We start from the raw sequence: 57,671 nt of genomic DNA on the forward strand, positions 1-57,671 counted from the left end.
CGTCGTCGGCCACGGCATGCTCTCTGCCGCCACCATGGGCCGGCTGCGCACCGCCGCACGCAGCTTCGCCGAACTCGACTTCCCGCCGGAGGAGGTCCTCACCCACCTCGACAACCTCGTGGCCCGCCTGGACCGGGAGGACTCCCCCGCCGAGGACGCCGACATCATCGGCGCGAGCTGCCTGTACGCCATCTACGACCCGACCACGCAGCGGTGCACCATGGCCCGCGCCGGCCATCCTCCCCCCGCGCTGGTCCGCCCCGACGGCACGGTGTCCTTCCCGCAGCTGCCCGCCGGGCCCCCGCTGGGCCTCGGAGGGCTGCCCTTCGAGGCGGTCGAGACCGAGCTCCCCGAGGGCAGCCAGCTGGTCCTCTACACCGACGGGCTCATCGAGGACCGGCACCGCGACGTCGACCGGGTCCTCGACCAGCTGCGCGAGGCCCTGGCCCACCCGGAGCGCACGCCCGACGAGACCTGCCAGGTGGTCCTCGACACCGTGGCGCCCGCCCACCCCCAGGACGACATCGCCCTGCTCGTCGCCCGCACCCGCGCCCTGGACCCCGACCGCATCGCCGTCTGGGACCTGGAACCCGACCCGGCCCGCGTCGCCGAGGTCCGCGCCGGCGCCCTGCGCCGGCTGGCCGACTGGGGACTGGACGACGCCGCGTTCGCCGCGGAACTGATGCTCAGCGAACTGGTCACCAACGCCATCCGGCACGGCTCCGGACCGGTCCGCGTCCGGCTGCTGTACGACCGCAGCCTGATCTGCGAGGTCTCCGACACCAGCAACACCGCCCCGCACCTGCGCCGGGCGGCCAGCACCGACGAGGGCGGCCGGGGCCTGTTCCTCGTCGCCCAGCTGGCCCGCAGCTGGGGGGCGCGCTACCTGCCCCAGGGCAAGGTCATCTGGGCCGAATGCGGCCTCGACGGCGCCTGAGACCGGCGGCGACGACCCGTCGGTGACACCGGATGCACGAAATGCCGTATATGTCATCGCTCGTCCCATTAGGATCGGGGACGACAGTCGGGGAGGACCGCCAGGCGACCTTCGGAGATGTCCGTGCACGACGCTCCCGACGCTCCCGACAGCTTCGCCGAACCACTGGTCCGCATCCGCGGGCTCACCAAGCGGTTCGGCGGGACCCTCGCGCTCGACGGGGTCGACCTGGACGTCCACGCGGGCCGCGTCCTCGCCCTCCTCGGCCCCAACGGAGCCGGGAAGTCCACCCTCATCAAGGTGCTCGCCGGCGTCCACCGCGCCGACGCCGGACAGGTCACGGTGGCCGGGCACCCGCTCGGGAGCCAGGGCGCCTCCCGCGCCATGTCCTTCATCCACCAGGACCTCGGCCTCGTGGACTGGATGACGGTCGCCGAGAACATCGCCCTGGGCATCGGCTACCGGCGCCGCGCCGGGCTGATCTCCTGGCGCCGCACCCGGGAGCGCTGCGCAAAGGCCCTGACGACGGTCGCCGGACACCTCGACCCGGCGGCGCCGGCCGCCCGCCTCTCCCCCGCCGAGCGCTCGCTGGTCGCCATCGCCCGGGCCCTGGCCGAGGGGGCGCGACTCGTCGTCCTGGACGAGCCGACCGCGCGCCTGCCCGCCGCGGACCGCGCCGCGCTCTTCCGCGCCCTGCACGCCCTGCGCGACCAGGGGCACGGCCTGCTGTACGTCAGCCACCGCCTGGACGAGGTGTACGAGGTCGCCGACGCCTTCGCCGTGCTGCGCGACGGCCGCCTCGTCAGCCACGGCGCCCTGGCGGGCCACAGCCCCGCCCGTCTGGTGCGGGACATCGTCGGCGGGGAACCGGCCCCGCACCGTCCCGCCGCGGCGCCAGCCGCCGGTCCGGCCGTCCTGACCCTGGACGGCGTACGGACCGCCGGCGCCGGACCGGTCGGCCTGGAGCTCGGGGCCGGGGAGGCCCTCGGGCTGGTGGGCCTCTCGGGCGCCGGGCACGCGCAGCTGGGCCGGGCCCTCGCCGGCGCCGGGCCCCTCCTCGCCGGCCGCGTCCTGCTCGGCGGCCGGCCGTACCGCCCCCGCACGGTCGCCGACGCCGTCCGCCTGGGTGTCGGCTTCGTGCCCGGCGACCGGCAGCGGGAGGGCTGCGCCGCCGAGCTGACCGTACGGGAGAACCTTCTGGCCAACCCGCGTGCCGGTGGCCTGCCGGCGCTGCGCTGGATCAGCCCCCGCCGCGAGCGCGCCGAGGCCGCCGGCCTGATGGAACGGTTCGCGGTGCGCCCCCGCGACACCGAGGCGCCGATCGGCACCCTGTCCGGCGGCAACCAGCAGAAGGTCATGATCGGCCGGTGGCTCCGGGCCGGCCTGCGCCTGCTGATCCTGGAGGAGCCCACCGCGAGCGTGGACGTCGGGGCCAAGGCGGCCGTCCACCGCCTGCTCGACGAGGCCCTCGCAGCCGGCCTCGCGGTACTGCTCGTCTCCGCGGACTTCGAGGAGGTCGCGGACGTGTGCCGGCGTGCCCTGGTGTTCGTCCGGGGCTCCGTGACGGCCGAGCTGAGCGGCCCGGGCCTCACGGTCGCCGGGCTGACCCGGGCGGCCTCGGCCCTGCCCCCCGCCGGAACCGCGGCGCGCTCATGACCGCCCCGCCGCCCTCCCCCACGACCCGGCGGCACCGCCGGCGACCCGCCGGGCACCTCCTCGGCGCCTACGGCCTGCCGGCCCTGACCGCGCTGCTCTTCCTCGTCTTCTCCCTCCTCCTGCCGCGGACGTTCCCCACGCCGGACACGGTCCGGTCGCTGCTGTCCAGCCAGTCGATCCCGGCCGTCCTCGCGCTCGCCGCGACGATCCCGATCGTCACCGGCGCGTTCGACCTCTCCCTCGGCTACGGCCTCGGCCTGGCGCACGTCATGGTGATGCAGCTCATCGTCGGCGAGCACTGGCCCTGGCCATGGGCCTGTCTGGTGGTGGTCGCCGGAGGGGTGGCCGTGGGCGTCCTGAACGGTCTCGTGGTGGTGTTCGGCCGGATCGACTCGTTCATCGCCACCCTCGGGACCGGCAGCATGATGTACGCCGTCACCGGCTGGGTCACCGGCGGCGGCCGGATCGTCCCCGGCCCCGAGGGTCTGCCCGCCGCCTTCACCGATCTCTACGACTCCCGGCTGCTCGGCGTTCCGCTGCCCGCGTTCTACGTGCTCGCCCTCGCGGCCGTCTGCTGGCTGACGCTGGAGCGGCTGCCGCTCGGCCGGTGTCTCCACGTCATCGGCTCGAACCCGCGCGCCGCCGACCTCCTCGGCATCCCGACCCGCAGGTACACCGTCTACGCGTTCACCGCCTCGGGCCTGATCGTCGCCTGCGCCGGTGTGCTGCTCGCGGCCCAGCAGCGGATCGGCAACCCAAGCGTCGGCCTCGACTACCTGCTGCCCGCCTTCGTCGGCGCCCTCCTCGGCTCCACCGCGATCACTCCCGGCCGGCCCAACGCCCTGGGCACGCTGGTCGCCGTCGCCGTACTCGCCGTCGGCCTCACCGGCATCGGCCAGCTGGGCGCCGACTTCTGGACGATTCCCCTGTTCCACGGCGGCACCCTGCTGCTCGCCGTCGGCCTGGCCGGCTACTCCGCCCGCCGCCTGCGCACCGGGGCCGACGCGCCCGCCCCGCCGCCGGAACCGCCGTCCGCGGAGCCGGACGCCGGCAGGATGGGCGGCACCCGATGACGCGCCGCCCGGGCCGCCCGCGTACCCGGTCCCACACCCCTTGGCGAGGAGCCGGCGTGCGCCGCGACGGCGGGGGCCCGCCGGGAGGGGGCACGGCCCGGACGGTGTGTCTGGCCCTGCTGCTGACGACGGCCGCCCTCACGGGCTGCGAACGCGGCTCGTCGCAGGGGCCCGGGGAGTCCAGCACGGGCCCGAGCGGCTGCCCCGCGGTCCAGGCGGAGGCCGAGGCCGCCGTGGCCCGGGCGGAGAGGACCGACGTCCCCTGGAACGGACCGGCCGACGGCCCCCGGGCGGTGCCCGGCAAGACCCTCGTCTACGTCGCGCAGACCATGACCAACCCCGGAGTGGCGGGCGTCGCACAGGGGGTGCGGGAGGCCGCCCGGGTCATCGGCTGGGACGTCCGGGTGATCGACGGCGGAGGCACCCCCGCCGGTATCCAGGCGGCGCTGAGCGAGGCCGTGGCCCTTGCGCCCTCGGGCATCGTCATCGGCGGTTTCGATCCCGGCTCGACCGCGCAGCAGGTCGCGCGGGCCACCGCGGCGCGCATCCCGCTGATCGGCTGGCACGCGGTCGCCTCGCCCGGCCCGAGCGCGCGGCCGAGGCTCTACACCAACGTCACCACCGACGTCGACGACGTCGCCGCGGTCAGCGCGCAGTGGGTCATCGCCCGCTCCCGCGGCAACGCCGGGGTCGTCGTCTTCACCGACGCCTCGATCCCCTTCGCCCGGCACAAGTCCGACCTGATCAGGAAGGGGCTGGCCGCCTGTGCGGGGGTGCGGCTGCTGGCGTACGAGAACATCCCGATCCCGGACGCGAGCACCCGCACCCCGAGGGAGGTCTCCTTCCTCCTCTCCCGCCTCGGGAGCCGGTGGACCCATTCCGTCGCGATCAACGACCTGTACTTCGCCGACGCAGCCCCCGCCTTCCGCGCGGCCGGGAAGAAGGGTTCGGGCCCGCCCTTCAACATCGGCGCCGGTGACGGCGACCCGTCCGCCTTCCAGCGCGTCAACAGCGGCCAGTACCAGGCGGCCACCGTCCCCGAGCCGCTGTCCCTCCAGGGCTGGCAGATCACCGACGAGTTCAACCGCGCCTTCTCCGGCCGTCCCCCCAGCGGCTACGTCGCACCGGTCCACGTCTCCACGGCGGACAACAGCGCGGGAGCCGGCTCCTGGAACCCCTCCGGGTACCGGGAGGCGTACCGGAGGATCTGGGGCAGGTGAGGGGGCAGGTGAGGGGGCGTGACGCCCGCGCACCGCGCGCGTCGCCGTCCCTCACGGCCGTCACTGCCGCTCACCCGCCGGCAGCGACGGCCGGCACCCGGTGGCCTACCGCGCCGCGCCCGGTTCGTGCGCCGGACGGGCCGGCGAATCGGGCGCCGTGGACCGCCGGGGGCTGGGGCGGTGCGCCGGGAACCAGCGCCAGGCAGCCGCCGCGGCCCCCGCGGTGGCCACGGCCGCCACGAGCGCGGCCCGGGTCAGGCCCGAGACGAAGGCGTCCTCCGCCAGCCGCCGCAGTGCCGCGCCGTCGGCCGCGGGGAGACGGGCCGCGAGTCCCGCCGCCGCCACGATGCTGTCGCCGGCCGCGGCGACCACCCGGGCGGGGACCGACGGTCCGGCCAGGGCCTCACGGATCCGGTCGGTGTAGACGGTCGACAGCAGCGACCCCTGAACGGCGACCCCGAGGGCGGAACCGACCTGACGGGAGGCGTCGTTGACCGCGGAGCCGAGCCCGGCCCGTTCCGCTTCGACGGCACCCATGACCGCTTCGGTGCCCGCCGAGGCCGTCATGCCCGCGCCCAGGCCGGCGACCGTCTGCACGACCAGCAGGTGCCCGTAGCCGGAGCCGGTGTCCGTGCCGGCCAGCACCACCAGGCTCGCGGTGACCACGACGAGCCCGGTGACGACGGTGCCCCGCTCGCCCCACCGGACGATGAGCGGCTGGGCGGCGAAGGCCCCCACCGCCAGCGCCGCGGGCAGGGGCACGGTGCGGATCCCGGCCTGCCAGGGGGTGCAGTCCAGGACACCTTGCAGATAGAGCGTCATGACGAACAGGGCCCCGAAGAGGGCGAACGACATCAGGGCCAGGGCGGCAGCCCCCACCGCGACACGCGGATCGCGCAGGACCGCCGGGGGCAGCAACGGCTCGGCGCACCGGTGCTGCTGCCGCACCCAGGCCGCCAGCAGCGCCCCGGCGAGGGCGAACGCCGACAGGACCACCGGGCTGTCCCAGCCACGGGTCGGGCCCTCGATGACCGCCCAGACGAGGGCGAGCAGACCCGCGGCCGACAGGAGCGCACCGCGCAGGTCGAGGCGTTCGCGCACGTGGTCACGCGATTCCGGTACGAGGCACAGGGTGAGGACGGCGAGCACGAGGGCCAGCGGGATGTTGAGCCAGAAGACCGACCGCCAGGAGGACTGTTCGACGAACCACCCGCCGACGACCGGCCCCGTCAGTCCGCCCGCGCCCGCGACGGCGGTCCACAGGGCGATGGCGCGCCGCCGCTCCTCCGCGGCGGTGAACAGGTTGCGAATGATGGAGAGGGTGGCGGGCATCATCAGCGACGCACCGGCCCCCATGCAGAAGCGGGAGACGATGACGTGCCACGGCGCGTGGCCGAGCGCGCCGGCGGCGGAGGCCGCCGCGCACAGCAGCAGTCCGGTGACGAAGGACAGCCGGCGCCCGACCCGGTCGGTGAGCGTCCCCACCGCCAGGACGGTCCCTCCCAGCACCAGCGCGTACCCGTCGACGATCCAGTGCAACTGGGCGGCCGACGGCTGGAGGTCGGCCTCGAGGTCGGGGATGGCCACGTTGAGGACCGTGAGGTCCAGTCCGAGGAGGTAGAGGCCGCCGCACACCACGGCCGTGGCCGCCCAGCGCCGTCCTGACGGGTCGTGGGCCACGGGTCTCACGAGAGCCCCGCGCGGGCTTGCGCAGCAGTGGGCAATGGGGTCGTGCCTCCCTCGGTGGTCGTCCTGCGCGTCGTGGCCGTGTGCCGTGGCTCCCCGGCCCGCCGGCCAGGCTGCTCCGTGCGGCGTGCCCGCCGGCCGCGGCCCGTCACCCGGACGGCACCCGCCCGGCCGCGCCCTGCCGCCCCCACCCAACAAAACGGCGGGTGCGACCGGGGCGACCGGCCCCGCGAGCCGCTGGATGATCACTCGGTCAGCGGGGGTACGGGGGCGCGGGGGCGGGCCCTGTCCCCGGCGCGCGGAGACCTCGGACGGTGCCGTCCGGCACGGCCGCGGCCGGCTCCGTGCCCGTGGCGGCGCATGCGGGGGGGGGACGCCCCGCGCGGCCGGCGTCCGCGGAGGCCGAAAGCCGCCCGGTCCCCGGTACGGCTGACGGATCCGGCACGCGAGGCGCGTCATGATGGGGGCAGGCAGGGATGCGGGCTGCGAGGAGGAGTACGGCATGGGCGGACCCGGCTGTGACGGTACCGAGGGCGCGGCGGGCGGCAAGTCACGGTTCGACGACGTCTACGGCGCACCGGATCCCCGCGCCTACTTCAGGGAGCTGGCACCGCTGGAGTACGAGATCCCGCACCACGCCCAGCCGGTCTTCCGGCGGGCCGCCGCCGAACGCGCCGCCGCCGAGGACGCCCGCGCCCACCGGCCGGCGGTGCTGGACCTGTGCTGCTCCTACGGGATCAACGCGGCGCTGCTCAACCATGACGTGACGCTGGCCGAGATGTACGAGCGGTACACGTCCCCGGAGACGCGGGCCATGTCGACGGCGGAGCTGAGCGCGTCGGACAGGGCCTTCTACGCCTCGCGGCGCCGGCCGGACGCGGTGCCGGTGTACGGCCTGGACGTCTCCGTCCCCGCCGTGCACTACGCGCTCGAGGCGGGCCTGCTGGACGCCGCGTTCTCCGACGACCTGGAGCAGGGCTCGCCCGGACCCGCCCTGCGCCGCGCGCTCGCCGAGGTCGGGCTCATCACGCTGACGGGCGGCGGCAGTTACATCACCGCCCGGACGTTCGCGGCACTTCTCGACGGCGCCCGCAGACCGGTCTGGGTCAGCGCGTTCGTGCTGCGGACGGTGTCGTACCAGCCGATCGCCCGGACCCTGGCCGACCACGGTCTGCACACCACCGTCGACGTCACCCGCCCCTACCCGCAGCGCCTCTTCACCGACGAGCGCGAACGGCGCTACGCGGTCGCGGCGGTCCGGGCGCTGGGCGGTGACCCCGCGGGGTACGAGGAGGACGGCCGTTTCCACAGCCTGTACTACGAGTCCCGGCCCGACGAACCGTGACGGCCCGGCCCGACGAACCGTGACGGCCCGGCCCGACGAACCGTGACGGCCCGGCCCGACGAACCGTGACGGCCCGGCACGCGGACGACGGCCGCGGGGGCGCCCGCCCCAAGACGACGAGTCGGGTGGGCGACGGCGGCTCGGGGAACCGGACCCGATGGCGCCCACCACCGACTAGACAACGTTGTCAGAAGCAGGCACACTCCCGCTGACGACGGAGCCGCTCGCCTCAGCGCCACCGCGGCCCACCCCTCGAGAACAGGAAGCGCACCCCGTGGACCGCCTCACCAACCCCGTCCGCCCCTATCCCTGGGGCTCGACCACCGCGCTGCCCGCCCTCATGGGCGTCAGCCCGGACGGTTCGCCGCAGGCCGAGCTGTGGATGGGCGCGCACCCCTCCGCTCCGTCACGCGTGCGGCGCGGTGGGCGGCTGCTGGGGCTCGACGAGGTGATCGAGGCCGATCCGCGGGGCGAGCTGGGCGACGCGGCCGTGCGCCGCTTCGGGCCGCGGCTGCCCTTCCTCGTGAAACTGCTGGCGGCCGATGCCCCGTTGTCCTTGCAGGTGCATCCGGACGCGGCCCAGGCGGCCGCCGGATACGCGCACGAGAACGCCGAGGGCATCCCGCTCGACGCACCGCACCGCACCTACCGGGACGCGCAGCACAAACCGGAGATGATCGTCGCGCTCACCCCGTTCGAGGGCCTGTGCGGGTTCCGTCCACCGCGCGAGTGCGCCGATCTGCTGGACGCCCTGCGGGTGAACCGGCTCGCCCCGTACGCGGCGAGGCTCCGCTCGGCCCCCGAGGAGGACGCGCTGCGGGAGGTCTTCTCCGCTTTCCTCCGCCTCGGCCCGGACCTGGCGGCCCTGGTCGGCGACGCGCTGGCGTCGGCGGCCCGGCGGCCCGGACCGTTCCGGGAGACCTTCGCGGTGTACGACCTGATAGCCCGGGCGCACCCGGGTGACCCCGGCGCGGTGGCCGCCCTGATGGTCCGGCACGTCCGGCTCGCCCCCGGCGAGGGACTGTTCCTCGGCGCCGGCGTACCGCACGCGTACCTGGCGGGGCTGGGTGTGGAGGTGATGGCCGCTTCGGACAACGTCCTGCGCTGCGGCCTGACCGACAAGCACGTGGACGTACCGGAACTGTTGCGCGTCGTCCGCTTCGACGCCCTCCCGGCACAGGTGGTGCGTCCGGCGGGCGGAGGGGACGTCGAGGAGGTGTACGCCGCGCCCGTCGACGACTTCCGGCTGTCCCGTCTCGTGCTGGGCGGGAGCGAGAAGGCACACACCCTGCCAGGCGCCCGGCCCCAGATCCTGGTGTGCACCCGGGGTTCGGCCCGGCTCACCGTCCCCGGGGACGAGGTCGTCCTCCCGCCGGGCGCCTCCGCCTATGTGCCGGCCGGTGAAGAGGTCGCCGTCTCGGGTACGGGAACGGTCTTCCGGACCACCACGGCCGTATGACGGACAAGCGGTTACTTGAGGTAGGGGCCTGCTGCGCCGATCTTGCCCGGTGCGGCGTTCTTGCCGCCGAGGTCGAGCACGTAGACGCGCAGGTTGCCCTTGCCCGGTGCCGCGACGTTCAGCTTGCCGTCGGTGACCACCTGGGTGTCCCCGGTGACGGCGTCCCGGTAAGTGCCGTTGGGGATGCCGCTGTAGGTGGCGGCACCGGTGACGGTCACGAGGGCGAAGCTGTCCGTGCCGGAGGCGGCATCGGTGTAGCGGCGCTTGTAGGCCATGCCGCCGGTGATGCCCTCGGTGGAGTACTGGCCCATCTGGAGGGCGGGGACGGCCCGGCGAATCGCGTTGAGTCGCTGGACGTGCTTGACCAGAGGCTGCTGGAGCGTGGTGGCGACCGCTCCGGAGGCCGAGGAGACCTGGGAGAAGTCGGAGGCCGTGACGGAGCCGGCGACATGGTCACCGAAGTAGGCGCGGCCGGTGGTCGCCAGCGGGCAGGACGGCCCGCAGTCGATCTTCTTGCCCTTCTGGAACTCGATCTCGGAGCCGTAGTAGAGCGTCGGAATGCCGCGGAAGGTCCACATCAGGGACATGTTCTCGGCCCAGGCGTCGGTGCCGCCCGCATACCGCTCGCCGGACTTGTTGGGACCGTAGTCGTGGCTGTCGACGTAGACGACGTTGTAGGTGGCGTCGTTGGTCGCGTCGTCGGAGTCCTTGCCGTTGTTGAAGGCGTTGGTGGCGTCCCCGAAGTTCATGTGCATGCGCATGTCGATGATGTTCATGCCGGAGAACCTGCTGTGGTCGGGGGCGTGGTAGGCGTTGCCGTCGAGGAAGGCGTTGGTGGAGGTGGGCTGGGCGGCGGGTCCGGCCTGGTTCTCGAAGTCGTACATCTCCAGGGCGGCCTTGGCGTCGTCCGCGGAGTACTCCCTGCGCTCCTTCCAGGTGAAGAACTGGGCGGAGTGGTTGACCGAGCCTCGGTTCCACTTGTCGTTGACGAAGGCGCCCACCTCGCCGAAGACGAGGAAGTTCTTCGCGGCCTCCGCACCGAACTTCTGCATGACGCGCTGCTGGATCGCGGGGAGGAAGCGGCGGTTCCAGGTGGTGCGCGGGACGTGGACGGCGGTGTCGACGCGGAAGCCGTCGACCCCCATGTCGATGTACTTGTCGTAGGCGCCGATCAGGTAGTTCTGCACGGCCGCGGACTCGGTGTTGAAGTCGGCGAGGTCGTCGTGGAGCCAGCAGGAGCGGGAGTCCTCACCCTCCCAGTTCCCCAGCCAGCAGTTGTGGTAGTACTGCGCGGGGAACATGCCGGACGTGGGGCTGGGCCACTGGCAGTTGTAGATCCGGTAGCCCTCCGGGGAGGTGTACTGGGTGGGCTTGCCCCAGTTGACACACGTGTTGCCCGACGGCTCGGCGGTCGACCACAGGTCGCCGTTGTAGTACGACTTTCCGGACTTGGGCTCGACGGTCAGGCCGTCGTACTCGAAGCCCTCGTTCTTCTCGTCGTAGTACCAGCTCCACTGGGTGTCCCGTACGCCGTAGACGGTCGGGGTGAACAGGCCCTTGGCGCCCCAGCGTGAGGAGTGGTTGTAGACGACGTCCTGGTAGATCTTCATCCCCTTGGCGTGCGCCGCGTTGATGAGGTCCTGGTAGGACGCGCCCGCGGATTCGAGGCGGGCGTCGACCTTGTAGAAGTCGTAGCCGTGGTAGCCGTGGTAGTCGTAGTCCGAGCGGTTCAGGACCACCGGGGTGATCCAGACCGCGGACATGCCCAGGCCCTTGATGTAGTCGAGCTTCTGGATCAGGCCCTTGAAGTCGCCGCGGAACATCGGGTCGTTGTTGGCGGCGTTGCCCGACTTCACGTGCTGATTGCCGCCGCGGTTGTTGCTCGTGTCGCCGTCGTTGAAGCGGGCGGTCAGGACGAAGTAGACGGGGTCCTTGCGTGGGTCGGTGCCCAGCGGCTTGCCCGCGGGGGGCGTGGGCGGCCTGTCACCGGTGGTCGCCGTGGCCGCTGCGGAGGCCGCGGAGGTGTTCCCGGCCGCGTCCACGGCCTTGACGGTGTAGGTGTAGGCGGTCCCCGGCTCCAGGTTGGCGTCGGACAGGACGGTGGAGCCGACGTCGGTGATCTGGGTGCCCCGCGTGCCGCCGGTGCGGGTGACCTGGTACTTCGTCACTGCCTTGTTGTCGGTCGACGGCTCCCAGGTGAGCAGGATGGAAACGCCGTCGGCCTGGGCCGTCACCGCGGCGGGAACGCTGGGCGCTTGGGTGTCCGGCGGCTCGGCGGCACAGGGGTCCGTCGCGTCCTTGGTGACGATTCCGGCCTTCACCGTGCTGAGGCCGGCGGGGACGGTGTAGTCCTTGCCGTTGTTGTTGTCCCACACGCCGTTGCCGTTGTTGAACGCCGCCGTCAGGCTGGTGGCCGTCCCCAGGCTGACGGTCTTGCGGACCCAGCCGGTGCAGGCCGGTTCCATGCCGACGCCGGGGACCTGTGTCCACGAGCCGCCCGCGGGCCGGTAGTGCAGGTTGGTGGTGGTCCAGCCCACGGCCGTGGTCGAGTAGTAGACGGAGGCGGTGTTGCCCCCGGGGTCCGGGGCGGGGTCCGTCCCCGCACACGGATCGCTGTGGGCCACGACGCCGTCCTTGACGGTGATGGTGCCGGTGCCCAGGTCGTAGTTCTTGCCGGCGTTGTTGTCCCAGACGCCGGACCCGTTGTTGAAGGTCGCCTTGAGCCCGGACGCCGATCCGAGGTCGACGGTCTTCTTCACCCAGTCGGTGCAGGCCGGCTCCATCCGCACGCCCGGCACAGCGGTCCAGGCGCCGCCGTCCGGCGCGTAGTGCAGGTTGTACGCGGTCCAGTCACGGGTCTTGGTGTAATAGAAGACGGTGGCCGAGTTGGCCGTCGCCTCCGACGCTGCGGTCGCGGTGTCGGTCAGGGCGGGGGCCGTGGACAGCAGGCCCAGCACACCCGAGGCAGCGAGCGCTGCCGCCAGGGGTCTTCTCAGACGCCCGCGTGGGGGGCATTCCATTTGCGGCTCCATGAGACGTGCAGCGGCTTCCGCTGCGGTGAACGGGGCCGTACCGGCGCACGGGAAGTCGCACCGGTTCCGGCTCGGGTCGGCAGGGGGTGACGCGCGTGTACGGGGCTTGTGGCCCGCTCCGCCCACTGCATGGTCCGTCAGAAAGTTTCAGCAACAACTTGCGGGGCGTGAAGTTACTCGCTCGTGACGAGCACGTAAAGGGTTCACGAGGCCGCAACACCTCCGCCGTACCGACGAAGTCGCCGCTTGCTGTGGCAAGTTGCCTCACCGCTGGAGCACCACGACCGACCACCCCCGCCTCGTCCGCGTCACCCGATCAGTGGCCAGCCTGAAAGGGCTCACTGAACCGAGCTAAACTCAACCGGTTTTGTTCGAATGGTTGTCTCACTCCGAACCATCGCTCTAGCCTCTCTCCCAGTAGCCGATCGAAGGCATTTCACGCCGCCCATTTGCTGGCAGTCGTCAAAGGGCGGCCGTGCCGGGCGACTTGTCGTCCCGCTGCCCGGTGAGCCGCAGAACCGATGCCCGGGCAGCGGGCCCGAGGACCTGCTCGCGCATTTCCCCACACATCTTGGGAGCAGTGATGAGAAAGAGACTGGCCACCGCCGCGGGAGCGCTGCTGGCCCTGGCCGCGTCCGTGTTCGCCGCCCCGGCCTCCGCCCAGGCGCGGACGGAGGCCGCACCGGGCTTCCACATCGCCGACGGCCGGCTCGTGGACGCGAACGGCGAGGACTTCGTCCTGCGGGGCGTGAACCACGCCCACACCTGGTACCCCACCAGGACGGGCCAGGCGCTCAAGGACATCAAGGCACTGGGCGCCAACTCCGTGCGCGTGGTGCTCGCCACGGGCGACCGCTGGACCAGGAACGACACCGCCGACGTCGCCGCCGTGGTCGCGCAGTGCAAGCAGAACAGGCTGGTGTGCGTCCTGGAGGCGCACGACACCACCGGTTACGGCGAGCAGGCGGGAGCCGTCACGCTCTCCCGCGCCGTCGACTACTGGATCAGCGTCAAGGACGCGGTGCAGGGCCAGGAGAAGTACGTCGTCATCAACATCGGGAACGAGCCGCACGGCAACGCCGGGTACACGGCGTGGACCTCCGACACCTCCGGCGCCCTCGGCCGTATGAGGGCGGCCGGTTTCCGTCACACGCTCATGGTCGACGCCCCCAACTGGGGCCAGGACTGGTCCTTCACCATGCGGGACCACGCGGCGGAGGTATTCGCGGCGGATCCCGAGCGCAACACGCTGTTCTCGATCCACATGTACGGTGTGTTCAACACCGCGGACAAGGTGAAGAGTTACCTTGACCGGTTCACTTCCCAGCGCCTTCCCATCGTCGTCGGGGAATTCGGGGACATGCACTCGGACGGTGACCCGGACGAGGACGCCGTCATGGCGAGCGCGCAGCAGCTCGGGGTCGGCTACCTCGGCTGGTCCTGGAGCGGAAACGGCGGCGGCGTCGAGTACCTGGACATGGCCACCGGGTTCGACGCCTCCCGGCTCACCGCCTGGGGCCGGCGGATCTTCTCCGGAACCAACGGCATCCGGCAGACCGCGAAGGAAGCCGGCGTCTTCGCCGACGGCGGCACCTCCCCGGCCACCTGCGCGGTGGCCTACCGCCTCAGCGACTGGGGCACTTCCTTCAACGCCGACGTCACCATCCGCAACACCGGTACGACGGCGGTCAAGGGCTGGCAGCTCGTGTTCGACTTCCCCGGCGGGCAGAGGATCGGCTCGGTCTGGAACGCCAGGGCCGTCCAGCAGGGCAGCCGGGTGACGGCCGTCAACGAGTCCTGGACGGAGACGATCCCGGCCGGCGGCTCGGTGAGCTTCGGCTTCAACGGCTCCTCCACGGGGGGCAACGGTGTCCCCGCCGTCTTCACCCTCAACGGCGGCACCTGTGTGAAGGGCTGACGCCGGCACCCCGACAGGGCGAAGGGCCGCGTCCGGTGCGGACGCGGCCCTTCGCCGTACCGGCCGGCAGCACGGGTTCGCGGGCCCCGGCCTCCTACGCCCCCGCACCCGGCGCCGGTGCGGTGGAGCCGCGCGGGGTCAGCGACGGCGTCGGCGCCTGGTGGCCGCCGGTGTCCGCGCCGTTGACCACGTCGAAGAGCACGCGTGCCACCTCGGCACCGAAGTGGTGCACGTCGTGGCTCATGGCCGACATCGCCGGGTGGGTGATCCGGCACAGCTGGGAGTCGTCCCACGCCAGCAGCGACAGGTCGTCGGGGACGGTGAACCCCATCTCCGCGGCGACGCCCGCCCCCGCGACCGCCATGATGTCGTTGTCGTACACGATCGCGGTGGGCCGGTCGGCGGCGAGCAGCAGGCTGCGGGTGGCCCGGGCGCCCTCCTTCTCGTCGAAGCCCGTGGCGATCTGCCGGGCCTCCTCCAGGCCCAGGTCCCGGACGGTGTCGGCGAAGGCGCGGGCCCGGATGGCGCTGTGCCCCAGGTCGGCCGGGCCGCCGACGCGGGCGATGCGCCGGTGGCCGAGGGCGGCCAGATAGCGGACGGCCTCGGCGACCGCGGACGCGTCGTCCGTCCACACCGAGGGGAACGTGCCCGTGAGCGAGGGGTGGCCGACGGCGACCGCGGGCATGCCCAGGTCCCGCAGGGCGGGCACCCGGGGATCGTCCTGGCGGAAGTCCACCAGGATCGCGCCGGCGATCATCCGGCCGCGCCACCACTCCTTGTAGAGCGCGATCTCCTCGTCGAGGTCCCGCACCAGCCGCAGCAGCAGGGAGCAGGACCGCTCCGCCAGGACGCTCTCGATGCCGGAGATGAAGTCCATGTAGAACGGCTCCAGGCCGAGCAGCCGGGCGGGCCGGCACAGGGCCAGCCCGACGATGTCGACCCGCTGGCTGGACAGGCTGCGCGCGGTGGCGCTGGGAGCCCAGCCCAGCTCCCGGGCCACCGCGAAGATCCGCTCGCGGGTGGCCTCGGAGACGCCGGGCTTGTGGTTGAAGGCGAGTGAGACCGCTCCCTTGGACACCCCGGCCCGGGCCGCGACGTCCTTGATGGTGACGCGTTCGCCGGCCCCGGTCACACGCCGTCCACGCAGAAGAGGGCGGCTTCGACGGCGTCGGTGGTGAGGGGGCCGCAGCCGCGGACCCGGATGCGCGTGCGCTCGCCGGGCAGCAGGGTCTGCCGGCCGCTGTCGCAGACGGCGTCCGGGCCGAGCCGGTCGGGCTGCAGCAGGAGATCTCTGACGAGGGTACGGGCACTCACCACGACGTCGACTCTATCCCCCTGACCGGGCACGGGCTCCAGCGTGACGTCGTACCGGGGCCGGGGGTGGGCGAACGCCTTGTCGGGGACGGGGAAGTGCAGGGCCCGCAGCGCCTCCTCGTCCCCGGCCCCGCCCGCGCTCGCGTCGGCGACCAGGAACTCCTCGCCCGACCGCGCGTCCGGCACGAGCCGCCCGGGCACCGGCAGCCGGGCGACGGAGCGGGCCGGTGCGGTCACCTCGACCACGGCCTCGCCCGCCGTGGTGCCGTCGGCCCGGAGCAGCCGCAGCCGCACCGCCGTCCGCCAGGGTGTGCCGGACTGGTTGACCGCGGCCAGCACGAGGCCGTCGGCGTCCGGCTGGAGGGTGAGGAGCCGGTCCGCGTAGACGCGGCGCAGTTCGTGGTACAGGGGCTTGGGGCGGCCGTCACCGTCGATCGCCGACCAACTCGTCACCGGCCAGCAGTCGTTGAGCTGCCAGACCACCGTGCCGGCGCACACCGGCCAGTGTGCGCGCCAGTGCTCGACGCCGGCCGCCACCGCGCGGGCCTGCACGAGCTGGGTGAGGTAGTGCCAGCGGTCGAAGTCGTCCGCGGGGAGGGTGAAGTGGCGGGCCACGCCACGGTTGAGCTTGCCGTTGCCGTCCTCGGCCTTCTGGTGGTGGAGCATGCCCGGGGAGTCGGGGGCCAGGTCCTCGCCGGGCAGGGCGCGGCGCAGGGTGGCCAGCGCCGGCGGGGCCTGCCAGCCGAACTCCGCGACGAAGCGGGGCACGCTCGCCCGGTACTCGGCGTAGTCCTGGCGGTTCCACACCTCCCAGGAGTGGTGGGTGCCGTGCGCGGGGTCGTTGGGGTGGTGGTCCCAGGAGCCGGACCAGGGGCTGCCCGCGGTGTAGGGGCGGGTGGGATCGAGTTCGGCGACGATACGGGGCAGCAGTCCGAGGTAGTACCCCTCGCCCCAGGAGTCCCCGGCGAGCGGTCCCTCCCAGTCCCAGTCGCGAAAGCCCCACAGGTTCTCGTTGTTGCCGTTCCACAGCACGAGCGAGGGGTGCGGCATCAGCCGGACAACGTTGTCGCGGGCCTCGGCCTCGACCTCCCCGCGCAGGGGCTGCTCCTCCGGATAGGCGGAGCAGGCGAACAGGAAGTCCTGCCAGACCATGAGGCCGAGTTCGTCGCAGGCGTCGTAGAACGCCTCGTCCTCGTAGATCCCGCCGCCCCAGACCCGGACCAGGTCGACGTGGGCGCCGGCGGCCTGGGCGAGGCGGGTGCGGTAGCGCTCGGGGGTGATCCGGGAGGGGAAGGCGTCGTCGGGGATCCAGTTGACGCCGCGGGCGAAGACGCGTACGCCGTTGACTACCAGGGTGAAGCCGGTGCCGTGTTCGTCGGCGGAGCGGTCCAGTTCGACGGTGCGGAATCCGATCCGGCGCCGCCAGGTGTCGAGCGGGCCGCTGTCGTCGCCCAGGGTGAGGCGGAGGTCGTAGAGGGGCTGGTCGCCGTAGCCGCGCGGCCACCACAGGCGCACGTCGGGGACGTCGAGGCGCAGGACGGCCTCGTCCCCGGTGACGACGGCCCCGGCGCGCACGCCGGCCACCTCGGCCTCGGCGCGCAGGGCGCGTCCCCGCCCGCGCGCGGTCCGTTCCAGTTCGAGCCGCACCTCGACCCGGCCGGTGCCCCCGTCGACGGTGACCAGGGGCCGTACCCGGGCCAGACGCGCGGTGGACCAGTGCTCCAGCCGGACGGGGCGCCAGATGCCCGCGGTCACCAGCGTCGGCCCCCAGTCCCAGCCGAAGTTGCACGCCATCTTGCGGAGGTACTGGGAGGGCTCGGGGTAGACGTTGGGCCGCTCCCCCGTCACCGCGCGCACGGCCGCCGCCTCGTCGTAGGCGGAGGCGAAGCGGACCTCCAGTTCACCGGTGCGGCCCGTGACGTCGAACCGGTACGTGCGGTGCATGTTGCGGGTGGCGCCGAGGGGGCGGCCCGCGAGAAGGACGCGGGCGGCCGTGTCGAGGCCGTCGAAGACGAGATCGGTGCGCTCGTGCGCGGTGCGGTGGTCGAGGTGCCGGAGATAGGTCCAGGCGCGGCGGCCCACCCAGGCGACGTCCGTCTCGTTGCGGCCGAGGAAGGGGTCGGGGATGACCCCGGCCGCCATCAGATCGGTGTGGACGCAGCCCGGTACCCGGGCCTTGAGCAGTTCCTCCCCATGGCGCAGGCTCCACCCCTCGGTGAGCTGGGTGACGTCCTTCATGGTGCGGCTCCAATCGCCTGGTCCAGGCCGGTCGAGGGACAACGGCGGCCAACCTAACGCGCCGCTCAGCACACTGTCCATAAACCGGTCTAGCTATGCAGCCGTAGGGCGAAATGATCGAACGACCACGTCAACGCTTCGCTCACGACTTCGAGGGTAACGATTGCGCATCGTGCTGGAAATTGAAGCTTTACCGGTTCACCTCGGACTGACATAGTGCCGACATCCCACTCGCAGAGCTGAGCCGCAATGAAGGAGCTGGGCACACATGGGGAAGAAGACGACACTCCCGGGACGCCGGTGGCGCGGCGGGCTGCTGGCCGTCGCCGTGCTGACCGTCGCGGGATGCAGTGGCGGGGGCCCGGTCTCCGGTGAGGCGGCCGAGGCGCCGGCCGATCCGGCCGACGCCTCGGGCACCATCAAGGTCCTCACCCACCGCACCGACCTCGTGCAGAACGGAACGATGGCCCGGTACGCCAAGGAGTTCAACAAGACGTACCCCGAGGTGACGGTGAAGTTCGAGGCCCTCACCGACTACGAGGGGGAGGTCAGAATACGGATGAACACCGACGACTACGGTGACGTCCTGATGATCCCGGCCGCCGTGGCCAAGAACGACTACCCCAAGTTCTTCGCCCCGCTGGGCACCGCCGCCGAGCTGGGCGGCACCTACCGGTTCAGCGACAAGACGGAGGTCGGGGGCAAGGTCTACGGCATCGCCCAGTTCGGCACGGCCAACGGCTTCGTCTACAACAAGGCCGTCTGGAAGAAGGCCGGCATCAGGCAATGGCCGACGACCCCGCGGGAGTTCCTCACCGACCTGAAGGCCGTCAAGGCCCGCACGGACGCCCTGCCGTACTACACGAACTTCAAGGACGGCTGGCCGCTGACCGCCTGGAGCAACAACATCGGCTCCGTCACCTGCGACTCCGAGGCCAACGACAAGCTCGCCGGGGCCGTCTCCCCGTGGAGGCGGGGCAGCGAGCTGCACGTGATCGACTCCCTGCTCCACGACATCGTGGAGGGCGGCCTGTCGGAGAAGGATCCCAGCACCACCAACTGGGAGGCGTCCAAGGGCCTGATCGCCAAGGGCGAGGTCGCCACCATGCAGCTGGGCTCCTGGGCCATCACCCAGATGCGCGACGCGGCCCGGAAGGCGGGCTCCGACCCCGACGACATCGGCTTCATGCCCTTCCCGGTCCAGAAGGGCGGGAAGTTCTGCGCCGTCCTCGCCTCCGACTACCAGCAGGCCGTCAACGCGCACTCCTCGCACAAGGCCGCCGCCCGGGCCTGGATCGACTGGTTCACCGAGAAGTCGGGCTACTCGGCGAAGGAGGGTGCCGTCCCGGCCCTGAAGTCCGCCCCCATGCCGAGCACCCTCCGCGACTTCGTTGACAACGATGTCACCTTCGTGGAGCGGTCGGAGGCGAGGACCGGCGAGGTCAACGCCATCGACAACGCCGCCGAGATCGGCCTGAACAAGCCCGACTACCGCCAGAAGCTGGTCGACCTCGCCCGCGGCGCGCAGAAGGGCAGCCTCGACGACTACTTCGCGGACCTGGACGGGCGCTGGGACGAGGCGGCCCGGGCCGCCGGCTCCTGACCGGCGCCGGGCCTTCCCGAACCGACCGACACCGGTCCGCCGGCCCCGCCCGCACGGGACGGGGCCCACCGCCGCCGCGGATCCGCGCAGACGAAAGGCCGAGATGACCGAGACGACCCGTACGGCACCCGCCGACGTGCCCCGCGCCGGCGGAGCACCCGGCCGGGCACCCACCCGGGACGGCAGCCGCCCGGGCAGCCGACTGCTGCGCCGGCTCACCCCCTGGCTGTTCCTGGCCGTCCCCCTGGCCCTGCTGATCACGTTCACCTACGTGCCCGTCGGGAACATGATCTACTACAGCTTCACCGACTGGGACGGCGTCAGCCCCGACCACCGCTTCACCGGCGTCGACAACTACGAGCAGATCGTCACCCGGCCCGAGCTGTTCCGGGTGTTCTTCGTCAGCTTCTACTACCTCGCCGCCTCCGCCGTGCAGATCGCGATCGCCCTGTACTTCGCGACCGTGCTCAGTTTCGATCTGCGCCTGCGCAACCTGTTCAAGGGGATCCTCTTCTTCCCCTACCTGATCAACGGCGTGGCGATCGGCTTCGTCTTCCTCTACTTCTTCCAGGACGGCGGCACGCTCGACTCGGTGCTCTCCTGGTTCGGCGCGGGATCCGACCACGCCTGGCTAGGCGACCCCGAGTCGGCCAACGCCTCCCTCGCCGGGGTGTCCGTCTGGCGGTTCACGGGGCTGAACTTCGTGCTGTTCCTCGGCGCGATCCAGTCGATCCCGGCCGAGCTGTACGAGGCGGCCCAGCTCGACGGGGCCACGCGCCGGCAGCAGTTCCGGCACATCATCGCCCCGGGGATCCGGCCGGTGGTCAGCCTCAGTGTCATCCTGGCGATCTCCGGGTCCCTGTCGGTGTTCGAGATCCCGTACATCATGACCGGCGGCGCGACCGGCACGACGACGTTCGTCATCCAGACGGTGAAGCTCGCCTTCCAGTTCAACAAGACCGGGCTGGCCTCCGCCGCCGCCGTCGTCCTGCTCCTCATCATCCTGCTGATCACCTGGATCCAGCGCCGCCTCGTGCCCGACGAGAAGGTGGACCTCGTATGACCACGCCCCCGCCCGCCCGCCGCCGGCTCGCGCCCGCGCTGACCTATCTGTCGCTGGTCCTCGCATCGGCGGTCGTGCTGATCCCGCTCGCCGTCGTCTTCCTGACCTCCCTCAAGACCTCCGAGGAGGCCGCGGACGGCGGCGCGCTGTCCCTGCCGGGCGACTGGCTGAACTTCGACAACTACGTGACGGCGTTCAACGACGGCAAGATGGTGTCCGCCTTCGCCAACACCGCGTTCATCCTGCTGTTCTCCCTCACCGGGACGGTGATCATCGGCTCGATGACGGCGTACGCCGTCGACCGCTTCGACTTCCGGGCGAAGAGACCGGTCATGGCGCTGTTCCTGGTCGCCACCCTGGTGCCGGGGGTGACCACACAGGTCGCGACCTTCCAGGTGGTCAACAGTTTCGGGCTGTTCAACAGCATCTGGGCGCCGGTCGTGCTCTACATGGGCACGGACATCGTGTCGGTCTACATATTCCTCCAGTTCATCCGCGGCATCCCGGTCTCCCTCGACGAGGCCGCCCGCCTGGACGGGGCCAACTCCCTGACCATCTACTGGAGGATCATCCTGCCCCTGCTGAAACCGGCGATCGCCACGGTCGTCATCATCAAGGGCATCACCGTCTACAACGACTTCTACATCCCCTTCCTCTACATGCCGTCCGAGGACCTGGGCACCGTCTCCACCGCCCTGTTCCGCTTCAAAGGACCGTTCGGCGCCCACTGGGAGAACATCTCGGCCGGTACGATCCTGGTGATCGTGCCGACCCTCGTCGTCTTCCTCTTCCTGCAGCGCTACATCTACAACGGCTTCGCGCAGGGTGCGACCAAGTGAGGAGCGCCCGGCCGGACCGCTCGGGCCCGGACCGGGCAGGTGCCGTTCGGGGACGCCGTGTGCCGGTCAGTCGTCGTGGAGTTCGGCCCGGACCCGGCGGGAGGGGCGGAAGGTGTAAAGGTCGAGGATGCCCGGCGGATCGGAGAGCCCGGGACCGCCGTCCTCGATCCACCTGGTGATGTCGGCGGTGGCGCCGGGGTCGTTGACCAGGCCGAGCCAGACGGGCCGCCCGCCGCTGCGGCGGCCTTCGGCGGAGGGCTGGACGACGACGACGTTGGCGCGTTCGCAGGCGTCCAGGCAGTCGGTGACCCGTACGGTCGCCCTGCCGTCGAGGGCCTGGCGCAGGTCGCGGAGCTGGGCGGCGTGGTCGAAGCCGGGGACCTCGGGGGTGCCGCAGCAGCAGCCGCGGCAGACGGTGACGGTGGGCCGCGTGGTTCCCGGGGCGGGGGCCGTACGGCGGGTGCGCCTGCTCATGCGGTGTCCTCGGTGGGTCGGGGCCAGGCGGCCTCGCGCAGCAGGCGCAGTCCGTTCAGGCCGACGATGACGGTGGAGCCCTCGTGCCCGGCGACGCCGAGCGGCAGCGGAAGGGTACCGATCAGGTCCCAGCCCACCAGGACGGCGATGAACGCCCCGGCGACGACCAGGTTCTGGACCACGAGGCGGCGCGCGGTGCGGGAGAGCTGCACGACGGACGGGATGGTGGCCAGTTCGTCGCGGACCACGACGGCATCAGCGGTCTCCAGCGCGAGGTCGGAACCGGCCCTGCCCATGGCGATCCCCGCGTGCGCGGCGGCCAGGGCGGGGGCGTCGTTGACGCCGTCGCCCACCACCAGCACCCTGCGTCCTTCGGCTTGCCACTCCCTGACGGCGGCCACCTTGTCCTCGGGCAGCAGCCCGGCGCGGACCTCGGTGATGCCGACCTCGGCGGCCAGGCGTGCCGCGGCGCGTTCGTTGTCACCGGTGAGCAGGATCGGGGTGCGGCCGGTCAGCCGGGTGAGGGCGGCGACGGTGGCCGCCGCGTCCGGACGCAGCCGGTCGGCGACGCCCAGCACGCCCACCGGGACGCCGTCGCGCAGGACGGCGACCGCGGTCCGGCCGGCTTCCTCCAGATCGGCCACCACCGCCCGGTGCCGGTCGTCGGCGGCGCGGTCCAGCAGCGCGGCGGGCGCGCCGACGGCGACCCTGTGCCCTCGGACGGTGGCGGTGACGCCCCGCCCCGGGGTGGAGACGAAGTCCTCGGCGTCGGCCAGGGTGAGGCCCCGTTCGCGGGCCGCGGTGACCACGGCCCGGGCGAGGGGGTGCTCGCTGGGGTGCTCGGCGGACGCCGCGAGCGCGAGGAGGGCCGTCTCGTCCAGGCCGCCGCCGGGCAGCGGGCGCAGGTCGGTGACGTGAGGGGCGCCTTCGGTGAGGGTGCCGGTCTTGTCCAGGGCGACGGTGTCGATCTGTCCGAGACGTTCCATGACGACGGCGGACTTGGCGAGCACGCCACGGCGGCCGGCGTTGGCGATGGCGGACAGCAGCGGCGGCATCGTGGACAGCACCACCGCGCACGGCGAGGCCACGATCATGAACGTCATCGCCCGCGGCAGCGCCGAGGAGAGGGTGTCGCCGAGGGCCAGGGGAATCGCGAAGACGGCGAGGGTCGCCAGCACCATGCCGATCGAGTAGCGCTGTTCGATCTTCTCGATGAACAGCTGGGTGGGGGCCTTGGTTTCGGAGGCTTCCTCGACCATCTTCACGATCCGGGCGATCACGGAGTCCGACGGGTCCCGCCGCACGCGCACGCGCAGGGCGCCGGTGCCGTTGACGGTGCCGGCGAACACCTCGTCCCCCGCCTGTTTGGCCACCGGCAGCGGTTCACCGGTGATGGTGGCCTGGTCCACTTCACCGGCTCCGTCGAGGACCAGGCCGTCCGCGCCGACCCGCTCGCCGGGTCGGACCAGGATCACGTCCCCGACCGCGAGGCGCGCGGTGCCCACCGTCTCCTCGGTGCCGTCCGGAAGGAGCCGGGTGGCGGTCGCGGGGGCGAGATCGAGCAGGCCGCGCACGGAGTCGGCGGTGCGAGCGGTGGCGACCGCTTCCAGGGCACCGGAGGTGGCGAAGATGACGATCAGCAGCGCTCCGTCGAGGGCCTGACCGATCGCGGCCGCGCCGAGGGCGGCGACCACCATCAGCAGGTCCACGTCCAGCGTCTTGTCCCTGAGCGCCTTCAGCCCCTCCCAGGCCGGTTCCCAGCCGCCGGTGACGTAGGTCGCGGCGAACAGCGCCCCCCACAGCCACGCCGGGCCGTCCAGCAGGCGGACCGGCAGCGCGAGGAGGAACAGCGCCAGCGCCGCGAGCGCCCAGCGGGCCTCGGGCAGCGCCAGCAGGCGGGTACGGCGCCGGGGCGGAGCCGGGCACGCGGCGCCCACGGGCGGCGCGGAGCGCTGGTCCAGGACAGCAGGCATGACGAGAGAACCCTTCACGGACGGGCCGGGGCAACACCTCCACCGTACAGGAACATGTGAACAGATCTTCAGGTATCGTCGCTATGATGGTCGCCATGGGCCACGGACGCGACACCACCGCCTGGAGCGCCGACGGCGCCACCGCCCGGGAACGCCTCGACGCGGTCGGCACCGCCGACGTCGCCGCCACCCTCCAGGCCCTGGCCACGCCCTCCCGGCTCTACATCCTGGCCCGCCTCCAGGAAGGGCCGTGCTCGGTCGGAGACCTCGCCGAGGCCGTCGGCATGGAAGCCTCCGCCTGCTCCCACCAGCTCCGGCTGCTGCGCAACCTCGGCCTGGTCACCGGCGAGCGGCAGGGCCGTTCCATCGTCTACTCGCTCTACGACGATCACGTCGCCGAGCTCCTCGACCAGGCCCTCTACCACGTCGAGCACCTGCGCCTCGGTCTGCACGACACCCCTGCCCGCGAGGCCGCCCCGGCCGCCACCGGGCACTGAGCAGACGAGGGACGCAGAGCACCGGAGGCCGGGCGGACGAGCCGGAGGCCGGGGCCCCGCGGTGCCCCGGCCTCCGGTGATGCGTGCGGTGTGGTCTACGGCGCCATCTCGTAGGCGCCGGAGAGCGCCTCGACCCGCTGCCAGACCCGCTCCGTGCGCGCCTGGTCGACGACCGGCCGGCGGATCGAGCCCAGCGCCCACTCCTGCTGCTGTTCGGTCGCCGAGTCCTTGCCGTGCAGTTCGACGGCGTGCGCGGAGAAGTCCCGTACGAGGACGGCGAAGAGTTCGTCGAGCACGTCCTCGTCGAGTCCGGTCAGGGCGGCCTGCTCCAGGACGAGCTGGCCGTGCACGACGAGGGCGAAGAGCTGGCCGACCGCGAGGACGAGGTCGAGATCGCGGCTCTGCTCCGCGTCGGGGGCGGCGGTGGCGACGAACGCGCAGAGCGCGTCGGCCTGTTCGCGCAGCCGGGTCACGTTGGGCAGGTGGGCGTACGCGTCGAAGGCGGGCCGCCAGTCGTGGAAGCGCACCGAGCCGAGACCGCGGGCCGGTCCCTGCCGGAACAGGAAGTCGTCGTCGGCCGCGTCGAGACGGGTCGGTACGGCGGGGTAGTCGGCCGGGTCGAGGAGGTGGCTGCGCATGAACTTCAGGATCAGCGCGAGGTTGACGTGGACCGTGCCCTCCAGCTTCGGCAGGCTGCGGATCTCCACGGCCGCCTGGCCGAAGTAGTTGTCCTTCTCGAAGCCCTTGGCGGCGATGACGTCCCACATCAGGTCGACGACCTTCTCGCCCTCGGTGGTCACCTTCATCTTCGTCATCGGGTTGAAGAGCAGGTAGCGGCGGTCGTCCGGGCCGGCGGAGCGGAAGTAGTCGACGGCGCGGTCGCTGAACAGCTTCATGCCGACGAGCCTGACGTACGCGTCGGTCAGCTCGCGCCGCACGTGCGGGAAGCCGGTGACGGGGCGGCCGTAGAGGATGCGGTTGTGCGCGTGGGTGACGGCCTCGTACATCGCGTGCTCGCAGATGCCGATCGAGGCGGTGCAGAGGTTGAACTTGCCGACGTTGACGGTGTTGAGGGCCGCGTCGAAGGCGGCGCGGCCGGTGTGCAGGACGTCCCCGGCCGCCACGGGGTAGTCCTCCAGGCGGAACTCGCTGACGAACTTCGAGGAGTCGACGACGTTCTTGACCACGTGGTAGGCCGGGTGGCGGCTGTCGGCGGCGAAGAACACATAGCCGTCCGGTCCCTCGACGTCGGTGCGGCGGCCGAAGACGGAGACGAGTCCGGCGGCGTTGCCGTTGCCGATGTAGTACTTGGAGCCGGTGGCCCGGAAGCCACCGTCGCCGTCGGGCTCGAGCAGCATGTCGGTGGAGTAGATGTCGGCGCCGTGGGCCTTCTCGGACAGGCCGAACGCGAACACCTCGCCCTGGTCGAGGAGTTCGGCGGCGCGGGCGCGGGCGGCGGCGTTGTCGCTCTGCCAGACCGGTCCGAGTCCGAGGATCGTGACCTGCCAGGCGTACCAGTAGTCCAGGCCGTAGAAGCCCAGTATTTCGTTGAGGGCCGCGATCCGGGCGGTGTCCCACCGCTTGTCCGGTTCCCCTTCGCCCGCGGCGGCCGACGGCGTCAGGAAGGTGGCGAACAGGTTCTCCTTCGCCGCGAAGGCCAGGAAGTCGCCAAGCCACGCGCGGGTCCGGTAGTCCTCGATCAGCCTGGCCTTCCCACGCTCCTCGAACCAGTCGACGGTGGCACGCAGCAGGCGGCGCGTCTCGGGGTCGAAGTGCGCGGGGTCGTACGTACGCGGGTTGAACAGCAGCTGGTCAGCCATGGTAGAGACGCCTTTCGGCTGGTGTACGGGTGTGGATCGGGAGGTGCGACGGCCGGACGGCCCGATGGCGAAGGCCGGCCGGCCGGATGGCGAAGGCCGACCGGAGCGGCTGGACCGGCCGGAGCGGGTGGACCGGCTGGACCGGGACGACCGGCGGGAGCAGGAGGACCGGCGGGAGCAGGAGGAACGTCCGGATCTCCGGGGCCTGCGGCGGGAAGCCGGCGCCGGCCGGGCGGCAGCGGGTGGGCGGGCGGCGGTCAGCGGGCCGGACCGAACCGGGCCAGTGTGGCCAGGACGTCGTCCAGCCAGTCGATCATCATCCGCTCGTAGGCGATGCCGCCGCGCAGTACGACGTGCTGGAGCTCCCGCTCCGCGTCGAGCGGCGCCCCCGGACGTGCCGCGCTCGCCTCCGGCCCCGTGAAGTCCCGCACCTCTCCGGCGAGGTAGTGCGCCAACCGGTCCCCGTGGGCCTGCCGGTGCCGCTGCACCTCGCGGATCAGGGCGGCCGGATCGTCGAAGGCGGCGCCCCGGATCTTCACGGCCAGGTCGTGGCGGACGCTCTCCGGCTCGATCGGATCGTGCAGCCAGGAGGACAGGGCGGCCCGGCCGAGGTCGGCGACGCTGTACTCCTTCTTGTCCGGCCGCCCCTGCTGCGGGACGTCCCGGACGTCGACCCAGCCGTCGTGCTCCATGCGCTTGAGCACGCGGTAGATCTGTTGGTGCGTCGCGGTCCAGAAGTAGCCGATGGACCGTTCGAAACGCCGGGCCAGCTCGTAACCCGAGCCCGGCTTCTCCAGCAGCGACACCAGGATCGCGTGTTCGAGCGCCATGCCACCGATCTTGCTATGCAACGAGTTGCATAGCAAGCCCGATCGGCGCCGATGCGACGATGCTCACCCCGGCGGCTTGACGCCGCTCACAGCGAGGTCACGCCGCCACACCGCGGTTGCGGCAGGCCCATCCGGCGATTCGACCCGCCCACCACCCGCCTCGATCCCGAAAGTTTCGGGGACCCCACAGCGGGTGAACAGGGCCCCGGCACTGCTCATTTCGCCGTGCGCGACCCGTTGACGCACACGCTGCACACCCGTAACGTCTGCGCATCCAATCGGAAACCCGCACGAAACTTTCGGGAGCTCTCATGCCGTCCAGCACGTCCTCCCGTGCCCGCAGGGCACTCGTCCTGGGTCTCACCGGCCTGCTCGCCGCGGGCGGGCTCGCCACGGCCTCCGGCACCGCCCAGGCCGCCGGCGGCACGCTCGGCGCGGCAGCCGCCGAGAAGGGCCGCTACTTCGGCACCGCCGTCGCCGCGAACCACCTGGGGGAGGCGCAGTACGCCGCCACCCTCGACACCGAGTTCACCTCGGTGACCCCCGAGAACGAGATGAAGTGGGACGCGGTGGAGCCCAGCCGCGGCTCGTTCACCTTCTCCGCCGCCGACCAGATCTTCGATCACGCCCAGAGCCGGGGCATGAAGGTCCGCGGCCACACCCTGGTCTGGCACTCCCAGCTGCCGGGCTGGGTCGGCGGCCTGGGCGCCTCCGACCTCCGAACGGCGATGAACAACCACATCAACCAGGTCATGGGCCACTACAAGGGGAAGATCCACTCCTGGGACGTGGTGAACGAAGCCTTCCAGGACGGCTCCAGCGGCGCCCGCCGCAGCTCGCCCTTCCAGGACAAGCTCGGCAACGGCTTCATCGAGGAGGCGTTCCGCACCGCCCGCGCGGCCGACCCGGCGGCCAAGCTCTGTTACAACGACTACAACACCGACGGCATCAACGCGAAGAGCAATGCCGTCTACAACATGGTCAAGGACTTCAAGGCGCGCGGCGTCCCCATCGACTGCGTCGGCTTCCAGTCCCACTTCAACAGCGCCTCCCCGGTCCCCTCCGACTACCAGGCCAACCTCCAGCGCTTCGCGGACCTCGGCGTGGACGTGCAGATCACCGAACTGGACATCGAGGGCTCCGGCAGCAGCCAGGCCACCAGCTACGGCAACGTCGTCAAGGCGTGCCTGGCGGTCACCCGCTGCACCGGCATCACCGTCTGGGGCATCACCGACAAGTACTCCTGGCGCTCCAGCGGCACCCCGCTGCTCTTCGACTCCAACTACGCCAAGAAGCCGGCGTACACCGCCGTGCTGACCGCGCTCGGCGGCTCCTCCGGCGGTGGCGGCACCCCGGACGGCGCCACCTGCACCGCCACCTACAGCAAGCAGGAGGAGTGGAGCGACCGCTTCAACGGCAAGGTGACCATCACGGCGGGCAGCTCGCCGATCACCGGCTGGTCCACGACGGTCACCGTCACCTCGCCGCAGAAGATCGTCACGACCTGGAACGGCTCCCCCACCTGGGACAGCAGCGGCAACGTCATGACCATGCGGCCCAACGGCAACGGCACGCTCGCCGCGGGCGCGTCGACCAGCTTCGGCTTCACGGTGATGAAGAACGGCAACTCCACCGCCCCCGCGATCGGAGCCTGCACCGCTTCCTGACCCGCGACGACCCGAGCGACGCCGGCCGTACGACCTGGAGACGGGTCGTGCGGCCGAGCCGTGCGCGACGAGCCCGGTGGACGTCGGCGGACAGACCGGGGGCGCATGCCCCATTTGCCCGATTATCCTAGCTTCTGTGGCGTCGTACCCAACTCCCTCAGACAGCGATCACGGTGACCGGACGCCGCTGGTCACCGGCGTGCGCCCGGAGATCCTCGCTTCCTGGCAGCGCTCGCAGTCCCTCGGCATCGACCGCGAGCGGCCGGTCCTGCCGATCGAGAGCGACCTGGATCCCGACTCACGGCTGATCAGGGCTGCCGCGCCGGTGCTGTCCCGCCTGTACGAGCGGTTCTCGGGCGTGCCGGTGACCGTGGCACTGGCCGACTCACGGGCGAACATCGTGGACCGGTGGGGGGACCCGGCGGGGCTGGCCCTGATGGACGCCGCCTCCCTGGTGCCCGGTGCCAATGTCGATGAGCGGTACATGGGAACCAGCAGCGTGAGCATGGTGCTGAGCACCAGGGCGCCGTTCGTCGTCGTGGGCCACGAGCACTTCTTGCACGACCTCAAGGAACTCACCTGCATGGCGGCGCCGGTGCGCGATCCCGTGGGGGGCACCGTGCGCGGCGCGGTCAACCTCTCGGTGCCCCGGTCGCTGGCCGACCCCGGCATGGCGCTGGTCCTGGAGAAGGCCACCGAACGCATCGGGGAACGCCTGCTGGAGCTGAGCGCGGCCCGCGAGCTGGAGCTCACCCACTCCTTCCGCCGGGCCATGGAGCGCGGCGGGCACGCCGAGCTGGACCTCGGCTCGGGAGAGCTGTCCCGGCGCGGCGGACCGCCGCCCCGGCTCGCCTCTCAGGAGCGGCTGATCCTGCTGGAGCGTGCCGTCGAGCTGATCTCCTCGGCCGACGAGGAATTCGCCGAGGTGGCGCTCGCGGGCAGCCGCGTGGCCGTGCTGCGCCGTCGGGAGCTGCACCACGGCGACACGGAGGGAGCGGCGGTCGAGGTCAGCTTCAAGGACGCCGGCGGCGCGGGTACGACGGGTCCGGCCACCGTGACCGCCGCCGGCCGTCGTCGGGTGCCGCTCCTGCACCGCCCGGCCGGGGCGGCCGGGGCGGCCGGGGCGGCGGCTGCGGACGCGTCGGCGCAACCGCACTCCGCCGGTACGACCGACGCGTGGCTGCTGCTCGTGGGCGAGCCGGGCGTCGGCCGGCTCGCCGCCGAGGCGCGCGGGCGGCTGTCGCTGCTGAACGAGGCGGGCGTACGGCTCGGCACCACCCTGGACCTGTGGCGTACCGCCGAGCAGCTGGCACAGATCGCCGTGCCGCGCTTCGCCGACCTGGTCGTCGTCGACCTGCTGGAGAGCGTCCTGGCGGGCGAGGAGCCCCCCGGCGGGCCGCTGCGCCCGGAAGCGGCGATGCGCCGGGTGGCCGCCTGGGCCGGCGAGGACACCCCCGACGGCCCGGCCGGTGGCGTGAACGAGCCGACCGGCTACCCCGCCGGTTCCCCCCAGGCCCGGTGCCTGGAGACCGGGCAGCCGGTCACGGACACGGTGGTGACCGCCGCCCTGGCCGGAGATCCGGCCGGCCGAGCGCATCCGGTCGGATTTCTCGACGAGGGCGTCCACACCTACCTGTGCGCCCCGCTGTCCGCACAGGGCTCCGTCCTCGGTCTGGCGGGGTTCTACCGCCGGGGCAGGACGCGGCCGTACGAGCAGGACGACCTGACGCTGGCGGGCGAGCTGGCGGCCCGCGCCGCGATCAGCATGGACAACGCCCGCCGCTACCGCCGCGAGCACGACGCCGCGCTCACCCTGCAACGCAGCCTGCTGCCGCACGCCCTGCCCCGGCTGAGCACCGTCGACCTCGCCTCCCGCTACCTGCCCGCGGACACCAGGGCAGGTGTGGGCGGGGACTGGTTCGACGCGATCCCGCTGTCGGGCATGCGCGTGGCGCTGGTCGTCGGTGACGTGCCCGGGAACGGGATGCAGGCGGCGGCGACCATGGGCCGGCTGCGTACGGCGGTACGGACGCTGGCCGGAATGGACCTGCTGCCCGAGGAGGTGCTGGCCCACCTGGACGACCTGGTCAGCCGCGCCCCGGAATCGGCCGACGACCAGGACCCGGCGACCGGGACGACCTGCCTGTACGCGATCTACGACCCGGTGACCAGCCGCTGCACGGCCGCGACGGCCGGGCATCCGCCGCCCGCCCTGCTGACGCCGGACGGGCGGGCCCGGGTGATCGGCCTCCCGACCGGTCCGCCCCTCGGGCTCGGCGGGATCCAGCCGTACGAGTCCGCCACCGTCGATCTGCCGGCGGGCAGCCTGCTGACGATGTACACCGACGGCCTGCTGAAGGAGAGCCGCGGCTACGAGGACACGGACGCGCGCACCGCGCAGCTGCTGGCCGCCCTGGACCGCGCCGGTCCGGAGCTGGAGGACGTCTGCGACGGGGTCACGGACACCCTGCTGCCAGGCGGCCCGCGCGACGACGTGGCCCTGCTGCTGGCCCGTGTGCACGCGCTGCCGGAGGACCGGATGGCGTGCTGGGAGTTCCCGTGCGACCCGGCGGCCGTGGCCCGGGCCAGGGCGCTGACCCGTGACCAGCTGGCCGCCTGGGGCATGTCGGAGCTGGACTTCAACACCGGGCTCGTGGTCAGCGAACTGGTCACCAACGCCGTGCGGTACGGCGGCCGGGGGCCGGTGGGCCTGCGGTTGCTCCGCGACGACTCCCTGATCTGCGAGGTCTCCGACCGCAGCAACACCTCACCGCGCATCCGACGAGCGGCCACGACCGAGGAGGGCGGACGGGGCCTGTTCCTCGTGGCCCAGTTCACCAAGAGCTGGGGTGCCCGCTACATGCCGCAGGGCAAAACGGTGTGGGCCGAGCAGATTCCAAGACCGGATCAGCCTGCGTCGGAGCCGGACGAGCAGGCACTGCTGGCCATGTTCGACGACCTCGGCTGACCCGCCGCCCGGCCATCGCGTCCGGTGGGAGCACGCGCTCACCCGCGGTGCCCCGGGTGCGCACCTGACGGCCCTTCACTTCCCTGATCCGGTCCGGTCGGTGCGTCGCGGTACCCGCCGCTGCGGGCCGGTCGGTGAGTTGCGGCCCCCTCGCCGCGGTGGAAAACTGGAAGGTGCGGACGAACAGGTGACGAAAGAGTGCGGACGGTGACGTCCAGCCAGTTCTCCCTCCGCGGCGGGTCGTGTTCGCAACGGCCGGTCCGGCCATCACGGGACGCCGAGCGCACCTCTCTCTTCCTCTTCCGGCAGTCGTAGGGGCGGCATCGCGCAATCGGCGGGCCGGCGCCCCCTGGGAGATGAACCCATCATGGCGACCGAATTCTTCACCGAGGTCGTGGACGACTCCCACCCCGCTCATGGGCAGGTGTCCCTGGTCGTCGATGCGAGTGACACCCCCTGGCTCGCGTACACGACACCGTCCGGCGACGTCATGCTGGGCAGGCGGGGCGAAGCCGGGTGGGAGTGTGAACGGCTGCCCTCGGAACCGGCGGCGTTCGACGACTACCGGATCGGGCTCGGCATCGACAGCGAGCTCAGCCCGCATGTCGCCTACCAGAGCAGGGCCACCGACCGCCTGATCTACGGGGTGCGCAAGGCCCAGTGGGCCTTCGAGGAAGTCCCCACTTCCGCGGGGCTGTTCCCCGACCGCATCCGCTTCCCGTCCATGACGGTCAATCGCGGCCTCTTCAGCGAACCCCCGTTCAGGGACAGACCCCACTTCGCCTACCAGTCCGGGCTCTCGCTGTGGCACGCGACCAAGGCGCCGCCGAAGGCGAATCCGGAGAAGCCGGCGACCTGGAGGAAGAACGTCCATGTCGTCGATGCGACGAACACCGCGGAAAAAGGGTGGTACCCGACGCTGACGTTCGACCATCGCGACGAGACGCTGCGGATCGCCTACTTCGACAATCTCTCGCCCGCGGGGCAGGCGCTCAACAGACTGCGTGTGGCGACCATGATCCCCGGCACGGACTTCGTGGGCCAGCCGGACAGTTGGGACGTGCAGATCCTGCACGGGGACCAGGTGATCGGGGAATACCCGTCGATGGGGCACTCCATCACCGGGGAGAGCGTCGTGTCGTACTACGAACGCAAGGGGCTCACGCTCAACGTCTGCATCTTCGGCAACTTCCCCGAGTCCCCGGCGGTCGAGACGGTGACGGACGACGTGGACAACAGCGACGTGCACTCGGCCTGCGGCGTGGGGCCTCCCTCGCAGATCTGCGTCGTCTACGGCTCGGGCGGCCGGCTGAGGTTCGCGAGGCGCACCGGGATCGGCACCTACGGCATCGAGGACGTCGAGGCCGGCGGCGCGTGGAGCGACTTGCGGTTCGACAGCGTGACGACCGCCCATGTCGCACACATCGCGGCGGGAACGCTGCGGTACGGCGTGGCTGACACTCGTGACTGACGGCACGGCACTCCTGCGGCGGTCCCGGAGCGGGCACGCCGGAGGCGGAGCGGTGCCGGGCCACGTGGTTCGGAACGGGTGATGCCCTGTGGCAGCGCAGACCTTCCTGCTCGTACGCAGCGACGACCTGGTGATCCTCACCCTGCGGTGGTCGGGGTGCGAAGTGCGTGCCGACGGGCCCTCCGCACCCCCGCTCCTGGTGGCGACGGACAGCAGGGCGACGATGACCCTGGGACTTCCGCCGCAGGCCGTCCTCGAGCAGACGACCGTCTCCGACTTCCATACCGCCGGTCTCGTGCACAGCGACTCACGCCTGGCCGGCTCCGGGGAACTGGAGTTCACGATCCCCACCGGCACCGAGATCGAACTGAGCGCGGCGGGGATCCTCGGTGCGCTGGCGGACGGCCGCGCCCGTCTGGAGCCGACCTCGGGCATCGAGATCCCGTGGGGGCTCGAAGTCGTCCCGCTGGCGCGCACGCAGGGCGCCGACGTGGTGGCCGGGCACGCGGACGGCCCTGTCGTGGCCGACGGGTCGGGCACGGTGGGCCTGTGGTCCATGCCGCTGCGGGCGAGTGACGCGACACCGGGCGACGCGGGTCTGGAGCTCCGGCTCGCCTTCGTCTCGGACAGCGACATCGTCCCCGGCACGCTCTTCCAACGGCCTCCGCTGGACGGGTGGCGGAACATCATCGTGTCGTCCAGCCACACCTTCTCGCCGCCGCGGGCGACACGCCTGGAGCTGACCGCGCTCGGCGGGTCGCTCTCGGCCGCCGCGACGTGGCCCGCCGACTCGTGGATGCACGAGACGGTGCTCGGGCGGGACCAGAAGGTGGAGGTCACCGCGCGCGGAACCCTCTGGCCGTTCGGCTTCCCGGCCGTGTACCAGGACTTCACCGTCCGGGAGTTCCTGCCCGTCCACAACCCGCAGACGCTCGGCTGCGTCGCGGGACTGCTGCGGAGACGGACCCTCGTGATCACCGGTCCGCTGCTCACCGGAACCCGCTCGCCGACGTTCCCGTTCGACGAGGTGGAGATCCGGGGACGGGAGTTCCCCCTCACCGGTACGGCGCAGCCGCAGGACCCGCACCTGTTCATCCCCGGAGGATCCCTCGCCCCCGTCCGGTTCCCGGTCCGCTGCCGCTCCGGGACCACGGACATCGAGTTCGTCCTCCCGCTGATCTTCGTGAGCGACACGCGTCCGGCTCCCTCGGCGGAGGTCCTCGCCCAGTGGAGGCCCCATGCCACGGCCCGCATACCCGGCACCCGTCTCGACATGGTCGGCGCCGGACAGCGGCCCGGGGACGTCCTGGAGGTGCACGCGCTCACCTTCACCGGCGACCAGGCCGGCGCGGGGCACCGTCCGGAGGTCGTGACGTTCGACGCCGTACTGCCCGCCCTGCGCTCCCTGCTCCCCGGAACGGAGTCCGACCAGCCGCGCACGCTGCGGTACGCGCCGCAGCTCCACGGCCTCTCCGGCCCGGTGAACGGCCCGGAGAGCGGCCCGGTGAACGGCCCCGGGCTGGGCGCCGCCGTCCCCGACGTACCGTTCCTCTTCACGGCACCGTCCGGCGTCCCGGTCAGCTTCACCCGGAACGCCGACCGCTCCGGCGGCCTGGTGGCGCCCCGGTTCAGCGCCGACGGGATCTCCCGGGAGCTCGGGCCCGTGGCGACCAGCGTGCTGCCGGGCGCCCCCGATCTGCAGGCCGCGCTGGACAACGCGTTCAGCGGAGCCACCCTGTTCGGCTTCCCGCTCGCCGCCCTCATCGACGCCGCGCTCCATCCGAAGCCACCGGCCATCCTCCACAAGCGGGCCGGCGACGCGCTGGTCACGGAGATGCGGTGGGAGCGGCTGCGGCTGAAGGCGCACCACGCCTTCCGGACCCGGGCGACCGGGCCGCCGCCGGAACTCGACCTGTTCGTCGGCTGCGTGCCGGCCCCTGCCGGCACGGGCATCCCCGGCGTGCTGGAACCCGTGACGACCTGCACCCTGCGGAACTTCGCCCTCGCCCTGCCACCGCCGCCCATGGCCCCGCTGCTGAAACTCTCCTTCGACTCGGTGGTGTTCACGCGCACGGCGGGCCGCGCACCGGCCGTCGGCGTGAACGGGCTGAAGATCGAGTTCGCCGGTGCGCTGAAGCTGCTCGAGGAGCTGCGGGCGCGGCTGGAGGCGCTCATCGGGCTGCGCGGGCCGACCACCGACCTGTCGACGACGGGCGTCACCGTCGGCTACGAGGTGGGCATCCCGAAGGCGGCCGCCGGCATGTTCGTGCTGCAGAACGTGTCCGGGCGGGTGCGGGTGACCGTTCCCTTCGTGGAGCAGCCGGTGACCGTGGCCCTCGGGTTCGCCAGCCGGGAGCGCCCCTTCCTCCTCGCCGTCAGCGCGTTCGGCGGCGGCGGGTACGCCGACATCGAGATCGCCGGCGAGAACGAACCGCGGGTGGAGATCTCCCTGGAGTTCGGCGCCAAACTGGCCCTCGACTTCGTGGTCGCCAAGGCCGAGGTGCACGCCCTGGGAGGGGTGCGCTTCGAGCGCCACCCGGACGGTCACATGGAGCTGGAGGCGTTCATCCGGATCGGCGGCAGCGTGGAACTGCTCGGCCTGGTCACCGTCTCCGTCGAACTGCGGGTCTCGCTCACCTACCTGGACGACCCGCCGCGGCTCTTCGGCCGGGCGACCGTCGTGATCGAACTGGACCTGACCCTGTACTCGGAGACGGTGACCGTCGACAGCGGAACCTTCGAACTGATCGGCGGCAGTGCTCCCGCCCCGCGCACGAGGCACCTCACGGCCGCCGAACGGGACGCATCGGGCTTCGAGGCGTGGCAGCGCTACCGGAAGGCGTTCGCGTCATGAGTGACATGCTGTGGATCCCGGTACCGGGGGGTTTCGACGACGACGGCGGCCCGCTGCTGCGCGTGCTCGTCGTGCCACGCCTGGACGGCGGCACCCTGGCCGGGCACGGGATGGACCGGTGGCCGCCTGCCGCCCTGACCGCGGGCACCGTCCGGGTCGAGCTGTTCGCCCCGGGCTCCGCCCCGCCGGCGGCCCCCGACGGACGGTTCGACCTCGTACCGCGCCTGCACGTCCAGCCCGGCGTCTGGCAGCGCCTCGTGGCGGGACTGGCGGTGGAGAGCACGGCGGCCGGGCCGCCCGGGCTGAGTGCCGACCCGCTCACCGTGTACGCCACGTCACAGGACGCGAACGAGGTGGCGCGCACCTTCCACGACGCGTCCAGGGCCGAGGTCACGGCACAGCTCGGCGCGGCGTCACCGGACTTCGCGGACAAGGCGCGGGACGCGCTCGTACGTGACCACTGGCTCAGCCGGGACGCACCGGGTCCGGGAGCCCGTGCCGGGGCCGGCGGTCCCGGAGCGCCGCCGGGCCGGCCGGGCTTCAACCGGACGCTGTCGCTGCTGCGCGAACACCCCGTCGTCCTCCGGGCGCTGGGCCTGATCTTCGAGCTGCGGCTCGGTCCGGGCGCGGCCGGCGAACCTCCCGCCGGAACGGTGCGGGTGCTGTGGCCGGGCCGCCCCGCCGCGCTGCCCGGGATCGTCTCCCCCCGCACGGCGTTCGGCGGGGACTTCCGGCCCGCCGCCACGGACCGGGTGGACGGGGGCGTGGTCGACCTCGACCAGCGGGACCTGACCGGCAGGCCGCGCTGGCAGGTCGCGACCGTGGACGTGGACGTGGCCGCCCAGCGGATGCGGGAAGCCGCCCGCGCACTCGCCGCACGTCCCGGCGAGCCGCCCGCCCTGCCCGCCCTGCGCTCGAACGGACTCCAACTGGTGCTGCGAGACCGGGGCGAGGACATGACGGCACGGCGCGACAGGGGAGTACGCGCCCGAGCGGAAGAGCCGGACGTGCTCACCGCCGACGACCTGGTCCTCGGCTACCGGATCGATGTCCTTCCCGAACTCGGCGGGGACGAATGGTTCTCGCTGCACCGCCGCACGGCCACCTACCGGGTCCACGACCGACGCCCCGACGGCGGGCTGTCCGAGGACTCCACCGTCATCGGCGGGGACGGGGAGGGCACGGGCCTGCCCGAGGAAGGGCACCTCAAGGCGAACGCCGCCGTCCACGACCGCGACGGCCTGCACGCCGACGAGATCGTGGCCGGCTGGCGGGGCTGGAGCCTGGCCGTGCCCCGGCCGTCGTTCGACGCCACGCCCCAGCCGTCGCCACCGCCGGCACCGGGCATGAACATCAGCATGTCCTTCGAGGCGGCGGACGGCACGCTGCCCCGGCTGCGCTTCGGCCGCCACTACTCCCTGCGGGCACGAGTGGCGGACGTCGCGGGAGGCGGGCTGGGGCCCGAGGACCCGGCAGCCGACCGGCACACGACGGCGCCCGAGTTCTACGGACGCTACGAGCCGCTGTGCGCCCCGGAGGTGGCCTACCCGGAGGGGACGGACCCGGCCCGCTCCGGTCCCGGGGAGTCGGTCGAGCACGTGGTCGTCCGCAGCGATCCCCTGCTGGGAATCGACGTCGAGGAGTTCGCCGGGTCGGTGGACCACCCCCTCCACGACGAGCGGGTGCTGCACCCGCCGGGCAGCACCATGGCCGTCGCCGAGCAGCACGGGGCGTTCGACGGCGACGGTGACACGGCCGAGCGGGACCGGCTGACCTGGGAATGGGTGCGTCGCGCTCTCGCCGCCGCGGACCCGGAGGCGCCCGAGGGTGCCCGGCCCCTGCCCGACCCGGCCGCCGGCGGGATCGTGGCGGCCCGCGCCGAGCCGAACACCCCTATGCCGACGCGGGCCTGGGAGGAACGCTGGCCCGACCTGGCGTCCAAGAAGCTGTGGCTGACCACTCCGTCCGCCGGACGCCCCGTGGTCGGCTGGGAGGGTGACCGCCTGGTGGTCCGTCTCGCACCGGCCGAGCGGATCACCCTCGACCTGTCGACGTTTCCCCGCGAGGACATCATCGACGACTTCGCGCTGCACGCGGCCGACCCCCCGGAGAACTCGGTGAAAGCCCTCCGGCAGGGCCGCCACCCGATGGTCACGCCCGCCCGCACCCTCACCCTCGTGCACGCGGTCCAGCACCCGATCAGGCCGCCGGACACCACCCTGGAAGTCGTCCGCGACCCGGACGCGACGTCCGCGGCCTTCACCTCGCAGTCCGACGTGTTCGACCCGAGGAGCACCGCCCAGCTGGAGATCACCGCGAGCTGGTCCGACCAGGTGGACGAGGTGCCGCAGCAGGTCGATGACGTGCCGGTCGACACCCTCGCCATCGCCCCGGACGGCCCGGCCCGCCCGCCGACGCTGTTCCGGCAGGACTTCGGCGACACCCGCCACCGCACGGTGACCTACACGCTCCGGGCCGTCAGCCGCTTCCGCGCCTACTTCCGCGACTCCGGGCGCCCCGACGACTTCACCGTGACGAGGGAACTGCCGCCCGTGGTCGTCCGCAGCACCGCCCGGCCCGCGCCGCCGGTGGTCGTCTCCACCCGTCCGGCGTTCCTCTGGAAACGGACCGGGGACCTCGACGCGGCCGCCCACGCCCTCGTCCACGAGCGTCTGGGCAACCGCGTGAGGGTCGCCCTCCAGCGGCCGTGGCACACCACCGGGGCCGGCGAACTGCTGGCCGTGGTCGTGCGACCGGACTCCGAGGCCACCACCGCGCAACTCGCCCCCTTCGTCACCCAGGCCGGCCTCGACCCCCTCTACCCCACCAAGGGCATCCCCATGGGCGCACCGTTCGCCCGCCACATCACCGGCGCCGCGGGCCCGGAGAAACGACTGCGGCTCGACGAGGCCGGCGCGGACGTGGTGGTCGTGCCGCACCGGCCGGAGTACTCCGCCGACGGGCAGTGCTGGATGGGTGACGTGGCCTTCACCGGATCGGACGACACATCCTTCAACTGCGGTTTCGTACGGCTCGCCGTCGCCCGGTACCAGCCGAACAGCCTGGACGGCCTCTCGCTGTCACCGGTGGTGCGCACCGACCCGATGCCGCTCTTCCCCGACCGGACGCTGCGCGTGACACGCCTCGCCGCCGCGTACGAGGTGAGACTGTCCGGACCCGTCTCACCGGCGCCCGCCGTCAACAGGGTGGACATGATCCTGGAGCGCTGCACCCAGCCGGGAGGACTCCCGGCCGACAAGGTGGACCTCATCGGTTTCGAGACGGTGGCCGGCGTACCGGCGTGGCAGAGCGTGAACGTGCGCCGGCCGGAGCCCAAGCGCATCGGCCTCTCACCCGTCCTCAAGGAGTGGAAGGCGGAGTTCTTCCTGCCACCGGGCCCCGGCCCGTTCCGGGTGCGGGTCCGCGAGGTGGAATTCCTCCCCAACAACCAGCCACGCCCCGGGGCGTTCCTGCAGTCGGGCACGCCGAAGGAAGTCACCGAACGAACGGTCTTCACGGACTCGGTGCTCCTGCCTCCGCTGTGACCGCCGACGCCGCCTCCACTCCGAGCGGGCGTCGAGTGGGACTGCGCCGCGGGGGCTGAGGGACTGCCTGCGTGGGCTTCGCCACAATTTACCCGTTTTTGAATGGAGGCCGCCTATATGTATTTTTGAAGGCTGATTGCCCTCTTCCGGTAATCAGTGCAGGAATGCGAAGACCAGTGGCAGGGAGAAGCGTTTGATCTCGCTCTATAAGCGACGCAGCGGGCTGGTGGCTACGGCCGGTGTACTCGGTGGCGTACTCGCAGTCACGGCTCTCGGCGGTACGAGCAACGCTGCGACCGGCGACAACGAGCCCGGGAAAGACCCGAAATCCCAGACGCGGGTGAAGCAGGCGGACGCCCCGGAGGTCTCCGACGCCCGCATAGAGATCACGCCGAGGCAGGGTGCCCACGGCGTCGGGATCGACGACCCGGTCGGCGTCACCGTCAGTGGCGGCAAGCTCACCAAGGTGACCATGACCGCCGTCGCGACCGGTACCGAGGTCGCGGGCACGCTGTCCGCGGACGGCACCTCCTGGAAGCCGGACGGCCGGCTGGAGCGTGCCACCCGGTACCAGATCGCCGCGGAGGCCGAGGACGCCGAGGGCCGCCCCGCCACCGGTAACGCCACGATCACCACGGTCTCCCCGGCCAACGACTTCCTCGGGCACGTCTCCCCCCAGGCCGGCTCGACCGTCGGCGTGGGCATGCCCGTGACGGTCGGCTTCGACAAGGCGATCGGCGACAAGGCCGCCGTGCAGTCGCGGATCCAGGTCACCTCCAGCAGCGGCCAGCAGGTCGTCGGCCACTGGTTCAACGACCACCGCCTGGACTTCCGCCCCGAGAAGTACTGGGAGCCCGGCTCCACCGTGACGGTCAGGCTCGACCACCAGGGCGTCCGGAAGACGGTCACGTTCAAGATCGGCCGCAGCCAGATCAGCACCGTGGACGTGAAGAAGAAGCGGATGACCGTCGTCCGGGACGGCAAGACGATCAAGACCATCCCGATTTCGGCGGGCAGCTCCGAGCACCCGACGTACAACGGTCAGATGGTGATCTCCGAGAAGTACCGGCAGATCCACATGAACGGTGCGAGCGTCGGCCTCACGGAGAAGGACGGCAAGCCCTCGTACGACATCAAGGCCGTACCGCACGCCATGCGCCTGACCGACTCGGGCACGTTCATCCACGGCAACTACTGGGGCGCCGACTCGGTCTTCGGCAAGGCCAACACCAGCCACGGCTGCGTGGGCCTGAAGGACGTCAGGGGCGGCGGCGACGGCAGGAAGCCGGCCGCGTGGTTCTTCGACCAGTCGATCACCGGTGACGTCGTGATCGTCAAGAACTCCGACGACAAGACCGCGCTGGCCCCGGACAACGGCCTCAGCGACTGGAACATGTCATGGAGCGAGTGGGTCGCGGGCAGCGCCACCCCCTGACGCTCTCCACGCGGCGGGACCGGCCGTGCACCCCCGGTCGGCGACGGCCCCGCCCCACCGCTGCGTCTCGTCGGCGACGAGCGATCAGGGTGTGAGCTTTTCCTGGTGCGGGTCACGCCACTCGGCCAGCAGGACGGTGGCGTCGTCGTCGAGGTGCCCGTCATGGTGGCCGAGGACGGCATGGATGAGCCGGCGCAGCGTCTCGTGGACGGTGAGCCGGTCGGCGTGGTGGCGCACCAGATAGTCGGTGAAACGCTGCAGGCCGAACTGTCTGCGCTCCGCGTCGCGGGCCTCGACGACGCCGTCCGTGTACAGGACGAGCCGGTCACCGGGCTGCAGCTGCTCGTGGCAGACGGTCACGGGGATCTGCAGGTCGACGCCCATGGGGCCGGCCGGCGGGCACTTCAGCTCGTGGGACCAGCGCCCTGCCCGCAGCAGCACGGGCACCGGATGGCCCCGGTTGATCCAGGTCAGCCGCCCGCTCCTCATGTCGAGGTCGGCGAGGATGCCGGTGACGTAGCGGGTGGTGCCGAACTGCTCGATGAGGGTGTCCTCCACCGCCTGGGCGACCGCGGCGAGACCGGCGTTCTGGCGGCGGGCGTTGCGGCACGCGGCGACCGCCATGTTGGCGGTCAGGCCCGCCCGGGCGTCATGCCCCATCGCGTCGAACATCGACAGGTGCAGCACGCCGTCGGCCACGGCGTAGTCGAAGGCGTCACCACCCACGTCGTAGGCGGGCTCCGACAGGGCGGCGACGGTGGTGGTACGGCCGGCGAACGCCGAGGGCGGCGTCAGATGCCACTGCATTTCGGCGGACACGCTCATGGGCGCCGTCCGCACCAGGCGGGCGTAGGAGTCGCTGAAGTCCCGCTTGCTGAGCACCAGCAGAGCGACCATCGACGCCAACGCCCGCAACGCCTCCCGGGTCGGTCCGTCGTCCTGCTCGGTGTCGGCGCGCAGCGCGCCGAGGCGCTCCACCCCGTCGGTGACGGGTATCCACCATCGGCAGCGGGCCCGGGCAGCGGGGCGGTCCGGCTCGGCGACCAGGTCCACCCGCTGGTACGCCAGCCCTGCGAGGGTGGAGTCGACGGCGAGTTCCGCGCCTCCCAGGCCCGCGTCCAGCCCGCCGCCGGTGACCTCGCGCAGGACCCTGCCCTGCAGATCGACGAGGAAGAACGACACGTCGTACAGGCCCACCGCTTCGGCGCACTCGGCCACCATCCGTGGCAGTTCCTCCAGCGTCACCACATGGCTGGCCATCATCAGACCGGTCAGCGCGCGGCCCACGTTCGCCGGATCACTCACAAGGCAAGTCTGCTCTCGGCTCCCCGTCCCGGCGACCCGCCGGGCAGACGACCGGTCATCCGTCTGCCCGGCGCATCGGAAGGCGCGCCCCACCGGTGCGCGTGCCGCCGCGGACGGCCCGGCGACTGATGATCGGTTCAGGGGCGGGTGCCGGCTCCGAACCCCGTCCACCGCAGCTCGGCCGGAAGGTGGCCCATGTCGTTGTACAGCAACACCGCCGGTGCCGTGCCGTCGCGGTACTCGATCACGGTGAGCGCCGCGTTCCCGCAGTTCAGGCCTAGCCATCGCACCGGCGGCGCGTCCAGGGCGTCCCGGACCAGCCAGGCCACCTGGTAGGCGTGGGTGACCAGGACCTCATGTGTCTCGGTCGCGGCGGGGCACGCGAACCTGTCGGTCAGGGCGTCGGCACGGCGGCGCGCGTCCTCGGCTTCCTCGGCGCCGTAGCCGTCGAAGAACGCCGCCCACGACGGCGGCACGTCGACCGGTACGTGCGGGATGTGATCGATCAGCTCCGGGGCCTCCCGCACGACGGCGCCGGGCAGAGCGGCACCCACGATCCGCGCGGAGCGCACCGCCCTGGGCAGCGGCGAGTGCCACACCGAGTCGATCGGAAGGCCGGCCAGGCGCTTGCCGACCAGCTCCGACTGCCTCTCCCCCACGTCGGTCAGTGTGCCGAAGGGGTCGGCCGCCCCGTGTCGTACCAGGTACACGTGCCGGGTTGCCATGGTGCGTCTCCTGTCGGGAAGGAAGCGGGTCAGCGGTTGCGCAGGGCCCTGTGGGCCGCGTCGAGGCGTTGGGTCTCGTCGCGGGCGGAGTGGTCGCCCGAGACGTCGTCGGCCCAGGAGAGCAGCCGGTGGACGTGTTCGCCGGCGGCGTCGGTGACGATGCGGGGGCTGCCGAGGGCCACGTCGCCGCTGGTTCCGTCGACGGTGATGAGCGTGCCCTCCGGGAGGGTGCGGCCGGCGGCCGTCACGCAAACGCTGTCGCGGTCGACGACGAGGCCGGCGACACCGACGACGGCGGGCTTTCCCATGGCGCGTGCGACGACCGCGGCGTGGCTGGCGGGCCCGCCGCGCGCGGTGACGATTCCGGTGGCGGCGGCGAGGCCGTGCAGGTCGTTCGGGGAGGTCTCCGGGCGTACCAGGATGACCGGATCGGTTCGGGCCATGCGTACCGCGCCGTCCGCCGTGGTGGCGATCCTGCCGGTGGCGACACCGGGGCAGGCGCCGATTCCCCGGGCGAGGACGTCGGCCTCGGCGGACGCGATGCGAGGGGTGCGCACGTGCCGGAGATGGAGCGGTGAGATCCTCAGCAGTGCCTCCTCCCGTCCGATGAGTCGCTCATCGACGAGCTCGGCGGCCACGCGGACCGCGGCACCCCCCGCGAACCGGCCGGGCCGGACCTGCAAGAGCCACAGCTCGCCGGACTGGAAGGTGAACTCGACGTAGCAGGCGTCGCGGTAGTGCTCTTCGATCCGGCGCAGCGCGTCGAGCAGCCCGGTCCACACGTCCGGCTCCCGCTCGGCGAGTTCGCGCAGGGGCCGGGTCGTCGATCTCCCGGAGACGACCTCTTCTCCCTGGTGCTGGAAGAGGACTTCGCCGAACGGGAGGTTCTCGCCGGTGTCGGGGTTGCGGCTGAACGCGACTCCGGTGCCGCTGCCGCCGTCGCGGTTGCCGAAGACCATCCGTTGGACGATCACGGCCGTGCCCAGGTCGTGCGGGATGTCGTTCAGCTCGCGGTAGGTGCGCGCGCGGGGTGCGTCCCAGGACGAGAAGACGGCTTCGATCGCCTGTCTGAGCTGGTGGGTGGCGTCGTCCGGGACGGGTCGGCCGCTTCGTCGCCGGACGAGCTCCTCGACCGCCTTGATCGACTCCGTCAGGGACGCTTCCCTGTTCTCGGTCTGCCCAGGATGGTCTGCGGGGGCGGCGGCCGCTGCGGCGGCCGCGTTCGTGGTCGCGTTCGTGGTCGCGTTCGTGGTCGCAATCGTGGTCGCAATCGTGGTCGCGTTCGTGGTCGCGGAGGCGAAGCTCGTCAGGAAGCTCAGCCGCGAGTGCAGTGCGAACGGCCGGTCGCCGGTCTCGGCGGCGAGGCCCTCGGTGGCTGCGGTCGTGAGGCCGAGGTTGAGGATCGTGTTCATCATGCCGGGCATGGACACGCTGGCCCCGGAGCGGACGGACACCGCCAGCGGCTTGTGCGGTCCCCCGAAGGCACGCCCGGTGGAGCGTTCGAGGTCGGCCATGGCCGTCGCGAGCTCGTCCTCGAGTCCCGCGGGAAGGCGCCCGTCCCGCAGGAAGGCGCGGCAGGCTTCCGTGGTGATGACGAACCCGGCCGGCACCGGCAGGCCGAGGCGGTGCAGTAGGACCAGGCCGAGTGCCTTGCCGCCCAGGGTCTCGGCCGTCTCCTCGACCCGGGTGGAGATCGTGCGGATCCACCTCATCGCCGCAACCCCAGTGTGGACAGCAGGTCTTCGTGCAGCTCCGCCCAGACGATGTGGTACGACGCGGTGCTGTCGGCCACGTACTCCAACCGGCCGGCGGCGGCGCGTTCGAGAGCTTCGGTGAGGCGGATGCGGTAGCGGCCGAACCGGGGCAGGGCCGCGGACAGTTCGGCGCACACCACGGCGGCGCGTCGGTCCAGGTCGGCGAAGCGGGCCAGCACCCGGGCGTCGTAGTCGGGATCGCCGTGGTCGTTGACGCTCATGACGCCGTCGACGGCGCGGAGTTGCCAGGCCGTGCAGAGGTCGAGCAGCTCGGGGTTGAGGACGAGGAATTGCTCGTACGCCGCCGTCACCCGCTCGCGGGCGCCGGCCGACTCCAGTTCGTGGGTGATCCGCTCGGCATCCGCCACACGGCCGGCGTCCGTGAGGCTCCACCCCGGTATGTCGCCGGACAGGCGTGTGACCAGACCGTCGGCCCCGAGATCGATGAGCTCGGACTCGGCATCGGATTCGTCGAGCCCCGTGATCGAGTGGAGGCGGGCGAGGGTGATGGTGCCGGCGCAGCGCAGGGCGTGCAGCACGAGCAGGCCGGTGTCCGTCGCGCGAGCTTCGGGCCAGGTCATGGGTGATCCTTCCGGGGGTGGGGCGCATGTCGTGCGTGGTGCGGGAGATTTGCCGGCTCGCGGGTCCGGGCGTGTCCCGTCACGCGACCGGCCTCGACGCGGACCACGTCGTCATTCCTGGCGGCCGTATGCGCGGACCGCGAGGGGGCAGAAGACGACGAACAGGAGGGCCGACCACAGCAGGGTGCGGCCGGTGCTTCCGTCGTCCGGCGTCCCGTTCAGCAAGGCGCGGCAGGCGTCCATCACATGGGTGACGGGATTGACGTCCGCCCAGGCCCCCAGCCACCCGGGGAGGGTGTCGGTCGGGGAGGCCAGGCTGCTGCCCAGTTGGAGCGGCAGGAAGGCGATGAAGCTGAACGCCAGCACGGCCTCGGCGCTCTTGACGATGACACCGATGTACACGGTGACCCAGCTGAGGCAGAACCCGAACAGGATTGCGAGCCCGGTCGCCCCCAGTGCGGCGGGGATGCCGCCCTCGACGCGGAATCCGAGGGAGAGGCCGATGACGAACAGGATGGTGACGGCGATCAGATAGCGGAGGATGTCGGCCGTCACGGAGCCGAGCAGCGGTGCCGTACGGCTGATGGGGAGGCTGCGGAACCGGTCGGTGACGCCGTTCTTCAGGTCGAGGTTGATGGCCGACCCGGTGGAGACCATTCCGGCCAGTCCTGCGCCCATGACGAGGATTCCGGGGAACAGGTACTGCAGGTATGCGCCGGTGGAGCCGGCGACCGGGCGGCCGAACAGATAGAGGAACAGGACCATGAACAGCGCGGGGGTGACCACGCCGTTCATCAGCGGACCCGGATTGCGGGTGGTCTTGAGGAGGCTGCGCTGGGCGAGCACTGCGCTGTGCCGGAGGGTGGCGAGGCGTCGCGGCCGGGCGGTGCCGGTGAGGGTGGTGGTCATGCTGCGTCCTTGGCGTCGGCGGTGGGGGATCCGGTCAGGGACAGGAAGACCTCGTCGAGGCTGGGCAGGCGGAAGGCGATCTCGCCGACATTGACGCCGCGGTCCCGGAGTTGAGCGGTCATCTCGAAGAACTCGGCGTCGCCCGCGACCGGCACGATGAGTTCGTGACGGCGTGAGCGGTCGGGCTCCCGGCCCGTGACCCGGGCGATGACGGCGGCGGCGGGGTCGAGGTCGGCGGCGTCGGCCGGGCGGAGGACGACCGTGTGCCCGCCGATCTGGCGCTTGAGGTCGGTGGGTGTGCCGGACGCGATCACCCGCCCGTGGTCGATGACGGTGATGCCGTCGGCGAGGGCGTCGGCCTCTTCGAGGTACTGGGTCGTGAGCAGGACCGTGACGCCGTCCTCGCCGAGCCCACGGATCATCTGCCACAACTCGTCCCGTTTGCCGGGGTCCAGTCCGACCGACGGCTCGTCGAGGAAGACGACCTCGGGCCGGCCGACCAGGCTGGCGGCCAGGTCGAGGCGGCGGCGCATCCCGCCCGAGTAGGTGGCGACGGGCCGGTCGGCCGCGTCGTCGAGACCGAAGCGGGAGAGCAGCTCACCGGCCCGTCGGCGGGCGTCGCCGCGCCTGAGGTCGAGGAGCCGGCCGATCATGACCAGGTTGGAGCGCCCGGACAGCTCGTCGTCGACGCTGGTGTGCTGCCCCGACAGCGCGATGCGCCGACGGACCCCGGCCGGATCCCGCCGGGCGTCGATTCCGGCCACGCGCACCTCTCCCGCGTCGGGGCGCAGCAGCGTCGCCAGCACACGGACGACGGTCGTCTTGCCGGCGCCGTTGGGCCCCAGCAGTCCCAGCACATGCCCGCGAGGAGCGGAGAGGCTCACTCCGTCGACGGCCGTCGTCCGGCCGAATGTCTTGGTCAGTCCGTCGACCTCGAACCCGTTGTCACCCACGACCAACTCCGATGTTCGCGTCTTTCAGATGCCGACATCATCTGGATGCTGGTTGTATCATGACACACAGAGGAGCCGAAGGGGGCACGATGGCGAGACTGACCCGCGCACAGCAGCAGGAGCGGACCCGTGCGGCGGTGCTGGTCGCGGCCCGGCAGGAGTTCGCCGAGTTCGGCTACGCGGAGGCCAAGATCGACCGGATCGCCGAGCGGGCCGAACTGACCAGGGGCGCTGTCTACTCCAACTTCACCGGCAAACGCGCGCTCTATCTCGCGGTGCTGGTCGACGCCGCCGAACGGGCCCGGGACGCCGCCGAACCCGCGGCCGAGTCGCCCGACTCCGTCGGACAGGCGCTCGGCTCGTTCGCCCGCGTGTGGCTCGAACGGCTGCCCTTCCTCGGTGACACCCCGGGAAGCGGCCATCTGCAGTTGCGCTCACTGTCCGGGGTGCTGGGCACCGAGTCGGCGCGGGCCGCGCTCGCGGAACTCGTCCGGTTCGAGGCACTGTTGCTCGCGCTGGCGCTTGAGCCGCGCGCCGCCGCGCGCGCCGGGACCGTACGGCCCGCCGGGCTGGCCCTGACCCTGCTCCACGGCGCGGCCGGGCTCGCGGAGAACGCCCCCGGCGTCGGCGACCCGTTCGATCTGGCGCGCGCGGCCGAGCATCTCGCCGGAATCGCCCTCGGCGACGCCCCGGAGCCGCCGTATCTGCCCTATGTCACTCCGGCGCGCTCGGCCGAGGTTCCGTGGGTGCCGCCGGGCGGTCTGCGCGACGAGATCACCGGCGGGCCGGTCGACCTCGGCGACGACGGGGTGGTCGTCGTGCTGGGTGTCGGACGCCTGTCCGCGGCCGAGGACGCGATGCGCTCGGCGCGGCCGGACGAGGAGGCCACGATCGTCGTCGTCACGAGCGACCCCGCCGAGACCGGCCGACTGGCCCGGCTCCGGATCGTGGATCTGGTCGGCTGTCTGCGCCGGGTGTTCACGGCCGACCGGCTGCCCCGGGTACGGGTGGTGTTCGACGACACCGGCTCGGTCCCGGCAGCGCTCGGCCACCCCTCGGCCGACGACCTCACCGAGATCGCGGTCCGGGTCCGCGACGGACTGATCACGGCCCACGCGACCGGCCGCGGCGCGGGCCACGCCGTGGCCCGCCACCACTCCCCCGATGCCGGGCGGAGCGGGGCGGTGTGACACCGGGCGCACCTCGGCCGTCCGCGCGCCGAGGACCCGCCGGCCGGCGCGGGACCGCCGGCCGGCGCGGGACCGGCGGCCGACGCGGGACCGGCGGCCGACGCGGGACCGGCGGCCGACGCGGGACCGGCGGCCGACGCGGGACCGGCGGCCCTACGTGCTGAGGGACACCGAGCCCAAGGCGCCGAACGCGGCGTGCACCTCCTGGTCCGGCAGCAGGTCCACCGCGCCGGACCAGGAACCGGCCAGTACGAGGTCACCTGCCGCGACGCCGGTGCCGAAGTCCGCCAGGATGCGGACCAGACAGGCCACCGACTCCGCCGGATGGCCCATGACCGCCGAGCCCTCGCCGGAGTACTCGGTGTCGCCGCCGCGCAGGACCATCCGGGCCGCCGCCAGGTCGGTGGTGTCCGGTGGGACGCCGGCGCCGACCACGGCAGCGGCGGAGGAAGCGTTGTCGGCGACGGTGTCCACCAGGCCGATCCTCCATTCCTCGATCCTGCTGTCGAGCACCTCCAGGACGGGGCAGACCTCCGTGGTGGCGTCGAGCACGTCCCTGGCCGTGACGTCGTGGCCGCTCAGGTTCCGCGCCATCCGGAAGGCGATCTCGCCCTCGACCTTCGGTGAGATGAACCGCCGCAGATCGAGGTGGGCGCCGTCGGGCAGGAGCATCCGGTCGGTCAGGTAGCCGAAATCGGGATGGTCGATGCCGAACATCCGCTGGATCGCCTCACTGGTCGCTCCGATCTTGAGCCCGGCCGGAACGGCACCGTCCGCCACATCGAGCGCACGGACCTCGCTCTGGATCGCGTACGCGTCCGCCAGGCCGAGCTGCGGATGCCGGAGCGACACGGGCGGCACCGGCCGGCGGGTCCTGGCGGCGTTCCACAGCTCGGCTGCGAGTTCCCGGTGGAGGGTCCGTACGGCGGTCGTCATCGGCTCGCCACGAAGAGCCTGCCCCCGGGCAGACCGATCGGCACGGTCCTGGTCCGTGAGAAGCCCGCCGTGGCGAACGTGTCCAGCCACTCCTGCTCGGTGGGGAGACGGACGTTCATGAAGGTGGAGTGCAGATAGGTGAAGAGCGCGCTGAACCTGCGCTCCTCCGGCTGCGGCGCGTAGGAGACGGCATCGGCCACGGCGAGGAATCCGCCGGGGGCGAGCGCGTCGCGCAGGGCACCGAGAACGCTCTGGGCCGTGCGGTCGTCCGCGACGATGTCGTGCAGGACGTAGCAGGCCAGGACGGCTTCCGCGCCGGCGACCGGCCCCGGGTCGTCGGCCAGTGACTCGATGGGCCGCTCGATCACCGTCAGGCGCTCGTGCACCCCGGAGGCGAGCGCGGCCTCGCGCGCGGCGGTGCAGGCGGCTGCACTGATGTCGACGGCCGTGCCGGTGCGTGCCGGATTCTCCCGCAGCAGGTCGATGAGCAGAGCGCCGGACCCGGCGCCGAGGTCCGTCACCCGGAGCGCGCCGGACGCCACGACCTGCTCGACGACCTGCGGATAGAACGCGCGTTCGCCGATCCATCGTGAACTGACCGCGACCCGTCGTCCGTTGCGCCGATGGGCGCGGGCGGCCTCGGCCGGGTCGCTCAGGAACGCGCGGGCATGGTCGATGAAGGGGCCGTTGGCGTTCATCGCCCAGGACACGTACCCGGCCTGGTGACGCAGGTCGGGGTAGTCGGCGGCCGCCTGGAAGTCGCCCGGGACGTCGGTCTCGACGACCAGACCCGCGGCGAGCAGCGCCGTCAGGTACGCGGTGACGCCGTCGAGGGGGACGCCGGCCGCCTTGGCCATGTCCGGGGCGGTGAACGTCTCACCGGAGTCCAGGATCTGGTCGGCCCCGATCTCGGCGCCGATCTGCAGCAGTGCGGCGACCGCGGCCGCGTCGGCCACGGAGTGCGGGGTGTGCCGTTGCATGGTTCCTTCTTCCTTGCCCGTCGGATATGGCCCGTCGGATACGGCCCGTCGGATGAGGCCCGTCAGATGTGGTCGGCGGAGGTGTACGGCAGGTCCCCGGGCGCCCGCCCGGCGGCCAGTCGCATGGCGACCTCGATGATGGTGTCCTCCTGGCCGGCCACCACCCGCCGTTCGCCCAGCTCGAGGAGGATCTCGCGGGGGTCGACGCCGAAGCGCCGGGCCGCGCGCCGCACCGGCGCCGCGAATCCGGAGAACACCCCGGCGATACCGCTGGCGATGGTGACGCTGTCGTTGGTCGGTACGTGCTTCACGAACCGTTCCTCGGCCGTGTCCGCCGCGTCGAGGGCGCCGAACAGCCTGATCCGGGTCTCCGTCTGTTCGACATGTAGGTTGGCGGCGACCAGTTCGATCGGCGCGTTGCCCGCCCCCGCTCCGAACCCGCGTGCCGTGACGTCCACGATGGTCGCCCCCGCCTGCATCGCGGTCATGCTGTTGATCACCGACAGGCCGAGGTTGTTGTGGGCGTGGAAGCCGATGGCGATGTCGAGCTTGTCGACCAGTTCGCCGACCTTCTCCCGCACCTTCTGCGGGGTGTAGGCGCCGGCCGAGTCCATCAGGATGACTGCCTCGGCACCGTAGTCCTGCATGAGCCGTGCCTGTTCGACCAGCTTCTTCGCCGAGGCCATGTGGCTCATCAGCAGCAACCCCTTCACGGTCACGCCCATGGACCGCAGCATCGTGATCTGCTGGCGGGTGACGTCCGCCTCGGTGCAGTGGGCGCCCACCCGGACCTCGTCCACACCGCAGTCGAGGGCGGGCTTGAGGTCGCGTTCGACGCTGGCGAAGCCGGGGATGGAGAGCACGCCGAGCCGGGACTGGCGCAGTTCGGCCTTGGCGGCGCGCAGCATCTCCGCGTCGCTGATGGCCGCGATGCCGACCTGGATGGACGAGGCGCCGAGACCGTTGCCGTGTCCGACCTCGACGACGTCCACGCCCGCCGCCTCGGCTGCCCGGGCGTACGCGCTGATGTCCTGGGCCCCCAACTGGTGGCCGACGGCGTGGTTGCCGTCCCTGAGCGTCGTGTCACAGATCTGGAGTGTGCCGCTCATGACCGCCCCCGCCCGGCGCGAGCCTCCGCCGCGGCGACGGCGGCGCAGGTGATGATGTCCAGATTCCCGGCATAGGGCGGGAAGTAGTCGCCCCGTCCCTCGACCTCCACCGTGAGCATGTAGCGGTCTCCGGTGGCGACCGGCGGCACCACGACCCGGTAGCCGGGAACGTAGGAACGGATCTGTTTCTCCATCGTGGTGACCGCGTCCCGCAGGGCGTCGAGGTCGATGCGTTCGGTGGTGCACACGGCGATGGAGTTGCGCATGACGATGCCGGGTTCGGCCGGGTTGATGATCAGCACGGTCTTGGTCCGGGTCGTGTCGCAGAACTCGCTGGTCGCCTGTTCCGTGGTGTGTACGTACTCGTCCAGGTTGGCCCGTGAGGCGGGGCCCACACTGGCCGAGGCGCTCGCCGAGACGATCTCCAGGTAGTCGACATGGCCCGCGATCCGCGTGATGCAGCGGGCCATGGGGACGGCCGCCTGCCCGCCGCAGGTCACCATGGAGAGGTACTGCTCCTCGGCGCAGTCCTCCAAGTTCAGGGCCGGGACGCAGAACGTGCCCCGGTTGGCCGGTGTGAGGTCGATGAACGGCAGACCCAGCGGCTCGACGACGCCCCAGTGGCGGGTGGCGTCGGCGGCGGAGGTCGCGTCGAACACCAAGTCGATGTCGTCACTGGCCTCGACGACCGCGTCGATGCCGTCGGTGCTCGTGGCGACCCCGCGGCCGCGAGCCAGTTCGAGGCCGGGTGACTCGGCCCGCCGGCCGGCGAACAGAACACAGGTCAGCAGCGGTGATGTCTCGATCTTCAGCAGCAGATCGGTTCCGATGTTCCCGGTCCCCACGATGGCGGTTCGCAGCGGAGCCGGATGCTCTGGCGTCCTCATTCGGTCCTTCCTCCCGCAGTGGGGCGGCCGCCGAGGTGATCCCCTTGGCCCGCACCGAGCGGCGGTGGGTTCACGTCGTGCATCTCCGGTGACAGATAGACCTTCACGCGAGGGCGGGAGCGGCCCGGCTGCCAGGAGAGGTAGTTGTGGATGCCGGTTCCCTCGTCGAGTTCGCGGTGGGCGATGCCGGCGAGCACACTGTCGTACCGGTGCAGCGCCTGCGGATCCGCGGCGAGGAGCCGGTGGATGCGCCGGCGGACCTGGCCGTCGTGCTCCGCGTAGGTCCACAGCGGTATGTAGAGCGTGGCCGGGGGCCGTTCGAGGGTCTGTACATCGAACAGCGACAGGCAGGTGACGGGTGGCTGGACGGTGAAGTGGCGGCGCCCGTCCGTCATGGTTCTGCACAGTGCGCGCACCTCACCCGGTTCGAATCCGGGGTAGGTCTTGAGGACGGCCGCCACCTCCTCGGCGTCGGCGGCGAAGTGCCGGAAGTAGACCTTCACCCGCGCCTCGGGGTCGTCGGCCAGGTCCAGGGAGAGCAGGAAGGGCACGTCGTACCCGGGCCGGTGGACATGGGTCTGGACCACAGGCCACAGATGTCCGGCCCCCACCCGGTCCAGTGCGGTGTACAGCAGGTCGAACACACCGTCCGGGCCGGTCACGTCCAGGTAGAACCAGACCTTGAAACGGATCGGGGCGCCGGGGCGCACCTCGGCGCCGTACATGGAAACATGCGGCCCGTGGGCGTCATCGAGCAGGAGCCGGTCCGCGAGGGCCGACCACCGGGCCGTGCCGGCGCCGTGGCGGTCGGCGAGCAGCGGCATGAGCGCCCGCGCCGCGCCGGGGTCACGGGCCGGTAGGCCCGCGGTCAGTGGCTCCATGGCGAACTGGAGGGCGGGCGCATCCCCGCCGAGGTCGACGGCGTACTCCACCGGCGACCCGTCGGGCGACACGTCCGACAGGGGGAGGTCGCTCGGACGGGCGGCGCCCCAGTGGCCGGTCATGGAGCGGAACGTCGCGACGAATTCCGCACCGCCGACTCCCACTCCCAGGGTTCGTGCTGTCTTCTCCAATAGCGTGGCGCAGGCGTCTCGGACCGTCGCCGACTCCTCGGTCACCCGGTTCTCCTTGTCAGGTTCCACGTCGGGGCGCGGGGTGGCTCACTGCCACGTGGCCGGTCCAGGGGTCACTCCTCGCCCATGGCGCGGGCCAGGCTCCGCGGCCGCATGTCGGTCCAGTGCTCCTCGACGAAGTCGAGGCACGCCTGGTGGGTGTCCTCGGGGTGGGCGACGGTCCACCCCGCCGGAACGTCCACGGCCGCGGGCCACATCGAGTACTGACCCTCGTCGTTGACCAGGACCAGGAAGGTTCCCTCCGTGTCGTCGAACGGGTTGCCCATCAGTTCTCCTCCTTGGTTGCCGCGTTGCGGGCGATGACGGCCCGGAGGTGTTCCTCCAGAACCGGGCCGATGAGCTTGAGCGCTTCGGGCGTCATGATCGTGCTGTGGCCGGTGGGGACCGGGTGGTACGTGATCTCACCGGCGACGAAGTCCCGCCACACCTCGGGGTCGAGCACCCGTTCCCTCTCCTCGGTCGCGCCGAAGATCAGCATGTCGGCGTCGACCCGCTCCGGCCGATGCCGGGTGGCGATGGTGATGTTGCGGTGCAGGATCTCCATCAGCAGCTGGAACTCGTCCTCGGCGACGTTGCCGAGGACGGTGTTGGTGGTGCGGGCCAACTCCGAGAACTGTGCGAAGGTGAGCTTGCCGCTCGGCAGGGCCGCCGGGTCGATGCCCAGCACTTCGAGGATGCCGGTGTAGACCTTGGCGGTGGCCTCGACGACCTGCCGCTGTTCCTCCTCGGTCAGGGGCCTGGCCGGTTCGGAGTCGAGCACGACGATGAGCCCGACCTGTTCCCCTGCGGCTTCGAGACGGGCGGCCATGGCGTGTGCCACGACGCCGCCGAACGACTGGCCGAGCAGGTAGTAGGGCCCGGTCTTCTGCACCTGCCGCATCTCCTCGATGCAGTGGTCGGCGACCTCGACCAGGGTCTCCGGCAGTTCGTCCGGGTGGCTCAGCGCACGGGACTGCAGCCCGTACACCGGGAAGTCGGGGCTCAGACGCAGGAGCAGATCCGAGTAGGACCAGCAGATCGCCGCCCCGGGGTGCACGCAGAACAGCGGCGGCAGGGTGCCCCCGGTGCGCAGCGGGAGGAGTACGTCGAAAGCCCTGTCGGTGCCGCCGGAGCCGAGGTGTTCGGCGAGTTGTGCGACGGTGGGCCCGGCGAAGAACGCCCGGATCGGCACCTCCGTGCCCATCACCTCCGCGATGCGGGCGATCAGCTGGTTGGCCAGCAGGGAATGCCCGCCCAGGTCGAAGAAGTTGTCCTCGACTCCGATCTGTCCCAGGTTCAGCACCTCGGCGAAGAGTCCGCACAGGATCTCCTCCTGCGGGGTGCGCGGGCCGCGCCCCATGGGTGCCGCCATCTGCGGCGTCGGCAACGCCTCCCGGTCCACCTTGCCGTTCGGTGTGAGCGGGAAGTCCTCCACGGCCGTCACCGCCGCCGGCACCAAATGCTCCGGCAGTGACCGGCGCAGGTCCTCCCGGATGCCGGTGACATCGGCGTCGGGGCGGGCGGGGACCACGTAGCCGAACAGTGCGGCGTCTCCCTGGCGGTCGGCGCGCACCGCCACGGCGGCCCGCGCGACGGCCGGGTGCTTCGCCAGCGCGGCCTCGACCTCGCCGGGCTCCACCCGCATCCCGCGGATCTTGACCTGGTCGTCGGTGCGGCCCACGTATTCCAGCTCGAAGGCGTGGTTGAGGCGGCCGATGTCCCCGGTGCGGTACATCCGTGAGCCGGCCGGGCCGTAGGGGTCGGCGACGAAGCGGCCGGCGGTCAGTGCGGGCCGGTGCAGATAGCCGCGGCCCACGGCCGGGCCGGCGACGTACAGCTCGCCGTCGGTGCCGGGCGGCACCATCCGCAGGGTCTCGTCGAGGACGTAGACGCGCATCCCCGGGTTGGGGCGGCCGACGGTGACGCGTGCGCCGTCCGCGACGTTCAGGGGGTCCGTCATGGTGCAGGCGACGGTGGTCTCGGTCTGTCCGTAGACGTTGACCATGCGCCGCCCCGGTGACCAGCGAGCGGCGAGATCGGGGGTGAGGACCTCACCGCCGAGGAGCAGGCCGCGCAGTGCGGTGAGGCGGCTGGGCGCGTCGGCGGGCAGGCTGGCCAGCACCGACGGCAGTGTCACCAGGTGGGTGATCCGCTGCTCGGCCAGCACCCGGGCCAGCGCCTCGCCCGCGAGGAGGCCGGGCTCGGGAAGGACCAGCGTGCCGTGCGCGGCGAACGCCACGACGAGGTCCATGACGGAGGCGTCGAAGCTGGGTGAGGAGAGCTGCAGGACGCGGGAGCCGGGGCCGAAGCCCCAGCGGTCCCGCCAGGCCCCGGCCGCGTCCGCCAGGCCCGCGTGGGTGATCACCGCGCCCTTGGGCCGGCCGGTCGACCCCGAGGTGTAGATGACATAGGCGGGGTGGTGCGGGCCGAGTGCGGCCGAGCGGTCCCGGTCGGTGGGGTTCGTGTCCGGCATACCTTCCCATCGCGCGACGGTGGCCGGGTCGTCGATGTCGAACACCGGCTGCCGGGCGCCGAGTCGGGCGGCCCCGGAGGCGTCCGTCACGACCAGCCCGGGCCGGGCGTCCGCGCACAGGTACGCCACCCGGTCGGCCGGGTAGGCGGGGTCGACCGGCAGATACGCCGCCCCGCTCTTGGCGATGGCGAGGACGGTGACGACCTGGGGCACCCCGCGCGGCAGCAGCACGGCGACGAGGTCCTCCGGGCCCATGCCCCTTTCGATCAGGGCCCGCGCCATCCGGTTGGCCCGGTGGTTCAGCTCGGCGTAGGTGAGGTCCGTCGTGCCGTCGGTCACGGCGATCGCGGACGGGTCGGCCGTCGCCCAGGTCTCGAACAGCCACGGCAGCGTTCCCGGCACGGGATCGGCACCATGGACTTCTTCCGCCCCGCTCGTCACGTCAAGTCCTCCGATGGGTTGGTGGGGAGAGTCGGCGACTTCGCGCAGCAGCGTGCCGAACGCGTCGAGGAAGCCGTCGATGGTCGCGCCGTCGTAGAGATCGGTGGCGTACTCGGCGGCGAGGACCAGCCCGGCGGGCGTGCCCCGGTCGTCGAACGTCTCGACCGCGTTGACGGTGAGGTCCACCCGGGCCACACCGGTCTCGACGCCGTCCAGGTGCGGCCGCGCGGTCAGACCGGCCAGTTCGAACTCGGCCTCCGGTGTGTTCTGCAGTGCGAGTTGCACCTGGAAGAACGGGTGGTGCGCGGGCGAACGGTCGGGGTTCAGCTTCTCCACCAGGTGGTCGAAGGGAACGTCCTGGTGGGCGTATGCGGCCAGGCTCGTGTCGCGCACCCGCTCCAGGAGCTGGACGAAGCTCGGGCCGCCCGAGGTGTCGATCCGCAGCACCAGCGTGTTGATGAAGAAGCCGACCAGGTCGTCGAGGGCGTCGTCGACCCGCCCGGCGATCGGTGCGCCCACCGGGATGTCGGTGCCGGCTCCGCTGCGGGTGAGCTGTGCGCCGAGCGCCGCCTGGAGCGTCATGAACAAGGTGGCGCCGTTGCCGCGTGCCAGCGCTCGCAGGGCCTGGTGGAGGTCTGCGTCGAGGGTGCGGGTCAGCGTCGCACCCTGGTTGCCGGCCTCCGCGGGGCGCGGTCGGTCGGCCGGCAGCGTCACCAGCCGTGGCAGGCCGGCCAGTTGTTCCCGCCAGTGGGCGAGCTGCCGGGTGATCCGGCTGTCCGGGTCGGTGTCGTCGCCGAGCATCCGGCGCTGCCACAGCGCGTAGTCCGCGTACTGCACCGGCAGCGGCGCCCAGGACGGGGCGCGTCCCGCCGCCCGTGCCTCGTACGCCGTGGTCAGGTCGCGGGCCAGTGGCCGCATCGACCAGCCGTCGGCGGCGATGTGGTGGACCACCAGCAGCAGCACCCATTCGCCGGGGCCCGTGGTGAACAGCAGGGCGCGCAGGGGGATCTCCCGGGCCAGGTCGAAGGCATGCCGGCAGGCGTCCCCGAGCACGTGGGCCAGGTCGTCCTCGGCGACCTCACGCACCGGCAGGTCGATGTCCCCGGCGTCCAGGATCCGCTGGTACGGCACTCCTCGGTGCTCGCCGAAGACGGTGCGCAGGGCCTCGTGCCTGGCCACCACGTCGCCCAGGGCCGACCGCATCGCGGACACGTCGAGGGCGCCGGAAAGCCTGATCGCCAGGGGGGAGTTGTACGTCGCCGACGGGCCCTCCAGCTTGTGCAGGAACCACAGCCGCCGCTGCGCGAACGACAGGGGCAGCACCTCCGGTCGGGGCTCCGGCACCAGCGCGGGCACCGTGCTGTCGGGGCCCGCGCCCTGTGCCAGCACCACGGCGAGC

At 72.1% G+C, this 57,671-nt stretch carries 39 protein-coding genes (2 of these 39 cut by a window edge); 18 read left to right on the plus strand and 21 right to left on the minus strand.

Annotated features, from left to right (window positions below; genetic code table 11):
- The 4 genes from ABZ576_RS13415 to ABZ576_RS13430 form a co-directional block, all read left to right on the plus strand.
- Nucleotides 1-937: the 3' end of a SpoIIE family protein phosphatase gene (locus ABZ576_RS13415; protein WP_360739520.1), read on the plus strand. Its footprint begins 1,877 nt before the window's first position; the window shows 937 of its 2,814 coding nt (coding positions 1,878-2,814); its start codon lies beyond the left edge, outside the window; the stop codon is at nt 935-937.
- 117 nt (nt 938-1,054) lie between these two features.
- The gene (locus tag ABZ576_RS13420; RefSeq protein WP_360739522.1) at nt 1,055-2,593 is read left to right on the plus strand and encodes a sugar ABC transporter ATP-binding protein; all 1,539 of its coding nucleotides are present in this window, start codon (nt 1,055-1,057) and stop codon (nt 2,591-2,593) included.
- A complete protein-coding gene (locus ABZ576_RS13425) occupies nt 2,590-3,666 on the plus strand; it encodes an ABC transporter permease (RefSeq protein ID WP_360739524.1) in 1,077 nt (358 codons plus the stop codon). Before ABZ576_RS13420 ends, ABZ576_RS13425 begins: the two co-directional genes overlap by 4 nt.
- A gap of 119 nt (nt 3,667-3,785) precedes the next feature.
- A complete protein-coding gene (locus ABZ576_RS13430; protein ID WP_360739603.1) occupies nt 3,786-4,886 on the plus strand; it encodes a substrate-binding domain-containing protein in 1,101 nt (366 codons plus the stop codon).
- A gap of 105 nt (nt 4,887-4,991) precedes the next feature.
- Here ABZ576_RS13430 and ABZ576_RS13435 read toward each other — a convergent pair whose 3' ends face one another.
- Nucleotides 4,992-6,566, minus strand: a complete 1,575-nt coding sequence (locus ABZ576_RS13435) for an MFS transporter (RefSeq protein ID WP_360739525.1) — start codon at nt 6,564-6,566, stop codon at nt 4,992-4,994.
- A 508-nt stretch (nt 6,567-7,074) separates the two neighbouring features.
- On the opposite strand from ABZ576_RS13435, the gene ABZ576_RS13440 reads away from it, so the two are divergent.
- Both ABZ576_RS13440 and manA read left to right on the plus strand, forming a co-directional pair.
- Nucleotides 7,075-7,917: a hypothetical protein gene (locus ABZ576_RS13440; protein WP_360739526.1), complete on the plus strand. Its 843-nt coding sequence runs from the start codon at nt 7,075-7,077 to the stop codon at nt 7,915-7,917.
- Nucleotides 7,918-8,191: 274 nt separating this feature from the next.
- Nucleotides 8,192-9,376, plus strand: coding sequence for a mannose-6-phosphate isomerase, class I (manA, locus tag ABZ576_RS13445; protein WP_360739528.1), 1,185 nt, complete (start codon nt 8,192-8,194; stop codon nt 9,374-9,376).
- Between the two features lie 11 nt (nt 9,377-9,387).
- On the opposite strand, the gene ABZ576_RS13450 is transcribed toward manA, so the two are convergent.
- Nucleotides 9,388-12,396, minus strand: a complete 3,009-nt coding sequence (locus ABZ576_RS13450; RefSeq protein WP_360739530.1) for a carbohydrate binding domain-containing protein — start codon at nt 12,394-12,396, stop codon at nt 9,388-9,390.
- 595 nt (nt 12,397-12,991) lie between these two features.
- Here ABZ576_RS13450 and ABZ576_RS13455 point away from each other — a divergent pair.
- Nucleotides 12,992-14,326 carry a cellulase family glycosylhydrolase gene (locus ABZ576_RS13455; RefSeq protein WP_360739532.1) on the plus strand — a complete coding sequence of 445 codons (1,335 nt, stop codon included), beginning with the start codon at nt 12,992-12,994 and terminating at the stop codon, nt 14,324-14,326.
- Between the two features lie 94 nt (nt 14,327-14,420).
- Here ABZ576_RS13455 and ABZ576_RS13460 read toward each other — a convergent pair whose 3' ends face one another.
- Both ABZ576_RS13460 and ABZ576_RS13465 read right to left on the minus strand, forming a co-directional pair.
- The gene (locus ABZ576_RS13460; protein ID WP_360739533.1) at nt 14,421-15,458 is read right to left on the minus strand and encodes a LacI family DNA-binding transcriptional regulator; all 1,038 of its coding nucleotides are present in this window, start codon (nt 15,456-15,458) and stop codon (nt 14,421-14,423) included.
- Complete coding sequence (locus ABZ576_RS13465) at nt 15,455-17,878, minus strand: glycoside hydrolase family 2 protein (protein ID WP_360739534.1); 2,424 nt, start codon at nt 17,876-17,878, stop codon at nt 15,455-15,457. Before ABZ576_RS13465 ends, ABZ576_RS13460 begins: the two co-directional genes overlap by 4 nt.
- A gap of 268 nt (nt 17,879-18,146) precedes the next feature.
- Between ABZ576_RS13465 and ABZ576_RS13470 the strand changes: the two genes are divergently transcribed.
- The 3 genes from ABZ576_RS13470 to ABZ576_RS13480 all read left to right on the plus strand — a co-directional run bounded on the left by ABZ576_RS13470 (nt 18,147) and on the right by ABZ576_RS13480 (nt 21,383).
- The gene (locus ABZ576_RS13470) at nt 18,147-19,481 is read left to right on the plus strand and encodes an ABC transporter substrate-binding protein (protein WP_360739535.1); all 1,335 of its coding nucleotides are present in this window, start codon (nt 18,147-18,149) and stop codon (nt 19,479-19,481) included.
- A 103-nt stretch (nt 19,482-19,584) separates the two neighbouring features.
- Complete coding sequence (locus ABZ576_RS13475) at nt 19,585-20,544, plus strand: sugar ABC transporter permease (RefSeq protein WP_360739537.1); 960 nt, start codon at nt 19,585-19,587, stop codon at nt 20,542-20,544.
- Nucleotides 20,541-21,383: a carbohydrate ABC transporter permease gene (locus ABZ576_RS13480; protein WP_360739538.1), complete on the plus strand. Its 843-nt coding sequence runs from the start codon at nt 20,541-20,543 to the stop codon at nt 21,381-21,383. Before ABZ576_RS13475 ends, ABZ576_RS13480 begins: the two co-directional genes overlap by 4 nt.
- A 66-nt stretch (nt 21,384-21,449) precedes the next feature.
- Here the strand turns inward: ABZ576_RS13480 and ABZ576_RS13485 are convergent, their stop codons facing one another.
- Nucleotides 21,450-21,857 (minus strand): (2Fe-2S) ferredoxin domain-containing protein, encoded by a 408-nt coding sequence (locus ABZ576_RS13485; RefSeq protein WP_360739539.1) that lies wholly within the window; start codon nt 21,855-21,857, stop codon nt 21,450-21,452.
- Nucleotides 21,854-23,830 carry a heavy metal translocating P-type ATPase gene (locus ABZ576_RS13490; RefSeq protein ID WP_360739541.1) on the minus strand — a complete coding sequence of 659 codons (1,977 nt, stop codon included), beginning with the start codon at nt 23,828-23,830 and terminating at the stop codon, nt 21,854-21,856. The genes ABZ576_RS13485 and ABZ576_RS13490 overlap by 4 nt, the downstream gene beginning before the upstream one ends.
- A gap of 95 nt (nt 23,831-23,925) precedes the next feature.
- Between ABZ576_RS13490 and ABZ576_RS13495 the strand changes: the two genes are divergently transcribed.
- Nucleotides 23,926-24,327: a metalloregulator ArsR/SmtB family transcription factor gene (locus ABZ576_RS13495; RefSeq protein WP_360739542.1), complete on the plus strand. Its 402-nt coding sequence runs from the start codon at nt 23,926-23,928 to the stop codon at nt 24,325-24,327.
- Between the two features lie 95 nt (nt 24,328-24,422).
- Here the strand turns inward: ABZ576_RS13495 and ABZ576_RS13500 are convergent, their stop codons facing one another.
- Nucleotides 24,423-26,147, minus strand: a complete 1,725-nt coding sequence (locus tag ABZ576_RS13500; protein ID WP_360739544.1) for an acyl-CoA dehydrogenase family protein — start codon at nt 26,145-26,147, stop codon at nt 24,423-24,425.
- 257 nt (nt 26,148-26,404) lie between these two features.
- Complete coding sequence (locus ABZ576_RS13505; RefSeq protein ID WP_360739545.1) at nt 26,405-26,977, minus strand: PadR family transcriptional regulator; 573 nt, start codon at nt 26,975-26,977, stop codon at nt 26,405-26,407.
- A 311-nt stretch (nt 26,978-27,288) separates the two neighbouring features.
- Between ABZ576_RS13505 and ABZ576_RS13510 the strand changes: the two genes are divergently transcribed.
- From ABZ576_RS13510 to ABZ576_RS13535, 6 genes are all read left to right on the plus strand, one after another.
- Entirely contained in the window at nt 27,289-28,644 is a 1,356-nt protein-coding gene (locus ABZ576_RS13510) for an endo-1,4-beta-xylanase (protein ID WP_360739546.1), read from the plus strand.
- Nucleotides 28,645-28,780: 136 nt separating this feature from the next.
- Nucleotides 28,781-31,612, plus strand: coding sequence for a SpoIIE family protein phosphatase (locus ABZ576_RS13515; RefSeq protein ID WP_360739548.1), 2,832 nt, complete (start codon nt 28,781-28,783; stop codon nt 31,610-31,612).
- A gap of 367 nt (nt 31,613-31,979) precedes the next feature.
- Nucleotides 31,980-33,083 (plus strand): hypothetical protein, encoded by a 1,104-nt coding sequence (locus ABZ576_RS13520; RefSeq protein ID WP_360739549.1) that lies wholly within the window; start codon nt 31,980-31,982, stop codon nt 33,081-33,083.
- Between the two features lie 88 nt (nt 33,084-33,171).
- Nucleotides 33,172-35,937: a hypothetical protein gene (locus ABZ576_RS13525; protein WP_360739550.1), complete on the plus strand. Its 2,766-nt coding sequence runs from the start codon at nt 33,172-33,174 to the stop codon at nt 35,935-35,937.
- On the plus strand, nt 35,934-39,482 hold the full coding sequence (locus tag ABZ576_RS13530) for a hypothetical protein (RefSeq protein WP_360739551.1): 3,549 nt from the start codon (nt 35,934-35,936) through the stop codon (nt 39,480-39,482). Before ABZ576_RS13525 ends, ABZ576_RS13530 begins: the two co-directional genes overlap by 4 nt.
- Before the next feature lie 193 nt (nt 39,483-39,675).
- The gene (locus tag ABZ576_RS13535; protein ID WP_360739553.1) at nt 39,676-40,917 is read left to right on the plus strand and encodes an Ig-like domain-containing protein; all 1,242 of its coding nucleotides are present in this window, start codon (nt 39,676-39,678) and stop codon (nt 40,915-40,917) included.
- Between the two features lie 84 nt (nt 40,918-41,001).
- Here the strand turns inward: ABZ576_RS13535 and ABZ576_RS13540 are convergent, their stop codons facing one another.
- The 6 genes from ABZ576_RS13540 to ABZ576_RS13565 all read right to left on the minus strand — a co-directional run bounded on the left by ABZ576_RS13540 (nt 41,002) and on the right by ABZ576_RS13565 (nt 47,144).
- Nucleotides 41,002-42,222, minus strand: a complete 1,221-nt coding sequence (locus tag ABZ576_RS13540; protein WP_360739554.1) for a PP2C family protein-serine/threonine phosphatase — start codon at nt 42,220-42,222, stop codon at nt 41,002-41,004.
- 137 nt (nt 42,223-42,359) lie between these two features.
- Entirely contained in the window at nt 42,360-42,947 is a 588-nt protein-coding gene (locus ABZ576_RS13545; RefSeq protein WP_360739556.1) for a histidine phosphatase family protein, read from the minus strand.
- Between the two features lie 29 nt (nt 42,948-42,976).
- Nucleotides 42,977-44,659: a pyruvate, phosphate dikinase gene (locus ABZ576_RS13550; protein WP_360739557.1), complete on the minus strand. Its 1,683-nt coding sequence runs from the start codon at nt 44,657-44,659 to the stop codon at nt 42,977-42,979.
- Nucleotides 44,656-45,282: a transcriptional regulator gene (locus ABZ576_RS13555; RefSeq protein ID WP_360739558.1), complete on the minus strand. Its 627-nt coding sequence runs from the start codon at nt 45,280-45,282 to the stop codon at nt 44,656-44,658. The genes ABZ576_RS13550 and ABZ576_RS13555 overlap by 4 nt, the downstream gene beginning before the upstream one ends.
- 111 nt (nt 45,283-45,393) lie before the next feature.
- Nucleotides 45,394-46,191: an ABC transporter permease gene (locus ABZ576_RS13560; protein ID WP_360739559.1), complete on the minus strand. Its 798-nt coding sequence runs from the start codon at nt 46,189-46,191 to the stop codon at nt 45,394-45,396.
- Nucleotides 46,188-47,144, minus strand: coding sequence for an ATP-binding cassette domain-containing protein (locus tag ABZ576_RS13565; protein ID WP_360739560.1), 957 nt, complete (start codon nt 47,142-47,144; stop codon nt 46,188-46,190). Before ABZ576_RS13565 ends, ABZ576_RS13560 begins: the two co-directional genes overlap by 4 nt.
- An 89-nt stretch (nt 47,145-47,233) precedes the next feature.
- Between ABZ576_RS13565 and ABZ576_RS13570 the strand changes: the two genes are divergently transcribed.
- Nucleotides 47,234-48,334 carry a TetR family transcriptional regulator gene (locus tag ABZ576_RS13570; protein ID WP_360739561.1) on the plus strand — a complete coding sequence of 367 codons (1,101 nt, stop codon included), beginning with the start codon at nt 47,234-47,236 and terminating at the stop codon, nt 48,332-48,334.
- A gap of 153 nt (nt 48,335-48,487) precedes the next feature.
- On the opposite strand, the gene ABZ576_RS13575 is transcribed toward ABZ576_RS13570, so the two are convergent.
- The 7 genes from ABZ576_RS13575 to ABZ576_RS13605 form a co-directional block, all read right to left on the minus strand.
- Nucleotides 48,488-49,270, minus strand: coding sequence for a fumarylacetoacetate hydrolase family protein (locus tag ABZ576_RS13575; RefSeq protein ID WP_360739563.1), 783 nt, complete (start codon nt 49,268-49,270; stop codon nt 48,488-48,490).
- The gene (locus ABZ576_RS13580; RefSeq protein WP_360739565.1) at nt 49,267-50,250 is read right to left on the minus strand and encodes a methyltransferase; all 984 of its coding nucleotides are present in this window, start codon (nt 50,248-50,250) and stop codon (nt 49,267-49,269) included. The genes ABZ576_RS13575 and ABZ576_RS13580 overlap by 4 nt, the downstream gene beginning before the upstream one ends.
- Nucleotides 50,251-50,312: 62 nt before the next feature.
- On the minus strand, nt 50,313-51,359 hold the full coding sequence (gene dmpG, locus ABZ576_RS13585; protein WP_360739567.1) for a 4-hydroxy-2-oxovalerate aldolase: 1,047 nt from the start codon (nt 51,357-51,359) through the stop codon (nt 50,313-50,315).
- Nucleotides 51,356-52,246, minus strand: a complete 891-nt coding sequence (locus ABZ576_RS13590; RefSeq protein ID WP_360739569.1) for an acetaldehyde dehydrogenase (acetylating) — start codon at nt 52,244-52,246, stop codon at nt 51,356-51,358. The genes dmpG and ABZ576_RS13590 overlap by 4 nt, the downstream gene beginning before the upstream one ends.
- The gene (locus tag ABZ576_RS13595; RefSeq protein WP_360739571.1) at nt 52,243-53,364 is read right to left on the minus strand and encodes a tryptophan dimethylallyltransferase family protein; all 1,122 of its coding nucleotides are present in this window, start codon (nt 53,362-53,364) and stop codon (nt 52,243-52,245) included. Before ABZ576_RS13595 ends, ABZ576_RS13590 begins: the two co-directional genes overlap by 4 nt.
- 68 nt (nt 53,365-53,432) lie before the next feature.
- A complete protein-coding gene (locus ABZ576_RS13600; protein ID WP_360739573.1) occupies nt 53,433-53,645 on the minus strand; it encodes an MbtH family protein in 213 nt (70 codons plus the stop codon).
- A protein-coding gene (locus ABZ576_RS13605) for an amino acid adenylation domain-containing protein (protein ID WP_360739575.1) crosses the window boundary here: on the minus strand, nt 53,645-57,671 show its 3' portion. It continues 2,357 nt past the right edge of the window; only the last 4,027 of its 6,384 coding nucleotides appear in the window; its start codon lies beyond the right edge, outside the window; it ends in the stop codon at nt 53,645-53,647. The genes ABZ576_RS13600 and ABZ576_RS13605 overlap by 1 nt, the downstream gene beginning before the upstream one ends.

This window comes from Streptomyces sp. NPDC013455, assembly GCF_040632975.1.
Classification (GTDB): Bacteria; Actinomycetota; Actinomycetes; order Streptomycetales; family Streptomycetaceae; genus Streptomyces.

What these genes read in the sequence shown, in the direction of transcription:
- ABZ576_RS13550 (WP_360739557.1), bottom strand. Translation starts at nt 44,659, where the DNA reads ATGAGGTGGATCCGCACGATCTCCACCCGGGTCGAGGAGACGGCCGAG.
- ABZ576_RS13420 (WP_360739522.1), top strand. Translation starts at nt 1,055, where the DNA reads ATGTCCGTGCACGACGCTCCCGACGCTCCCGACAGCTTCGCCGAACCA.
- ABZ576_RS13465 (WP_360739534.1), bottom strand. Translation starts at nt 17,878, where the DNA reads ATGAAGGACGTCACCCAGCTCACCGAGGGGTGGAGCCTGCGCCATGGG.
- ABZ576_RS13600 (WP_360739573.1), bottom strand. Translation starts at nt 53,645, where the DNA reads ATGGGCAACCCGTTCGACGACACGGAGGGAACCTTCCTGGTCCTGGTC.
- ABZ576_RS13590 (WP_360739569.1), bottom strand. Translation starts at nt 52,246, where the DNA reads ATGAGGACGCCAGAGCATCCGGCTCCGCTGCGAACCGCCATCGTGGGG.
- ABZ576_RS13495 (WP_360739542.1), top strand. Translation starts at nt 23,926, where the DNA reads ATGGGCCACGGACGCGACACCACCGCCTGGAGCGCCGACGGCGCCACC.
- ABZ576_RS13545 (WP_360739556.1), bottom strand. Translation starts at nt 42,947, where the DNA reads ATGGCAACCCGGCACGTGTACCTGGTACGACACGGGGCGGCCGACCCC.
- ABZ576_RS13475 (WP_360739537.1), top strand. Translation starts at nt 19,585, where the DNA reads ATGACCGAGACGACCCGTACGGCACCCGCCGACGTGCCCCGCGCCGGC.
- ABZ576_RS13530 (WP_360739551.1), top strand. Translation starts at nt 35,934, where the DNA reads ATGAGTGACATGCTGTGGATCCCGGTACCGGGGGGTTTCGACGACGAC.
- ABZ576_RS13500 (WP_360739544.1), bottom strand. Translation starts at nt 26,147, where the DNA reads ATGGCTGACCAGCTGCTGTTCAACCCGCGTACGTACGACCCCGCGCAC.
- ABZ576_RS13510 (WP_360739546.1), top strand. Translation starts at nt 27,289, where the DNA reads ATGCCGTCCAGCACGTCCTCCCGTGCCCGCAGGGCACTCGTCCTGGGT.
- ABZ576_RS13470 (WP_360739535.1), top strand. Translation starts at nt 18,147, where the DNA reads ATGGGGAAGAAGACGACACTCCCGGGACGCCGGTGGCGCGGCGGGCTG.
- ABZ576_RS13490 (WP_360739541.1), bottom strand. Translation starts at nt 23,830, where the DNA reads ATGCCTGCTGTCCTGGACCAGCGCTCCGCGCCGCCCGTGGGCGCCGCG.
- ABZ576_RS13440 (WP_360739526.1), top strand. Translation starts at nt 7,075, where the DNA reads ATGGGCGGACCCGGCTGTGACGGTACCGAGGGCGCGGCGGGCGGCAAG.
- ABZ576_RS13425 (WP_360739524.1), top strand. Translation starts at nt 2,590, where the DNA reads ATGACCGCCCCGCCGCCCTCCCCCACGACCCGGCGGCACCGCCGGCGA.
- ABZ576_RS13485 (WP_360739539.1), bottom strand. Translation starts at nt 21,857, where the DNA reads ATGAGCAGGCGCACCCGCCGTACGGCCCCCGCCCCGGGAACCACGCGG.
- ABZ576_RS13450 (WP_360739530.1), bottom strand. Translation starts at nt 12,396, where the DNA reads ATGGAATGCCCCCCACGCGGGCGTCTGAGAAGACCCCTGGCGGCAGCG.
- ABZ576_RS13505 (WP_360739545.1), bottom strand. Translation starts at nt 26,977, where the DNA reads ATGGCGCTCGAACACGCGATCCTGGTGTCGCTGCTGGAGAAGCCGGGC.
- ABZ576_RS13575 (WP_360739563.1), bottom strand. Translation starts at nt 49,270, where the DNA reads ATGACGACCGCCGTACGGACCCTCCACCGGGAACTCGCAGCCGAGCTG.
- ABZ576_RS13560 (WP_360739559.1), bottom strand. Translation starts at nt 46,191, where the DNA reads ATGACCACCACCCTCACCGGCACCGCCCGGCCGCGACGCCTCGCCACC.
- ABZ576_RS13580 (WP_360739565.1), bottom strand. Translation starts at nt 50,250, where the DNA reads ATGCAACGGCACACCCCGCACTCCGTGGCCGACGCGGCCGCGGTCGCC.
- dmpG (WP_360739567.1), bottom strand. Translation starts at nt 51,359, where the DNA reads ATGAGCGGCACACTCCAGATCTGTGACACGACGCTCAGGGACGGCAAC.
- ABZ576_RS13555 (WP_360739558.1), bottom strand. Translation starts at nt 45,282, where the DNA reads ATGACCTGGCCCGAAGCTCGCGCGACGGACACCGGCCTGCTCGTGCTG.
- ABZ576_RS13480 (WP_360739538.1), top strand. Translation starts at nt 20,541, where the DNA reads ATGACCACGCCCCCGCCCGCCCGCCGCCGGCTCGCGCCCGCGCTGACC.
- ABZ576_RS13570 (WP_360739561.1), top strand. Translation starts at nt 47,234, where the DNA reads ATGGCGAGACTGACCCGCGCACAGCAGCAGGAGCGGACCCGTGCGGCG.
- ABZ576_RS13455 (WP_360739532.1), top strand. Translation starts at nt 12,992, where the DNA reads ATGAGAAAGAGACTGGCCACCGCCGCGGGAGCGCTGCTGGCCCTGGCC.
- ABZ576_RS13520 (WP_360739549.1), top strand. Translation starts at nt 31,980, where the DNA reads ATGGCGACCGAATTCTTCACCGAGGTCGTGGACGACTCCCACCCCGCT.